Source organism: Streptomyces sp. NPDC006296, assembly GCF_040613235.1.
In the GTDB taxonomy this organism is placed as follows: domain Bacteria; phylum Actinomycetota; class Actinomycetes; order Streptomycetales; family Streptomycetaceae; genus Streptomyces.
Genome location: NZ_JBEXRT010000001.1, coordinates 224836 through 282043, shown reverse-complemented (window position 1 = coordinate 282043; position 57208 = coordinate 224836). Strand labels below are relative to the sequence as shown.

The window sequence follows — 57208 nt, the reverse complement described above, 5'->3', positions numbered from 1 at the left end:
AGGCGGGCGTCTGGTACCTCTGCGCGCGGGCCGGGGACGACTTCCGGGTGTACCGGATCGACCGGTTCGCCGGCGTCGCCGTCTCGGAGAGCCGCTTCGCGCGGGACGAGGGCTTCGACCTGCCGGGCTTCTGGGCGGAGCGGGCCGCGCAGTTCGCCCGGTCGATCCTGCGCGCGGAGGTGACCGTACGGCTCTCGGAGCGGGGGGTGCGGCTGCTGCCGCACGTCGTGGACCGGGCCGCCGCCGACGAGGCGCTGGCCGGGACCGCGGAGCCGGACGCCGACGGGCTGCGGACGGTGGTGCTGCCGGTCGAGTCCGAGGAGGTCGCGTACAGCCAGCTGCTGGCCCTCGGGGCCGAAGCGGAGGTCCTGGCCCCCGCCACCCTGCGCGAACGCTTTGCCGACACGGCCGAACGGCTGCGCGAGCTCTACCGCTGAGGGACCCCGTACGTGAGGCCGAAGGCTTCATTTCGGTGTCTGGGCGTGCGTCGCCCGCCGCCGGGGCAGATGCTGGACCCGTGATGGACGAGACGGAGTTCTGGGAGATCGTCGACAGCACCCGCGCGGCCGCCGGAGGCGACCCCGAGGACCACGCCGACCTGCTCGTCGAGCGGCTGGTGCGGCTCGACCCGGACTCCGTGCTGGACTTCGCCCGGCACTTCGAGGCGCGGTACAACCGCGCGTACCGCTGGGACCTGTGGGGCGCGGCGGCCGTGCTGCTCGGCGGGGCGAGCGACGACGCGTTCGACTACTTCCGCTGCTGGCTGATCGCCCAGGGCCGGGAGGTCTTCGAGGGTGCGGTGCACGACCCGGACGCGCTCGCCGAGCTGCTGGAGGACTTCGACGAGGAGGCCGACGGGGACGGCGAGGACCTCGGTTACGCCGCCGACGAGGCCTACGAGCAGCTGACCGGCGTGGTCGCACCCGATCTGGGGCTGCCGCCCCAGGCCGCGGAGCCCGCGGGCACGCCCTTCGGCGTCGACGACGACACGGCGCTGGCGGAGCGCTTCCCGGCGCTCTGGGAACGCTTCGGGCCGGTCTGACTCCCGCGGCCCGGGACCGCCGGGTGCCCTCCGGCGCGCCCGGGGGGTCAGGCGGTCAGCGAACGGCCCATCAGGACGTCGTCGACGTACCGCCCGCCCAGGAAGAACTCGCCCGGCAGCACGCCCTCGACGGCGAAGCCCTCGGCCGCGTAGAGGGCCCGCGCGGCGGTGTTGTGGCCGAGTACGCGCAGGGTGAGCCGCCCGGCGCCCAGACGGCGCGCCTCGGCCACGGAGGCCCGCAGCAGGGTGCGGGCGACGCCCCGGCGCCGTGCCCAGTCCGCGACGGCGAGGCCCTGTATCTGGCGGACGTGGGCGTTGCAGGCGAGCGGGGTGGGGCGGGCGAGCCGCAGGTAGCCGGCCGGGCGCACCTCGCCGGTGCCGGTGACCGCGTCGGCGACCAGGAAGTCGCCGGGCGGGTGCCGGTCGTCGAAGAAGGGCTCGTACGGCGGCTGCGGTCTCGGCTGCACGGAGTGGAGGGTCGACCAGGCGGCCCGGTCGAGTTCCCCGAGCGCGGTCCCGTCGCCGGGAACGGCGTGGCGGACGGGGCGCAGGGAACGGAACCGGGGTGTGGACACCGGTGCCACTGTGCCATGCGTGTTCCGGGCCTCCCCCCCCGGCGCTCCTCTCCCGCGTGAGCGGGCACGCATGGGGCAGGATGGACCGCATGCTGCGTTCCCGAATCGCCGTCACCGGATCGACCGGCCTCATCGGAGCGGCGCTGGTGCGCTCGCTGCGTTCCGACGGGCACGAGGTGGTGCGCCTGGTGCGCCGCCCCGCCGCCGCGGGCGACGAGGTGGAGTGGGACCCGGGGCGCCAGTACGTCGACGTGGCGGGCCTGGTCGGCTGCGACGCGGTCGTCCACCTGGCGGGCGCCGGGGTGGGTGACCACCGGTGGACGGAGGCCTACAAGCGGGAGATCCGCGACAGCCGGGTGCTGGGCACGGCGGCCGTGGCCGAGGCGCTCGCCTCCCTCGACACGCCGCCGAAGGTCCTGCTGTCCGGCTCCGCGATCGGCTTCTACGGCGACACCGGCGACCGCGCGGTCGACGAGAGCGCTCCGCCCGGCGAGGGTTTCCTGCCGTCGGTGTGCGTGGAGTGGGAGGACGCGACGGCGCCCGCCGAGGAGGCGGGCGTGCGGACGGTCCACGTGCGGACCGGTCTGGTCGTGTCCCGGGAGGGCGGGGCCTGGGGGCGTCTGTTCCCGCTGTTCAAGGCGGGGCTCGGCGGACGGATGGGGAACGGCCGGCAGTACTGGAGCTTCATCGCGCTGCACGACCACGTCGCGGCCCTGCGGCACATCCTGGACACCGAGACGCTGTCCGGCCCGGTGAATCTGACGGGCCCCTCCCCCGTGACGAACAGCGAGGTGACGGCCGCCATGGGCCGGGTGCTGCGGCGCCCGACGCTGTTCACCGCCCCGGCGCCCGCGCTCCGGCTGGCGCTGGGCGACTTCGCCGGGGACGTCCTGTCCAGCCAGCGGGTGCTGCCCGGCCAACTTCTGGATTCGGGCTTCGTGTTCGCCTTTCCCGGCGTCGACGACGCCATCCGCGCCGCGCTGCGCTGATCACCTCCCGGCCTGCCCGGAGCCGTCCTCCGGGCCTCCGTGCGACCCCGTGCACCGGTGCCCGGGGTGCGCGCGTCTGCGCCGCTCCCGGCCACCCTCCTAGCCTCTACCCGAATCCGGGCGTTCCCGGGGCCTGTCGGGGGCAGTAGCCACCCAGCAGCCGCACCGACACGGGGAGGGGCACGTGCTGAGGGCACAGACATCGGACCACGCGGATGTGGTCATCATCGGAGCCGGGACGGCCGGCCTGTCCGCGGCCCACCAGCTGGTCCGCGCAGGAGTCCAGGTCACCGTCCTGGAGGCCGCCGACCGGGTGGGCGGCCGGATGGCCACCGACGAACTGGACGGCTTCCGGCTCGACCGGCTGGGACCGCTGCTCGGTTCCGGGTATCCGGGGCTGAGCAGGGCCCCGGGCCTCGACGGGCTGGCCCTGCGGGACTTCGCCCCCGGGGTGCTCGTCCACAGCGGGGGGCGGCGGTACCGCTCCGGAGACATACGGAGCACCCGGGGCGCACTTCGCGCGGCGCGCTCCCGACCGAGCGCCCCTGACGCGCCCCTCGGCGGGGCGATCGAACAGGCCAGGCTCGGGGCCTGGCTGGCGCGCCTGGCCGCCACGCCCGCGTCCCGGATCCTGGCCCGGCCCGACCGGGCCGCGCTGGACGCCCTGTCGACGCGCGGCCTCTCGCCCCGGGTCGTCGGCGGCTTCCTGCAACCCCTGCTGTCGGCGCTGCTCGGGGACCCCGGGCTCACGACGTCGAGCCGGATGGCCGACCTGGCCCTGCGGGACTACGCGCGGGGCCGGCTGTGCGTCCCCTCGGGGGGATCCGCGACGCTGCCCGGGCTGCTGGCCGCCGCCCTGCCGCCCGGGACCGTGCGCACCGGGGTGCACGTGACGGCCGCCGACACCACGTCCGTACGGACCGAGGAGCACGGCGAACTCAGCTGCAGGTCCCTCCTGCTGGCCACCGGGGCGGGAGCGGCGGCGGAGCTGCTGCCGGGGCTGCGGACACCCGCCTTCCACCCGGTGACGGTGCTGCACCACACCGCCGCCCAGGCACCGCCGACGGGAGCCCGGCTGCTGCTGGACGCGGACCGCTCGGGTCCGGTGGCCCACACGGCCGTGATGAGCGAGGTGGACCCCTCGCGCGCACCGCACGGCCGGGCCCTGATCACGTCGACGGTGCTCGGTCCCCCGCCGCCGGACCTCGACAGCACGGTGCGCACGCACCTCGCCGCGCTGTACGGCACCCCGACCGGCGACTGGGAGCTGCTGGCCGCCCACCACACCGCCGAGGCGGTGCCCGCCATGTCACCGCCGCACGATCCCGAGCGGCCGGTCCGGCTGCTCGCCGGGCTGTACGTGTGCGGCGACCACCGCGACACCAGCACCGTCCGGGGCGCGCTGCACTCGGGGAGGCGTGCCGCCTCGGCGATCATGGGCGACCTGGGAGTGCACCGGCCGCAGGAGGACGGTCCGGAGCTGCCCGCGGCCGCGTAGGCCCGCCGGCCCGCCGCCCCGGGACACGCCGGGCCGGCGGGTCCGCCGGGTCCGGGGTCCGGCGGGTCCGGCGTGCCCGGGGCGTACGGCACGCTCCGGCGGGTCCGGACGCTCCGGGCGCGGCCGGTCCCGCTCCCGGCCCCCGGGTCAGCCCAGGGCGGCGACCCGTTCGCGGTATCCGCGCACGGCGGCGGCGTCCCGGTAGGGCTCCAGGCGGCGCTCGAAGTCGCGTACGTACTCCGTCGCGCGCACCGACCGCATCTCGGCCGCCTGCTGGGCCGCCTCGGCGCCCAGCCGGCAGGCCTGGTCCAGCTCGCCGAGCCCGAGCCGGGCGGAGGCGAGCACCACCCGGCAGAACAGCCTGCTCCGGGCGTATGCGGGTGCGCGCAGCTGGAGGGAGCGTTCGGCGTGCTGGGCGGCGACCCGGTACTGCTGCAGATCGCGGTGGCAGTGGCCGAACTCGTCGGCGAGCTGGGCCTCGTCGAAGTAGCCGGCCCAGTGCGGGACGTCGTCCCCGGGCCGGGAGATCCCCAGGGCGCGTTCGGCGCGGACGAGCGCGGCGACGCAGGCCCTGCTCTCGCCGAGGACGCCGTGTCCGCGCGCCTCGGCCGAGTGCAGCAGCGCCAGGACGACGGGCGGTGCGGACGGTCCGATGCCCTGCTGGGCGACGCGCGCGAGCTGGACGGCCTCCCTGCCGTGCCCGAGGTACACCGCCTGCCGGCTCATCGTGACCAGGACGAAGGCGCCGTAGGCCCGGTCCCCCGCGGCCTGGGCGAGCCGCAGCGCCTGGACGAAGTAGCGCTGGGCGAGGCCGTGCGCCGCGATGTCGTACGAGGTCCAGCCCGCCAGCCGGGTCAGATCGGCCGCGGCGGAGAACAGCCTGCGGCCGATGGCCTCGCCGTAGCTGCCGCGGAGCATGGGCTCGGCCTCGTGTTCGAGGTAGCGGACGAGGGCCTGCCGGGCGTGGCCGCCGCCGTAGGCGTTGTCCAGCGTCCGGAAGAGCTCGCCCACCGACCGCAGGGCGGCGACGTCGCCGCTGCCGACCCGCTGGCCCGCGCCCCGCTCGGTCTGCCGCTGGCGCGGGACCGCCGGGGACGGCAGCGCCGGCGGCGCGGGAGCGGGCGGGCGGACGGAGCCGGGGCCGCGCTGCCCCGCGGCCCGCGGGGCATGCGCGGCCGGTCCGGGCGCCTGCAGGGTGCCGGTCCCGTGGGCGGCCGGGTGGGGTCCCTGCGGGGGCCGGGCCCCGTGGGCCTCGGCGGGTGTGCGCGGGGCGGGCAGGCCGACGGCGGCGCCCGCCCGGTCCGGCGGCTCGGCACGGCCGGACCACTCGTCGGCCCGCCCGATCAGCCAGTCCCGGCTGGGAACGACCAGCCCGGCGGGCGTGAAGGCGATCTTGCGCAGCTCCGCGTGGCTGCCCGTGTCCTTGCGCCACAGCCCGCTGACGATGTCGACGGCCTCGGTGGGCGTGGCCGCGAACTCCAGCCCGGCGTAGACGGGCGCGCACGCGTCCAGGCCGAGGTCCTGGGCGGAGAGCCGGCGCCCGAGCCGCCTGGTGAAGACCTCGGCGATCAGCGCGGGGGTGGTGCCCCGGGGCTGCTGGCCGCGCAGCCAGCGGGTGACCGAGGTCTTGTCGTACCGCAGATCCAGCCCGTGTTCGAGGCCGAGCTGGTCCACACGGCGGGCCAGGCCCGCATGCGAGAACCCGGCCTCCGCGATGAGGGCAGCGAGCCGCCGGTTCGGGGTGCGCTGCGGAGGTCGTTCCGACATCAGCTGTAAGGTCTCCTGCCTTCGGCGCCGGGCGGGCGGCCCTCACGGGCTCCCCCACGAGGGAGCGGGCGAGCCCGTTATGGAACGGCGCGAACTTAACGGCCGCGACAGGGGTCCCGAGGGGCTTCGCTCCGCGTTCATCCGATCGTGTGAGGATTGTCGGATCGCTGACGAAATCGGCCCGCGCACCACCTGCCGGACCCCGTACCCCCGAACGGTCGTACAGTGGCCGGGGGCGCACATCAGTGCATGGCGACGTGGCTCCGGGACTCCCCCGGCCTCCGCGGCGCCGCGAACAGGAAGGCACCCGAGTGAGTGAGCTGCGGTTCGTCCGTCTCGGTCTCGGCGAGGAAGCGGTCGACTACCAGGAGGCGTGGCAGAAGCAGCGCGAGGTGCACGCCGCCCGGTTCGAGGACACCGTCCCGGACACCTGCCTGCTGCTGGAGCACCCGCCCGTCTACACGGCGGGCCGGCGGACCACGCAGGCCGAGCGGCCGCTGGACGGCACCCCCGTCGTCGACGTCGACCGCGGCGGGAAGATCACCTGGCACGGCCCGGGACAGCTGGTCGGCTACCCGATCATGAAGCTGCCCCGCCCGGTCGACGTGGTCGCCCACGTCCGCCGTCTGGAGGACGCGCTGATCCGCACGGCCGCCGAGTTCGGCGTGGAGACCACCCGGGTCGAGGGCCGCAGCGGCGTCTGGGTCCTCGGCGACCCGGTCGCGGAGCGTCCCGCCCTCGGAGGGCTCGCGCTGGACTTCGATCCCCGGCTGCACGACGAGGAGTTCGACCCGCGGCTGAACGGCCCCGAGTACGCGCCGTCCAACGCGGGCCAGCGCCGCGAGGACCGCAAGCTGGCGGCGATCGGCATCCGGGTGGCCAAGGGCGTGACGATGCACGGCTTCGCCCTCAACGTGAATCCTGACAACACCTGGTTCGACAGGATCGTGCCGTGCGGCATCCGGGACGCCGGGGTGACCTCGCTGTCGTACGAGCGGGGCCGGGAGATCACGGTCGGGGAGGTCCTCCCGGTCGTCGAGAAGCACCTGCGGGACGTGCTGGAGCACGCCGACCTGGCACCGCGTGCCGTCGGCGCCCCGGAGCCCCCGCGGGCCGCCGCGACGGCCTGAGGCGCCCGCGCGGGCCCCGGAATAGGGCCCGCCTGCCACAGGTTGGGCATAGGTGAGACCGTTCTAACCACGGGCGTACCCTGGTGTTCGCCGAAGAATCCAATGCAGCGAAAGCAAAGGGGTGCCGGAGTGTCCGGTGTCGCACCCGACGGGCGCAAGATGCTGCGCCTGGAGGTCCGAAACAGCCAGACCCCCATCGAGCGCAAGCCCGAGTGGATCAAAACCCGGGCGAAGATGGGCCCCGAGTACACGAAGATGCAGGCGCTCGTGAAGAGCGAGGGGCTGCACACCGTGTGCCAGGAGGCCGGCTGCCCGAACATCTACGAGTGCTGGGAGGACCGCGAGGCGACGTTCCTCATCGGCGGCGACCAGTGCACCCGGCGCTGCGACTTCTGCCAGATCGACACGGGCAAGCCGCAGGCGCTGGACCGCGACGAGCCCCGCCGCGTCGGCGAGTCCGTCGTCACGATGGACCTGAACTACGCCACGATCACCGGCGTCGCGCGCGACGACCTGGACGACGGCGGCGCATGGCTGTACGCGGAGACCGTGCGGCAGATCCACGCCCAGACCGCGGAGCGGGAGAGCGGCGCCACGAAGGTGGAGCTGCTCATCCCCGACTTCAACGCGGAGCCCGCGCAGCTCGCCGAGGTGTTCTCCTCCCGCCCCCAGGTGCTCGCGCACAACGTCGAGACGGTCCCCAGGATCTTCAAGCGGATCCGGCCCGGCTTCCGTTACGAGCGCTCCCTGGAGGTCATCACCCGGGCCCGTGAGGCCGGTCTGGTGACGAAGTCCAACCTGATCCTCGGCATGGGCGAGACCCGCGAGGAGGTCAGCGAGGCGCTCCAGGACCTGTACGACGCGGGGTGCGAGCTCATCACGATCACGCAGTACCTCCGGCCCTCGCCGCGGCACCACCCGGTCGAGCGCTGGGTGAAGCCGCACGAGTTCGTGGAGCTGAAGGACGAGGCCGACGCGATCGGTTACTCCGGTGTCATGTCGGGGCCGCTGGTGCGTTCCTCGTACCGCGCCGGCCGCCTGTTCCAGCAGGCGATGGAGCGGCGCGGCGCGACCGCCGCGAGCGCGTCCGCCGTGTGAATCGGCACACAAGAGGTTACTGAACAGTAATAGCCGCAGCGACGCGGTCCGTACGCCCCTTCGCAGGTAGGGGGCCCGTATGGGCCGCGTCGGCGTGCGCGGCGCCGAAATCAGGGTTTCATTGGTGTTTGACCGACCGGTCATGCACTGGTAACACCGAGCAGTGACCCTAGGTACACACGCGGTGGCTCCCACGGCCACCGCCGTCACTGCTTCCCGCTACTCAGTGCGCGCCGGACGCGCGCATCCGCTCCGAGGGGGAACATCCACGATGCACGCCGCACCGGTACGAGCCACCACCATGCCCACCGTCACCACGGCACTCCGTGCCGTCGAGTCGCTGCTGATGGGCAGCGGCCAGCGCACCGCCCGCCGCAACGCCTGGACGGCGGTCCTGGAGGACCGCCGCAGGGCCCAGGACCGCGTCGAGGCGGAGCACGTACTGAGGGCCGTGGCCGACCACCGTTCCTAGGTCGCTCCCGCGCCACGTAAACTTCGCTCCATGGCGAGGAAGGCAAACACGGAAGGCGCGGACAGCGCCGAGAACGCGGGGCGGCTCAAGCAGATCGCCCTGACCTACAAGATGACCAGGCGGACGGACCCCAAGGTGGGTCTGGTCGTCGCGGGTGTGGGAATCATCACCTTCGGTGTCCTCCTCGCCATCGGTTTCCTGATCGGTCACCCTGTCTACGCGGGAATCCTGGGCTTCGTCCTGGCCTTCCTCGCGATGGCGATCATCTTCGGACGGCGTGCCGAGCGCGCGGCCTTCGGTCAGATGGAGGGGCAGCCCGGCGCGGCCGCGGCGGTGCTGGACCGGGTGGGCCGCGGGTGGACCACCACCCCGGCCGTCGCGATGAACCGCAGCCAGGACGTCGTCCACCGGGCGGTCGGCAAGGCGGGCATCGTGCTGGTGGCCGAGGGCAACCCGAACCGGGTGAAGGGCCTGCTGGCCGCCGAGAAGAGGCGGATGGCCCGCATCGTGGTGGACGTGCCGGTGCACGACATCATCGTCGGTGACGGCGAGGGCCAGGTGCCGCTGAAGAAGGTGCGCACCACCATGCTGAAGCTCCCGCGCGTCCTGACCGGCCCGCAGGTGACCGCGGCCAACGACCGGCTGCGCGCGATGGGCGACCTGATGAGCAACATGCCGCTGCCGAAGGGCCCCATGCCGAAGGGCATGCGGATGCCGCGCGGCGGAAAGATGCGCTGACCGAGCACCCGTGCGAGGAGCGGCCCCGGACGATCACGTCGTCCGGGGCCGCTCTCCTGTTCCGGGGCGCTGTCCAGGGGCCGTCGGGCCGTCCGTCAGGTGCGGACCTGGACGGCGCGGGCGAGCCGGTCGTGCAGGCCGCGGCTGTCCCGGTCCCAGACGACGGCTGGGATCACCAGGAGGAGGAGCACGGTCCGCAGGACGACCCGGACGACACCGAGGCGTCCGCCGTCCTCGGCGATGACCCGCAGCCCGAGGATCCGCTTGCCCGGGGTGGAACCCAGAGTTCCGACCGTCAGCAGGCTCATGACGAGGAAGACGCCGAGCGCCCAGTTCCCCGCGGCCTGCTGGTCACCGCGCGCGAGGAGCCCGTATGCGATCAGCATGCTCACGGCCCAGTCGATGAAGAGCGCCCCGAAACGCCGGCCGAGCGGGGCCACGGATCCCGGGCCCTCCGGGGGCAGACCGAGGCGCTCGCCCCGGTGGCCGAAGTCGGCGCCCATCTCCTCGGCCGCCGCGCGCGGCCCCGAGAGCCACGATCCGATTGCTTGCCTGTTGTCCACCCGTCCACGGTACTGCGCCCACGTTTGCACCCGGCCGGGCGGGGCACGGAACACGTCGCCGAGATGCCGCCCGGAACCGGGCTGGTTAACTTGTGCGAAACAAATGGGTCATGCTGGAGAAATCCCGTCTGCCTATGGTCGGGCCCAGCGTGTGCCACCGCACTGGCCGCACGGACGAGCTGCAACCCCGCCCTTTCCCGGGTCGGGAGTAGGAGGAGTTGGATGTTCCAGAACGCCGACGAAGTCCAGAAGTACATCGCCGACAACGACGTCAAGTTCGTCGACGTCCGGTTCTGCGACCTGCCGGGTGTGATGCAGCACTTCACGATCCCGGCGGCGTCCTTCGACCCGGCCGAGGAACTGGCATTCGACGGCTCGTCGATCCGCGGCTTCCAGGCGATCCACGAGTCGGACATGGCGCTGCGCGCCGACCTGTCGACGGCCCGTGTCGACCCGTTCCGCCGCGACAAGACCGTGAACATCAACTTCTTCATCCACGACCCGATCACCGGCGAGCAGTACAGCCGCGACCCGCGGAACGTGGCCAAGAAGGCCGAGGCCTACCTCGCCTCGACGGGCATCGCCGACACGGCGTTCTTCGGCCCCGAGGCGGAGTTCTACGTCTTCGACAACGTCCGCTTCCAGACGTCGGCGAACGAGAGCTTCTACCACATCGACTCCGAGGCCGGCGCCTGGAACACCGGTGCGGTCGAGAACAACCGCGGTTACAAGGTCCGCTACAAGGGCGGCTACTTCCCGACCCCGCCGGTCGACCACTTCGCCGACCTGCGGGCCGAGATCTCCATGGAGCTGGACAAGAACGGCCTCCAGGTCGAGCGCCAGCACCACGAGGTCGGCACCGCCGGCCAGGCCGAGATCAACTACAAGTTCAACACGCTGCTCGCCGCGGCCGACGACCTGATGCTCTTCAAGTACATCGTGAAGAACGTCGCCTGGCGCAACGGCAAGACCGCGACCTTCATGCCGAAGCCGATCTTCGGTGACAACGGCTCGGGCATGCACGTCCACCAGTCCCTGTGGTCCGGCGGCTCCCCGCTGTTCTACGACGAGCAGGGCTACGCGGGCCTCTCGGACGTGGCGCGCTACTACATCGGCGGCATCCTGAAGCACGCCCCGTCGCTGCTGGCGTTCACCAACCCGACGGTGAACTCCTACCACCGCCTGGTCCCGGGCTTCGAGGCGCCGGTCAACATGGTGTACTCGCAGCGCAACCGGTCCGCCGCGATGCGCATCCCGATCACGGGCTCCAACCCGAAGGCCAAGCGCGTCGAGTTCCGCGCCCCGGACCCGTCGTCCAACCCGTACCTCGCCTTCTCGGCGCTGCTGATGGCCGGCCTGGACGGCGTCAAGAACAAGATCGAGCCGCCGGAGCCGATCGACAAGGACCTCTACGAGCTGGCCCCCGAGGAGCACGCGGGCGTCCAGCAGGTCCCGACCTCCCTCCCGGCGGTCCTCGACGCGCTGGAGGCCGACCACGAGTACCTCCAGGCCGGCGGCGTCTTCACGCCCGACCTGATCGAGACGTGGATCGACTACAAGCGCACCAACGAGATCGCCCCGATCCAGCTGCGCCCGCACCCGCACGAGTTCGAGCTGTATTTCGACATCTAGGCCGCGGGCCCCGCACGAAGGCCGCCACCCCGTACCGTCCGGGGGTGGCGGCCTTCGCCGTGGGTGCCGGGTCAGTCGGTCAGCAGGGCACGCAGCTCGGCGACCGCCTCGCGCAGGTGCTGGGCGAAGGCGTGCATCGGGCCGGCCACCGCCCGCGGGGTGCTCAGGTAGAGGTTGAAGCGGTCGGGGAGCAGTACGTAGGCGATGCCGATGCAGGTGCTGCTCGTGGAGCCGAAGCCGAAGTACTGGATGTTCTCGGACGGCGCCGAGCTGGTGCTCAGGTAGTCGTCCCGCATGACGAGCCAGCCCGGGGAGCGGTAGAGGGCGGGCTGTTCGGTGACGCCGAGCTCCTCGCCGCGGCGGCGCTGGATGAGCTCCAGCTCCCAGAGGTGCTGCTCGGGGGCCTCGCCGGCCTGGCACTCCCTGGCCCGCGCCACGTGGGCCGCGGCGGCGGCCCGGAAGGCGGCGCGCCGGGTGTCGCGGTCGGCGCCCGGGTCCTCCATGGCGGCGACGAACGCGGGGGTCTCGGGGGTGACCACGCGCATGGCCTCGGTGCGGCCGTGGCGGTACTGGCGGGTCGCGATCGACTCGTAGGTGGCGCCCAGCCGGCCCTTGGCCCGCTGGTGGGCCAGCTGGTAGGCGGCCTGGACGAAGGCGTCCGGGGAGACGCCGAGCGCCTTGGCGGCCGTGCTGCCGAAGTCCTCGAACGACACGGTGCGGGTCGCGGTGTCGTCGCCGTACGCGGCGAACGCCCCGGCCGCCGCACGCACCTGCGCGCGCAGCGCGTCGTCCAGTGCGAAGGTCAGCGGGTGCGGCACCGGTTCGCCCTGGGGGCGTGCCCCGGATCCGCGGGAGTGCTCGTCCGGCGGGGTGCCGAGCAGCGCGTCGGTGAAGCTGAGGACGGTCGTCCCGTCCAGCTCGCAGTGCTCGACGTTGATGCCGGCCCGGCCGTCCGCGAAGACGACGAAGGAGACGGCCTTGTCGAACCAGCGGTTGCCGCGGTCGCCGTACAGCAGTTCGTCGCAGGCGGCCTGGGTGTCCTCGGGTGCGAGGTCCTCCAGGCAGACGCAGAAGAGGGCCGTCTCGATGTCGTCCAGGGTCCGGGCGTTGCCGGGGTGCCCCTCGGCGAGGGAGGCGCGGGTGGCCGCCCACTCGGCGCGCGCCAGGGTGGTGAGGTGGCCGGCCCGGTCCTCCTCGGGCGTGCGGACGTCCGCCTTGGTGACGGCGCGCAGCCCGGCCTCGATCTCGTCGAGGCTGTGCGGCACCCCGTCCGGTCCGATCACGTCCAGCCGGAACGCGGTGCCCCGGAAGAGGACGACGATGTGCCGCGCCGTGGAGGGGCCGGGGTCCTGTTCGCCGTAGGGGGCGCGCACGGTGTCCAGCGGCACCCCGGGGATGCGGGTCGTGGAGAAGAGGTACCGGTTCTGCACCATCGACTGGGGCACGCCGCGCTGTTCGACCGGGGCGATCAGCCCTTCGTCGAGCTGCCGCTTGTAGTGGAGCGCGCCCGCGACGAGCCCGGCGGCGCGGTCGAGCTGCTCCTCGCCGGTGTCCCGGAAGAGGAAGAAGAAGTTGGCGTTGAGGGCGATCCGGTCGCGGCGGCCGAGGTAGCGGTACGGCCAGAAGGTGTCGAGCCAGCTGTGCACGCCCGGGGTCGCGTCGTACTCCTCCAGTGCCGCGTGCAGGGTCCGGCCGGGGCCGCCGGGCCGCAGGAAGGCGGTGACCTCGGCCTCCGTCGCCGCCCTCTCCTCCTCGGTCAGCAACGGGGCGGACCAGGCGAGGAACCGCTCGCAGCTGGCCTCCAGCGTGGGCAGGGGCACGCGCGGGAGGCTTTCCTCCCGGGCGGAGGCCGCGCCTGCTGCTGCTTCCTGACGGTCGTTCAATGCGGCTCTCTTCTCGGTGAGTGCGGATGGGGATCCATGCGTGCCGGGGGCGGGACCCGCGCGGCACGCCTAGCCGTGCTGCGGCCTGGAGAGGTAGAGCTGAGCGTAGAGCCAGCCGGTCTCCTCCAGCCCGCGCGCGTCGATGCCGGCGGCGGCCATGCCGTCCAGGACGCCGCGCCGCTCCTGCGGGCTCGCGAACCGCCGCTGCCGGAACACCCCGTCGGCCCGGACCGTCCGGTAGCCCAGCTCCGCGAGTGCCTCCTCCACGGGGTCGAACGGGAACATCCGCAGGACGAAGTGCGCCATCCAGGGCAGGCGGCCGTCCTGGGCGCGGACGACTCGGGTGAGGGTGCGTCCGGTGATGTAGCCGATGCACCCGGTCGAGATCACCAGGTCGGTCCCGGCGAGCAGTTCCCGCTGGGCGGGGGTGGGGTCGTCCGCCTCCAGGTCGGCGTGCACGGCGGCGTCGAGGAATCCCGCCTCGCGGGCGTAGGCGAGGGCGGCGGTGGAGGCGTCGAGCCCGGTGAAGTGCAGCGGGTGCGCGGGAGGGCGGGAGCGTGCGAGGTCCCGGTCGCGCTCCAGCAGTGCGGCGCGGGTCGCCGGGCCGCCGCCGTCATAGCGCGCGTACAGCTCGTCCATGGTGGTGTCGTGCTTGAGCAGGGCGGCGTTGATCCCGTACGAGCAGCCGATGTCCAGCACATGGGGGACGGCCACCCGCTCCGTCTCGCGGTACTCCTCGATCAGCTCGGCGAAGCGGGGCTTGGCGAGCTGGGGGACGCGGTAGCCGAGCGGCCGGAGCACCTGGAAGTAGGTGCGGGGGTCGGGCGCGGTGTAGATGTGGTCCAGGGTGACTTTTCCGGACGCGTCGAGACGCAAGGGGCTTCTCCTCGGTGGGGCGCTTGGCGGTCCTGGAGCCGTGCCGGAGGAGTCCTAGTCCAGCAGCTCGTCACCCCGGACGGCCCGGCCCTCGGCGGCCAGGTGTGCGGGCAGGGCGCGGCCGAAGAGCTGGCGGGTGCGTGCCACGCTCCCGATGACGCCGGGGCGCTCGCTGTAGGCGAAGATCGCGCTGTGCCGCGCGAGGCCGCCCCGGACCGGGCTGACCCGGTGCAGCGAGTAGCGGCCCTTGAACAGCTGCAGGTCGCCCGGCCGCAGGGGCAGGCGCTCCGGCCGGGGTGTGCCGCGGCCGTCCAGGACGTTCCGGACGTCGTCGAAACGCTCGTCGTCGGCGGACCGGATGTTCGGGCAGTACTCGAAGGAGCCGCCGTCCTGCGCCTCCTGGGTCAGCATGCTGACCGTGTACTCGTTGGTGTCGAAGTGCCAGGGGTGTTCCATGCCCGGCCGGACGACGTTGAGCACGAGGCCGGAGAGCGGGTCGGCGAGCTCGTGCAGTGCGGGCAGTCCGAAGCAGTCCGCGACGAAGCGCCGGAACGGCGCGTGGGCGTAGAGCCTGCTGATGAGGGCGGTGTCCGGGACGCGGTCACGGGCGACGAACGCGTTGCCGCGCTCGAAGGTGCGCCGGCCGGGGTGGTCCTCGGGCAGCTCCCTGTCGACGTCGATGTTGTAGACGTTCACCGTCTCGACGTCGAAGTACGCGTGCGGGGCGAGGGCGGCGCACTCCTGACGCAGCACCTCGTGCAGTGCCGGGCGGACGAAGTCGGGCAGGACGGTGCAGCCGGCACCGGCCAGTTCACGGCGGGCCCGCGCCACCACGGCGCGGGATGCGGTGCTTCCGGGGTCCGACAGGGGGTAGCGGTCCGTGTCGACCACCTGGTCGAGCGTGATGGCTTGCAGAGTGCTCATTCGACCCTCTCCACGCGCACGTCGGTGACGCAGCCGATAACTCAACTGGTGAGTAACAGAGTTGAAGTTCCCACAGCACCGACGTGTTGTCTGTGACACGTCACACTTCTGGCCGGTTCGGGTCATGGCCGGAGGCCGCCCGTGCCCCCGGTGTCCCGTGGGCACGGGACACCGGGGGCACGGGGGCCGGGGTCAGCGGTCGAGACGGATCAGGGTACGGACCATGCGGCAGGTGGTGTCGGACGGCCGGTGGAGGGCGAGACGGTCTGCGGTCGCGCGTATCCGGGCGTTGTCGGCGGTGGACGGCTGGTACACGCCGGTGTCGAGCAGGGCGATGGCCAGGCGCATGGCCTTGAGGCGGCGGTTGTGGGAGACGTACCAGGCGCGGGGCCTGCCCGCGGGGAGCCGCTTCTTGCGCGGCGGCTCGGAGGACGGACGCCCGGGGTCCGGACGGTGGAGCGGACTGCTCGGCGAATGACGGAGCGACTCGGTCGTGACTGCGGCAACGGCCATCGGCAACCTCCCGGCACGGTGGTGGAACCCTCACGAACTCCCCCTATTCTACGTCCCCCCACTGACAATCGCCCCTGGCCAGAGGCCATTTCGAGGATCGTTCCCGTACTCTTGGCCGCATGGAGATCTGGATCAATCCCGCCTGTTCCAAGTGCCGCGCCGCGGTGAGTCTGCTGGACGCCGAGGGCGCCGACTACACCGTCCGCCGGTACCTGGAGGACGTGCCCTCGGCCGACGAGATCCGGACGGTGCTCGGGCGTCTCGGCCTGGAGCCGTGGGACATCACCCGGACCGGGGAGGCGGACGCGAAGGAGCTCGGGATCGAGGAGTGGCCGAAGGACGACGGCGCGCGTGAGCGGTGGATCGCGGCGCTGGCGGAGCACCCGAAGCTGATCCAGCGGCCGATCATCACCGCGCAGGACGGCACGGCGGTGGTGGCGCGGACGGACGAGGCGGTACGGGACGCACTCGGGCGCTGAGCGGGAACGCCCGCGCGGCAGCTGATCGGGGCAGGCCGGCTGGTGCGGGTGGGCCGGCTGGTGCAGGTGGGCCGGGGGCCGTCCACGGCACCATGCCGGTGACCGGTCGGACGGCCCGGTCGGACGGCCCGCGCGGGCTGCCCGGCCGGGCCGTGCCCAGGTCGTCCGGGGGCCTCTCCCGCCCGGCCCCGGCCGCTCCCCCGGGGCCGCCGTCAGCCGCGCTCCAGTCCCGCCTCGGCCTGGGCCAGGATCTCGGTGAGGCGCAGCCCGAACCGTACGTCGCAGGGGTGCGGCACCCCCGTGCGCACCGCCTCGGACAGTGCGTCCACGGCCGCCCGGAAGGCTCCGGGGCCGTCGCCGCCGCCGTCCGGCAGGGACGACACCCCGGCCTCGCCCCGGAACTCGACCTCGGTGCCGGTCGCGCCGGACGGCGCGTCCAGGGCCAGCGTCACCGTGCTGGACGCCCCGGAGGTGTGCCGGAGCAGCAGATGCACGGCGTCGGCGGGGCCGCGCGCGGCGACCGCCTCCGTCACGTCGCCCAGCACCGGGATGAGGACCGAGAGCGCGTGCGGGCCCACGTCCCACAGGCCGCCCTTCTCACGGCGCCAGGGCGAGGCACCGAACTCGCTGGGCGCGTCCGGGGCGAACAGGGCGCCGATCCAGGACGCGCGGGCCGTGAACCAGCCGCCCGCCGCCGCCTGTTCGGCGATCCAGCCCGCCGTGCCCGCGGCGAACCGGAGGGTGCAGAAGACCACCGAGGCGACCCCGGTGCGCCCGGCCGCCTCGGCGACCTCGCGCGCCCCGGCGACCGTGGTGGAGACCGGCTTGTCCAGCAGCAGGTGGCGTCCCGCGGCGGCGGCCCGGGCCGCCAGGGGCGCCTGGACGTCCGGCGGCACGGCGAAGGCCACCGCGTCGTTCGCGGCCAGGAGCGCGTCGAAGCCCGCGTCGCCGGTGTGCGCCTCGGTGCCGTGGGCGGCGGCCAGCTCCCGGGCCGCCTCGGGGCGGCGGGCCCACACGCCGCCGAGCACGGCTCCGGGGTGCGCGGCGAGGGCGGGGGCGTGGGTCATACGGGCCCAGGGGCCCGCCCCGACGAGGCCGATCCGCAGCGGCGGTGCGGAGGAAGCGTGTGTGGTCATGCCGCCAGTCTGCCGGGCTCCGGGGACGGCCCGGCCGCGGGGTGCGCACCCGTGCGGGCGGGGCCGGGCGCCCGGAACGTATCCAGTGCACCGCGGGGCGGGACGGCCCGGTGCGGGGCGCACCAGGCGTCCGACACCCCGGGGAAACCTCGGTAACGCGGGGTTCACACTCGGGCAACGGCCGGGAAATCGCGTATTGCGAAGCTGCGCAGCATCGACCGCAGCACCCGCAAAGGATGGCGTCCGTGACGTTCAAGGCTGAGTACATCTGGATCGACGGCACCGAGCCGACCGCGAAGCTTCGCTCCAAGACGAAGATCATGGCCGGCGGTCCCACGCAGGGTGTGGCGGATCTGCCCGTATGGGGCTTCGACGGGTCGAGCACCAACCAGGCCGAGGGGCACGCCTCCGACCGGGTGCTGAAGCCGGTGTTCTCGTGTCCGGACCCGATCCGCGGCGGCGACGACATCCTGGTCCTGTGCGAGGTCTTCCACATCGACATGACGCCGCACGAGTCCAACACCCGGGCCTCGCTGCGTCCGGTCGCCGAGCAGTTCGCGGGCCAGGAGCCGGTCTTCGGCATCGAGCAGGAGTACACCTTCTTCGACGGGCACCGTCCGCTCGGCTTCCCCGAGGGCGGTTTCCCCGCCGCGCAGGGCGGCTACTACTGCGGCGTGGGCTCCGACGAGATCTTCGGCCGCGACATCGTCGAGAAGCACCTGGAGAACTGCCTGAAGGCGGGCCTCGGCATCTCCGGCATCAACGCCGAGGTCATGCCCGGCCAGTGGGAGTTCCAGGTCGGTCCGCTGTCCCCGCTGGAGGTCTCCGACCAGCTGTGGGTCGCCCGCTGGCTGCTCTACCGCACCGCCGAGGACTTCGGCGTCTCCGCGACGCTGGACCCGAAGCCGGTCAAGGGCGACTGGAACGGCGCGGGCGCGCACACCAACTTCTCCACCCGGGCGATGCGCGAGGGCTACGACGCGATCATCACCGCGTGCGAGTCGCTGGGTGAGGGGTCCAAGCCGATGGACCACGTCAAGCACTACGGCGCGGGCATCGACGACCGGCTGACCGGTCTGCACGAGACCGCCCCGTGGAACGAGTACAGCTACGGCGTCTCCGACCGCGGCGCCTCGGTCCGGATCCCGTGGCAGGTCGAGCAGGACCGGAAGGGCTACATCGAGGACCGCCGGCCGAACGCCAACGTCGACCCGTACGTGGTCACCCGGCTGATCGTCGACACCTGCTGCACCGCGCTGGAGAAGGCCGACCAGGTCTGATCCGCGGCCGGTCCGCACCGGCCCGCACGGAGGGGCGTCCGCTCGCGGGCGCCCCTCCGGCGTGCCCGGCCGGCGCCGCGCCGGAGGGCAGCGGGCCGGAGCCGTCGGGTCCCCGCCCGGGGACGGCGGGAGCCGGCTGGACGCACCCGGAACGGAGGCCACGGGAGAGGGACGTGAGGAACCTGACACAGGGGTCCGTTCCGACGGGTGAGAGGACCCTGCTGCGCGGCGCCGATCTCTGCTTCAATGGGGACATGGCCAGCCTCCAGTGCACCGCGTCGGGTCGCAGCGACCTCGAACCGTTCTGGCCTTCCCGTCAGCACCACGACTTCGACCGGGTGTGTTGCCGCGCGTGGAGCGCGCAGGCCCTCTAAAGCCGCCTCACCCCGGCCTTCGGCCCGCGCGCACGACGTACGTCCTCGACGACTCCTCGCGCGAAAGAGCTGACCCCTCATGGCGAACACCCGTACCTTCTCCACCGCGTCCGCCGCCACCGCGGCGACCGCGGTGTCCGCTGCGGCCACCACCACCGCCCGCACCGCCCTCTCCCCCAACCGCCACCGGCTGCGTGCCGTCGACCGCGACGAGGTCGTCGAGGTCCCGGACGTGGCCGGCTTCCTCCCGCCGGGAGCCACCTGGCTGCCCGCACCGCAGCACACGCTGCCCGCCCTGCCCGGCCGGCCGCCGATGGTCGGCTACCTGGTGCTGGTGCCCGCCGACCAGCAGCCGGCCCTGGCCGGTGCGGTGGCGTCCGCCCAGCAGCACGCGTCCGTGCCGGAGCCCGCGGCCGGTCCCGCGCCGGGCGGTCCGGTGCGGATCGACTCCACCCGGCGCACCGCCGCCGTGGACGGCGTCCCCCTGGACCTGACCTACCTGGAGTTCGAGCTGCTCGCCCACCTGGTGGCGCACCCGCACCGGGTGCACACCCGCGACCAGCTGGTGACGACGGTCTGGGGGTACGGGCACGTGGGCGACGGGCGCACCGTCGACGTCCATGTGGCCCGGCTCCGCCGCAAGCTGGGCGCCGAGCACCGCCGGTCGATCCAGACCGTGCGGCGGGTGGGGTACAAGTACGCGCCCTGAGCGCCCGCCGATGCGCGGTGCGGGCCCCGGGTCACGGCCCGGGGCCCGCACCGCGCCGGGAGCGGCCGCGCCGGGGTGACCATCGCACCATTCGCTCGTTCAGCTGAACATGCCCCCTCTGCGCGCAGTCCCGCCGTCCACCGGCCGCCCGTACGCGGAGCGGAGCGGCGGGGAACGGGCCGGGGCCGGGCCCGCCGAGCACTACGCCCGGCTGGTGCGGATCGCCTATCTCGTGCTGGCGCCCTCGCTCGGCCGCAACCGCCGGGTGCTGTCGGCGCACCGGCTGGCCCAGCGTGCCCTGGCCGCGGGGCGGGGCACGGATCCGGGGCGGGCCTACGCGCACGTGCGGCTCCGGGTGCTGCGGCTCTCGCTGGAGGCGGGGCAGCCGTTGCTCCGCCTCGCCCGGCCGCGCCGGGCGCAGTTCCCTCCGCTGGTGCCGCAGGTGTGGGGGCTGCGGCTCCTCACGCAGTCCTGCGGGGCGGACGAACTGGCCCTGGAACAGGCCCTCGCCGGGGTGTCGGCCCCGTGCAGGGCGGCGCACGTGCTGCGGGGGCTCGAAGGGCTGGACGACGCCGAGGTGTGCCGGGTGCTCGACGCGGCGGGCGTCGGGGACCCCCGGGCGTCGCTGCTGGAGGCCGACGGGCTGACGGCACCTCACGCACTGCTGATGTCACCGGAGTTCGACGCGTGCTCGCTCCAGGTCAGACCGGCCGATCCGGCCCGCCGCCGACGGCGCGGGCGCACGGTCCTGGCCGGGGCCGGCGCGCTGCTGGTCTGCGGGACGCTGCTGCTGACGCCGGGGGACGGCCTGGGCGGTCCGAGCGCCGCCTCGGCGCCGCTCTACGCGCGCCATCCCACCGCCGAGCAGGCGCTGGACCCGGCCGCGCTGCGCCGGGTGCCCGACGGTCTCTGGCGGGAGTCCGCACGGCGGGACTTCGGCGTCTGGCCCACCCGGGGCGACCGGACCGGGGACACCCGTCTGCTGCGCCGCGCCCTGGCCGTGTGGGCCAGGCCCGGGTCCGGGGTGGTCACGTCGGCGACGCCCGGGACCCCCGACGGCCCGCCGATGGGGCCGCCGCAGCTGCTCTACGCGGGCGAGGTCGGCCGGGCGGCCGTGGTGCTCTTCCACGACGGCCTGCGGGTGGTGCGCTACGCCGAGCCGCGCAACGCCGATCCGTCGAAGGGCGCCGTGCTGGACTTCGCCCGGGTGGACGGTGCGGACGCGGTGGCGGCGGGCGCCCTGGTGGCGCAGCGGCGTGCCGACGGGATCCGCTATCTGACCGCGCCGTGGGTGCGGGAGGCGGGTGTGCGCGACCTGCTCGAACCCCTCGGGCGGGCCCGGCCGCTGCCCCGCGACCGGTACGGGGTGACGGACCCGCTGCCGGGGCCGGACACGGGTGCCCGGGGGGACTGCCGCACCCGGCGGGTCCTGGAGCTGCGGGACGGCGCGGCGGCGCGGCTGATGGCGGATCTGGGTGAACTCACCCCCGTCCGCCTGACCTCGGGTGCTCCGGCCGCCCCGCACGACGTGTCGGGCCGGGCCGAGCGGGAGGGCTGGGCGCGCACGGCGTGCCTGCTGCCCGCGCTGCGGTCCGGCGGTGTGCGCTCGGTGAACTCCTGGGCGTACGCGGAGCAGCGGCTGCCGGAGGGCGCGGGGGACGCGCGGTGGTACTGCACCCGGGCGGAGACCTGGCGGGGCACGGGCAGCAGGGTCCTGGCGCAGTTCCAGGCGCCGCCCGAGCTGTCGGGCGGTGCGGGGGCCCCGGGGGCGGTGGCGGCGCGTGCGGAGGACTCGCCGGACTGCGGGGTCCGCAGACCGCGGGTGCTGGCGGGTGTGCTGTGGAGGTCGGACGGCGGCCGGTGGTACGTACTGGCGGCGGGTTCGGGGCAGTTCGCGTCCCTGGCCGCGTCCGGGGGTGTGGAGGGCCGGGCGGAGGGGCGGTTGCTGACGCTGCCGGCCGCCGAGGGGGCCCGGCCGCGGCTCGCCGGGGTGCTGGCGGACGGGACCCGGGTGGGTGCGCTGCGTTAGCCGCGGGGCGGTGCGGGCGGCCGGGCCGCGGGGTGGGACGCCCGGGGAAAAGGGCCGGTGGGAGTGCGGATGAGGGTCGTCCGACCGGCCCCGTTAGGCTGTTCGGCATGACGACCCGGGTACGGCGCAGGATGGGTGTCGAGGAGCGCAGGGCCCAGTTGATCGGCGTCGCCCTGGAGTTGTTCAGCCGCCGCTCGCCCGACGACGTGTCGATCGACGAGATCGCGGCGGCGGCGGGCATCTCGCGTCCGCTCGTCTACCACTACTTCCCGGGGAAGCGCAGCCTCTACGAGGCGGCGCTGAAGCGGGCGGCCGACGAGTTGTCAGGCCGCTTCCTGGAGGCCCGTGAAGGGCCCCTGAGTGCCCGGCTGATCCGGGTGATGGGCCGGTTCTTCGATTTCGTCGAGGAGCACGGCCCGGGCTTCGCCGCGCTGATGCGGGGCGGTCCGGCCGGTGGTTCGTCGACGGCGGACGCCCTGGTCGACGGGGTGCGGCAGGCCGCGTACGAGCAGATCCTCGCGCATCTCGGCGTGTCGTCCCCGCCGGCCCGGCTGGAGCTCGTCGTGCGGTCCTGGGTGTCGCTGGCGGAGTCGACGGCGCTGCTCTGGCTCGACGGGAAGCGCGTGCCGCGTGCCGAGCTGGAGGTGCAGCTGGTGCACGACTTCGCGGCGCTGGGGGCGGTGAGCGCGGCGTACGACCAGGAGATGGCCGGCATCATGCTGCGGGTCTTCTCGCAGGAGCCGGCGGACGGCCCGTTCGGTGAACTCCTCGCCAGGCTCTCGGTCCTGGCGCCCGCCGCCCCAGCCGTCCCCGCGCAGCGGCTGCCTCAGTCCTTGCGGTAGGACGCGTCGAGGTCCCGGACCTCGGCCGAGGCGTGCACGGTGAGCCCGTCGACGGGTCCGAGGTGCCGCGCCAGCAGTTCCAGGACGGCTTCGGTCAGCTGCGCCTTGGTCTCGGGGGCGCGGCCGGGCAGCATCGCGATCGCGACGTTGACGACGGCGTCGCCGGTGGCCGCGTCACCGGCGACGAAGTCCTCGGTCCGGCGGAAGCGGGTCTTGCAGGCGGGGATCCCGGTGGACACGGTCTCGGCGACGAGCGGGTGCAGGGCCAGCGCGAAGCCGCGGCGGTCGAAACCGTCGTCGAGCCCGGCGGAGTAGTCGACGGTGATCTGCGGCATCACGTGCTCCTGGGTGCGGTGCGGGTGCGTGTACGCGTACGTCGTGCGGGCACGGGTACGCGCCCCAGCTTCGCGTGATCACGCCGCCCGCACAAGCCGCTCCCCCGGGACACGCACCGGCCGGCCCCCGGCTCCGGGCCGCGGGGCCGGGAGCCGGGGACCGGCCGGCGGGAGGGGTGCGCCTCAGCGCTGTGCGAAGACGGCGACGGTGCGGCCCGGCACGGTGAAGCGGCCGGTGCCCGCCGCGTAGGAGGACTTCTTGACCACGGGGTCCGCGCCCGCCGCCTGGACGGGGTGCAGCGCGTACGCCGTCCCTGCCGGGTCGGTGAGGGTCTGGACCTGGGTGTCCGGGGTGGCGTTCATGACGACGACCAGCCCGCCGAGCCGCATCGTGATCACCCCCGGGGTCTCCTCGGTGCCGGAGAGCGGGAAGGACAGGGTGTCCTGGACCTGTCCGGCGGTGGCGAGACCGAAGTCCTTCTCGGTGGTGCGGATCGTGAGCAGGTCCCGGTAGGCGGCGGAGGCGCCGGTGATCTGCGCGCATCCGGGGCGGAGCGCGGCGGAGGCGAGCAGCGGCCTGGCGTAGGACCACTTGTCCTGGTTGTCGGCGGCCGGCGGCAGTCCCCGGCCGAAGCCGTTGCCCTTGCGGCAGTCCCAGTGCAGGGCGTTGAACCAGTCCCCGCTGTCGTAGGAGTTGCGGTCCAGCGACTTGGACCGCAGCAGGTCGGTACCGGCCTGGGAGAGCGCCGGGCCCTGGGAGAGCACGGCGGTCGCCATCGCCACGACCTGCATGCGGGCCCGTTCGGCCGCCGTGGTGTCCGCCGGGAGCTTGAAGGCGAGGGCGTCGTAGAGGGTCTCGTTGTCGTGGGCGTCGGCGTAGGCCAGCGCGTCGCCGGGGGCCGCCGCGTATCCGGCGGGGGCTCCGTTGTAGTCGACGGCCGAGCCCGTGACCGTGCGGCCCCGGGTGTCGGTGAAGGTGTAGTCGGCGAGGTTGCCGGAGAGGCCGACCTTGATCAGGTCCTGGTAGTGCAGCAGCCGGGCCCGCTGTTCGGCCGGGGTGCCGTTGGCGGCCGAGGTGTTGGGGTCGGTGTAGAGGCCGGAGGCGAAGCCCTGGACGCCGGGGTCCTCGTCGAAGGGGCCGCCGCCGCGCACGGCGTCGCGGGCCCGGTCGGAGAAGGTGGCGATGCCGGTGCCGGCCATGTTCTTCTGGGTGGCCTGGACGAAGCGGGCGTCGTCGGCGATCTCACCGAAGTTCCAGCCCTCGCCGTACAGGATGATCTTCTTGCCGTCGACGCCGTCCTTCGCGACGGTCAGCCCGTCGAGGGCCTTGCGGACCGCGAGGATGTTGGCCTTGGGGTGGTGGCCCATGAGGTCGAAGCGGAAGCCGTCGACCTTGTACTCCCGGGCCCAGGTGACGACGGAGTCCACGACGAGCTTGCCCATCATGGTGTTCTCGGTCGCGGTGCCGGCGCAGCAGGTCGAGGTGGCGACGCTGCCGTCCTCCAGGAGCCGCTGGTAGTAGCCGGGGACGATCCGGTCGAGGACGGACTTGTCGTCCTGGCCGGAGGCGACGGTGTGGTTGTAGACGACGTCCATGACGGTCCGCAGCCCGGCGCCGTTGAGTCCCTGGACCATCTGCCGGAACTCGGTGGTGCGCTTGGTGCCGTCGGGGTCGGAGGCGTAGGAGCCTTCGGGGACGGTGTAGTGCAGGGGGTCGTAGCCCCAGTTGAAGCCGTCCTTCGCGGCGGCCTTCGTGACGCAGGCCTGCTGCTCCTCGGAGTCGGGGGCGTAGACGGACAGGTCGCAGGCGGGCTGCTGCCGGTCGGACTTCTTCTCGGGGACGGTCCCGATGTCGAAGACGGGCAGCAGGTGCACGTAGCCGGTGCCGGAGTCCGCGAGTTCCGCGAGGTGCTTCATGCCGTCGGAGCGGGTGTCGGTGAAGGCGAGGTACTCGCCGGGGTGCTTCGACGTGGGGTCCGTGATCGAGAAGTCGCGGACGTGCAGCTCCTGGATCTGGGCGTCGCGGAGGGGGACGGCGGCGGGCTTCTTCAGCGCGGACCAGCCGCGCGGCGCGAGGCGCGGGTCGGCGAGGTCGACGACGAGGCTGCGGGCGGAGTCGGCGGTCAGGGCGGTGGAGTAGGGGTCGGTGACCTGGTTGGTGACCATCTTCCGGACGGTGGGGGCCCAGACCCGGACGGTGTAGCGGTAGGGCTTGCCCGTCCAGGACTTGTTGCCGGTGACCGACCAGACGCCGGTGCGGTCGTCGCGCCGCATCGGGACGGTGCGCCCGTCGAGTTCGAGCGAGACGGTGCGGGCCGTGGGGGCCCAGACGGAGAGGGTCGGGCTGTCCTTGCGGAAGACCGGTCCGAGCGCGGCACCGCTCGCCGCCTTGCCGTACAGGTCGTCCAGGACGCCCGCGGTCTGTACGCCGGTGGCGGCGAGCAGGGCCCCGTTGGCGGCGCGCTGGGTGGCGATCAGCTGGCCGCGCAGGGACTCGCGGACGCGGTCCCGGTCGCGGGGGTCGACGGTGAACGCCGGGTAGTCCTCCAGGTGCGGGTACCTGGCCTTCTGTGCGGTGGTGAGTGCGGTGGCGCCGAGCCGCAGCCACTGCCCCTCGTCGGACAGGGCACCGTCGACGACGGAGATGCCGCCGTTCTTCGCGTACACGAGCTGCTGGCTGGTGGCAGCGGTGGCCTTCACCTTCCAGACGACGGTGTCCGCGTCGATCCACTGGGCCTCGGCCTTGCCGAGGTCGGGGGTGGGCACCGCGCCGGTCTGCGGGAGGACGTGGCCGGGCTTGCCGCCGAGCATCCAGACCTCGTGCCCGTACGTGGCGAGGTCGAGGGACTGGTCGCCCGGGAGGTCCTTCTCGTCGCCCTTGTGGAGGATGTAGCTCAGCGCGGTGGCGCCGTCGGTGAGCGGGACCTCGAAGGTGACTCCGTAGGCGTCGCTGCTCACGGGCTTCAGCGGCTCGGCCCAGTCCGTGGGGGCGGCGGCGCCGGTCCAGGTGTGCAGGCCCCAGCCGTCGTAGTCGCCGTCGGCCCGGTGGTAGTGCAGGACGGCCTTGGAGGTGTCCTGCGGCGGGGCCTCGGGTGCCTCGGTGGTCTGGCCGTCCTCGCCCTGCCGGATCCAGACCTGGCCGGTCCTCGCGAGGTCGACGGTCCGCTCGGGTCCGTCGGCGGTGCCGTCCTTCTCGACGGTGTAGGAGACCGAGGAGGCGCCCTCGTCGAGGTCGATCCAGGCGAAGGCGCCGTAGGCGTCCCGGCCGATGAAGTCGGCGGTCCTGTCGCCGGACTTCAGCTGCCAGCCCTGGTAGTCGCCGTCCGCGCGCCGGTAGTGGACGACGGCCCGGTCGCGGTCGACGGCGACGGGCTTCGGGGCGGGCGGCGTCCGGCCGGCGGTCGTGGCGGCGAGGGCGCTCGCGGTGCGTCCGGCCCGGTCGACGGCGACGGCCTTGTAGCGCAGCGCGGTCCCGGCCTTCACCGAGGCGTCGAGGTGCTGGGTGACCGTGTACGGGGCGTGGTCGGCGGAGCCGAGCGTGGTCCACTTCCCGTCACCGGTCTGCGCGGCGAACACGACGCGGTTCAGGCCTCCGCCGTCGACGTCGGCGGTGAGCTCGACGGTGCCGGTGGCTCCGGCGGCCGGGGCCTTCAGGGTGACCGAGGGCTCGGTGGCCGGGGTGCCGAGCTGCTTGTCGGCGCGGAGCACGAGGCTGGACAGCGCGGGCACCGTGACCGTGACGGTCTTGTCGGAGGCGCTGCGCACCGTGCCGGAACCGCCGTACAGGGTACGGAAGTTCATGCCGGCGGACTCGGTGGGGAGCTTCACGGTCCGCGCCTCGGCGCCGTTGTTGGAGGCGACGAGGTATTCGTAGGGGCGCTCGCTGTCCGTCCGCGAGAAGGCGTGGACGGGGCCCTCGGCGTAGCGCTCGGTCTGGCTGCCGTCGCGCAGGGCCGGGTGCTCCCGGGTGAGCTTCGACAGGGCCGCTACGGAGCGGTAGAGCGGGTGCTCCGTGTCGTACGCGTCGGAGGCGTGCGTGCGGTCGGTGCCCAGCTGGTCGTCGTCGAGGTAGTCGGCGGTCTTCGAGGCGAACATGGTCTGGCGGGCGTCCTTGTCGCCGCCCGCACCGGTGTAGCCCTGCTCGTCGCCGTAGTAGACCACCGGGTTGCCGCGGCCGAGGAACATCAGCTCGTGGGCGAGGCGGGCGCGCTTCAGCAGCTCGGCGTCGCCGGCCTCCGGGTTGTCCTGCTTCAGGAAGGTCCCGATGCGGCCCATGTCGTGGTTGCCGAGGAAGGTGACCTGCTCGTAGGCGTTGGCCCGGTCGCTGGTGTAGCGGTAGTCGTCGGCGTAGACGGCGGCGAGCTTCGCGGCGGGGGCGCCCTGGGAGGCGTACTGCCGGGCGGCCTCCTGGAAGGGGAAGTCGAGGGTCGCGTCGAGCCGGCCCCGGGTCACGTACGGCGAGGTGACCGCGGCGTCGGAGGAGTAGACCTCGCCGAACATGAAGAAGTCGTCGCGGCCGCGCTTCGCCGCGTAGGCGTCGAGGGCGGTGGCCCACTGGGTCCAGAAGTCCATGTCGACGTGCTTGACGGTGTCGATGCGGAAGCCGTCGATGTCGAAGTCGCGGACCCACTTCTCGTAGATCTTCTCCATGCCGGAGACGACCTCGGGGCGCTCGGTCCAGAGGTCGTCGAGGCCGGAGAAGTCGCCGTACCCGGTGGACTCGCCCACATAGGTCGAGTCGCCCCTGTTGTGGTACATCGTGGGGTCGTTGAGCCAGGACGGGACCTTCCTGCCGGTGTTCACCGGGGTGTACGGGAAGGAGTCGGCGTCCACGTCCGCCATGCCCTCGGCGTCGTCGAAGGGCCGGCCGTCCTCGTCGAGGTACGGGAAGGCGCCCTTGGGCTTGTAGCCGTAGGTCTTCTCGGCGTAGTCGACGGTGTCGGCGGTGTGGTTGGTGATGACGTCGAAGAAGACCTTCATGCCCTTGCCGTGGGCCTTGTCGATCAGCTTCGTGAGGTCGGCGTTGGTCCCGAAGTGCGGGTCGACCCGGGTGAAGTCGGTGATCCAGTAGCCGTGGTAGCCGGCCGAGGCGTTGTCGCCCGTGCCCTGCACGGGCCGGTTCTCGAAGATCGGCGCGAGCCAGATCGCGGTGGTGCCGAGCCCCTTGATGTAGTCGAGCCGCCGGGTGAGGCCCTTGAGGTCGCCGCCCTGGTAGAAGCCCTTGTCCGTGGGGTCGTACCCGGTCTCCAGGCGCGAGCCGGTGAGCCCGCCGCGGTTGTTGGAGGGATCCCCGTCGGCGAACCGGTCGGGCAGCACGAAGTAGAACTGCTCGCGGGTCAGGTCGTGCCGGGCCGGCTCCTTCGCGAGGCGCGCGTCCGAGGGCGGCGCGGGGGGCCTGGGCGCGGCGGACGCGGTGGCCGCCGGGACGACGGGCAGCAGCGCCGCGCACAGTGCGGCGACGGCTCCCCGCCGGAGGGTGGTTCGGGACACGGGCGGGTACTCCTCGGCGTTCGGGGATCGTGCGGCAGGGGCGGCCGGGCAGCTGTCAGGGCCGGGCGGCACGCGGGCGGGAAGGGGCGGTGCGGGCCGCCGGGGAGCGGTGCGGGCCGGGCGGAGAGGGGGCCGGGGACGCCTGACGCGCGCGTCCCCGGCCCGCCGGGGCGGGGTCAGCCGCGCCAGACGTCGGCGGTCAGCGCGACCTTCCCGGAGGCCGGCACGGTGGCGGTGCGGTCGGCGCCGCTCTCCCAGGTGACGTTGCCGCTCGCGTCCTTGCGGAGGTACTTGTACGCGAAGGTGGTCCCGGCGGGCAGCGCCACGTCGAGCTTCCACACGGGGTAGGCGGCCGGGTCGAGCTTCAGCGCGGCGGCGGGCGCCCAGTTGCCGAGGGCGGCCTGGTTCCCGGTGACGTAGATGTTCTGCCCGGTCTGGGTGGTGGCGTTGACGCCGAAGGAGGCCCCGGACTGGCCGGTGCCGGGCGTGCTGCCGCCACCGGTGCAGGTGCGGGCGTTGACGTGCAGGGCCACGGCGGTGTTGGCGCCGAGGGTGGCGGTGAACTGTCCGGAGCCGTTGACGGTGACGCCCTTGCCGGACTGGACGTCGCAGTAGTCACCGGCGGGCAGCGAGGTCTGGAACGTGCGGCTCAGCGAGGTGCCCTCGTGGTTGATGGCGACGTACGCCTTGGAGCCCCGGCCGAACGCGATCTGGTCGCCGCCGTTGTCCCACCAGTTCGAGACGGCCTGGCCGCGGGCGGCGTTGCGGAACGCGACCATGGACGAGATCTCGCGCCAGGCGTGCTGGCACTTCCAGCCGTCGCTGTAGCAGGCGTTCACCTGGCCGCCGTTGGGCGGGCCCGCGTCCTTGTCGGTCCACTCGTATCCGGAGTGGACGTCCGGGGAGCCGTAGGGGTAGGCCAGCATGAAGACGTTCGCCAGCGTGTAGTTGGCGCCGTCCTTGTAGTTCAGGGTGTCGCCGCCGCGCTCGGTGTCGTGGTTGTCGACGAAGACGGCGGACCTGCCCGACTCCATGAAGCCCCAGCCCTCGCCGAAGTTCTTCAGGTAGGCGAGGTTCTCGTTGTTGAAGACCTGCTTGAGGCTGCGGCCGTAGCGGAACTCCTGGACGTCGCCGGTGCCGAGGTACTCGGAGGGCGAGACGGCCTCGCCCGCCCCGTAGATCGCCTCCTGCTTCCAGTACGCCCCGGGGTTGCTCAGCCGGGACTTGATGTTCGCGAGGTCGGCGGCCGGCATGTGCTTGGCCGCGTCGATGCGGAAGCCGTCGACGCCGAGGGACAGCAGGTCGTTGAGGTAGCCGGCGATCCGTCCGCGGACGTACTCCTCGCCGGTGTCCAGGTCGGCGAGGCCGACGAGTTCGCAGTTCTGGACGTTGGCACGGTCGCCGTAGTTGCTGATCTGCGCCTGGCAGTCGTTCATGTCGTTGACCGAGTAGGTGCCCGGGTAGTCGTACTTTGTGTACGAGGAGCCGCCCGTGCCGGTGCCGGACCCGGCCGACATGTGGTTGATGACCGTGTCGGCCACGACCTTGACGCCGGCGGCGTGACACCTGCTGACCATGTTCGCGAAGGCCGTACGGTCACCGAGGCGGCCTGCGATCTTGTAGCTGACCGGCTGGTACGAGGTCCACCACTGGGCGCCCTGGATGTGCTCCTGGGGCGGCGAGACCTGGACGTATCCGTATCCGGCGGGGCCGAGGCTGTCCGTGCACGCCTGGGCCACGGAGCTGAACTTCCACTCGAACATCACCGCGGTGACGTCCTTCTCGCCGGGCGGCGCGGCCTGCGCCGTGCCGGCGGCGCCGAGGCCGGTGGGGATGGCGAGCACGGCGGCGCCCAGGGTGAGGGCGAGCGCGCCGGACAAGGGCCTGCGTGCCATGACGTTCCTCCTGCGGTGGGGGAAGTGCGGGGATGGCGGAGCAGCCTCACATGGCAACGCGCCGTGCCCTCAAGGCTCATGAAGGTTCTTGCAGCAAGGATGCAAAACCCTGTGTGCCGCAGACCGTACGAGTCTGACCTGCCCTGGTCAACCCCCTGGACATGACCTGATCACATGCCGCTCACATCCAGGAAATCCCGGAGATTTCTTTCTGCAAGCCCTTACGCAAAATATTGCGTGGCTGTTAAGTTCATCCCGACTCCGGCCCGGTCGGCCGGGGGTCCGGTCCGCCGGGTCCCACGCGCCCGGCCGACCGGACCGGTCACGCTCCGGAGAGGCCCGGACGCCCTTCCCCGCAGGCCCAATCCCGGGCCGGCGCCCGGCCCTCTCCTGTGCGTGGCGAGAGATCGGCCCGCCTGCAGGGGCACGGCCCCGGCGCGTCCGCCCCCGCCCTCTTCGCGCAGGCAGTCGCCCACCCGCTCCTCGTCAACCGCGGGGCGAGGGGCTCGTGATGCTGATCCCGGGCTGCGGAAACAGCATCACCCCGGCCCGACCCGGACGCGTGCGTCCGCCGAGACCGCTGCGGTGCTCCCGGCGGACGGCCGAGAGTCAGCGGCCCGGACGTTCCTCCGTGCCGAAGATCTCTTCGGCGGTGGTCGCGGTGACGGCGCGGACCAGCCACCGGCGGGACCGTTCCGAGTCGGTGCAGGCGATGACCTGCTCGCGGATGCGGTCGGTGACGCCGATGCCACGCGCGCCGAGGACGAGCAGGATGTTCTCGGCGCGGGCCTCGGCGCGGCCTTGGGCGCGGCCTTGGGCGCGGCCCTGGGCGCGGCCCTGGGCGCGGCCCTGGTCGCGGATCTCCTCGGAGAGGGGAGAGATGTAGAAGGACAGATCGGCCACCAGATTCCTCCCTTGCCGTACGGGCGGACCGATGCCGGTACACCCCACGCAGGGCAACCGGCATCGGAGCGACGTCAGCGGTCGGCGGAGCTCGCCTCGTCGAAGATCTCGTCAGAGGCAGCGACGATCGCAGCGCGCAGCAGCCACCGACGGAGGAGCTCAGGGTCGCCGCAGCCGGTGACCTTGTCGCGGGTGGCCTCGGTGATATCGATGCCACGCGCACCGAGGATGAGCAGGACGTCCTCGGCGCGGCTTTCGACGCGGCCCTCGACACGGCCTTCGACGCGGCCCTCGACGCGGCCTTCGTCCCTGATTTCTTCGGAGAGCGGCGAGGTGTAGAAGGAGAGATCCACAGCCACCAGGTTCCTCCACTGTTGTGCGGCGGGGCGGGTGCCCAGGCCTTGTGCGATGAGTTCGACGAACGGTTCGGCGATCGATTCCGGTGTGTCGCGCAGGGCGACCGACATCGTCTTCAGTATGGCATCGACGTCCGGATTGTCTGCGTGTGTGATCGCGGAGAGTGTGGCGAGCGCGAGGTCTTTCCGGGCTTCGGCCACGTTCGTGATGACGGGCATGTTGTGGGGGCCCGCCACCAGGGGAAGGGTGGTGACGGTCGGCCACTGGGGCAGGCCGATCCGGAGCGGCCTGGCCGCCCATGCGGCGGTCGCGTGGTCCTGGCAGATCACGAGGAGCAGCACGGGCAGCCGGTACTTGTTGTTGAGGTACGTGACGTAGTAGGGCCAGCTGGCCGTTTTACCGGGGTCTTTCTTTCCCTGGGCTTCGACGATGAGAAGGAACGGCCCGTCGTTCTGCGTCTCGATCCGCAGGAGGGTGTCGACGCGTCGTTCGAGCGGTTCGTTCTCGGTGAGGTCGACCGTCAGAGGCTTTGCCGACGTGAGGCGCGGAAGTTCGAGCCCGAGGACTTCGGGAAGCCGGGAAAACAGACCCGGCTCTTTCTGAAAGATGCGGTGCATCGCTTCGTGCGGTGCGCTGACCATGGAGTTCCGTTCGGGATCAGGCGGTGTGGACAGGTCGGTCTGCCGGGTACCCATCGGGAAGCCTCTGCTTCCTCGTCGGTCCAGGCCCTCGATCGGGGCGAGCATATGCCCGGTAATACGTAATAAATCCATCTCAGTTGCGTCATGTCACCCACGTGAGTGACAGGCGGGTCGAGCCGGGCACCTCGTGGCTCCGCGCCCCGGAGGCGGTGATCACCGGACCAGGTCGAGTTCGGCCCAGACCGTCTTGCGCAGGGCAGGTTCGGCGTCGATGCCCCAGCGGTCCGCGAGCGCCTCGACGATCAGCAGACCGCGCCCCGACTCTGCCTCCCGGTCGGCCTCCACAGCAGCTCCGGGCGCGGGGGGCAGCCGTTCACCCCGGGCGTCGGTCACCTCGATGCGGAGGACCGCGTCGCGGTGAACCGTGAGGCGCAGCCGGAAGTCCCGGCCCTCTACGCGGCCGTGCAGGACTGCGTTCGCGGCCAGCTCGGCCACGATGTGCGCGGCCGGATCCATGGGGAGCCCCCAGTGGCTCAGATGCGCCGTGGTGAGCAGTCGGGCGAGTCTGGCGCCCCGGCGGGTGGGAGAGAGCAGCACGGTGAACTGCCGGGTCGGAGCGGAATGTTCGGTTCGGGTGATTTCTTGAGTCACGTCACTCAGCGTGGCCGCCCCCGCCTACCGTGAGAACCGGAAAGACGGTTACGTACGGTGATTGTCCCGTCGCTGTCCAGTCTTGTCCCGGCTGTCCGGGGTGACTCGCGGGGGACGACCGAGGTTGGCGCAGGAACGGCAGGCGCATCGGAAGTGGGGTACGGATGAGCGTGGATGAGACCGTCACGGAGCGCGGCGACGACGGGGTGGACGAGCCCGACTGGGACGTGGATCCCGATGACGAGTCGGGAGCCGCCATGGCGGCGACGGTGGGTCGCCAGATCAAGGCCTGGCGGGAATCGGTAGGCATGCGGGCCGGTGAGTTCGGAGCCGCGATCGGATACGGGGAGGACCTGGTCTACAAGGTCGAGGGCGGCCGGCGCATTCCCCGACCGGAGTTTCTGGACAAGGCGGACGAGGTACTGGGCGCGGGCGGGAAGCTGGCCCTGATGAAGCGTGAGTTGGCGGAGGTCCGGTACCCGAAGAAGGTGAGGGATCTTGCGAGACTGGAAGCACGGGCTGTCGAGCTGATGGCGTACGGAGACCACAACCTTCACGGGCTGCTTCAGACCGCTGAGTACGCACGGGCGCTTTTCGAAATGCGACTTCCCGCCTATAAGCCGGATGCGATCGAGCAGGCTGTCGCCGCACGAGCAGCCAGACAGACGATCTTTGAGCGAGCCCCTGCTCCCGCCCTCAGTTTCGTGCAGGAGGAAGCAACCCTCAGGCGCCCGCTCGGGGGCACAATGGTCCTACGCCGCCAACTCGAACATCTCTTGCACCTCGGCCAGTTGCGGCAGGTTTCCATTCAGGTCATGCCGATCGCACGCGAAGAACACGCAGGAATGCAGGGAGAGACACAGGTGCTGAAGTTCAAGGACGGGACAGCCTGGGGGCGCTCCGAGGGGGCGTTCAACGGCCGGGTGGTCTCCGATCCGAAGCAGCTTCGGATCCTTGAGCTGCGGTATGGAATGATCCGGGCGCAAGCGCTCCCCCCTGGGGAGTCCTTGGCTTTCATCGAGCAACTTCTGGGAGAAACATGATCAGCGAGCTGCCCGCCGAGGGCGTTCACGAACTGAAGTGGTCCAAGAGCAGCTACAGCAGCAACAGCAGTGAGGCCGACTGCGTCGAGGTCGCAACCGCGCCCGGCACGGTGCACGTGCGCGACTCGAAGAACACCCAGGGACCCCTGCTCGGCTTCTCCCCCACCACCTGGACGGCCTTCCTGGCCCACGCCTCCGAGCAGTGACGCACGGGCGGCCGTCCGCGGGTGCCGAACCGGGGCTCGGCCGCGGCCGGCACCCGCGGACCGGGCCGTGCGGGCGGCACGCGCGTCGCAGGTGACGTGCGGCCGGTCAGCCGCGGTCGTGGAGGGTGACGTGGTAGCCGTCGGGGTCGGCGAAGGTGAAGGTCCGGCCGAAGGGGCCGTCCACCGGGGCGGAGACGATGGCGTGGCCGTCGGCGACGAGGGCGTCGTGGATGGCCTGGACCCCGGTGGCGTGGAGCCAGATCGCGGCACCGATCCCGGGCTGGGCGACGGATGCGAGGTCGGTGCCGGGAACGATGTCACGGAGGGCGAACGCGATCGGCTTCGTCTCGAAGACCACGGCGTGCGGAGGACCGGCCTGGGAGCGTACGAGGCCGAGGTACTGCTCGTAGAACGCCTGCGAGGCGTCGAGGTCGCGCACCTGGAGCGAGATGAAGTCGGGGCCGGTGACGGGCATGGTGGTGCTCCTTCTCTTCGTGTCAGCTTCCTGACACGAACCACGGTATGTCAGAATGCTGACATGAGTCAAAACGGTGCCGTCGTCGACCTGGACACATCACTGGGCTACCTGCTGAAAGAGGCGTCGAGCGCTCTGCGCACAGCCATGGAGGAGGTGCTGCGCCCCCTCGGGATGAACGTGACGCACTACTCCTGCCTGGAGCTGCTGGCCCAGCGGCCGGGCCTGTCCAACTCCGAGCTCGCACGCGGCGCGTTCGTGACGCGGCAGTCGATGAACGTGCTGCTCCAGAACCTGGAACGCGAGGGCTACGTCAGCAGGCCCGCGGCGGCGCCCGTCGGGAAGGCCCTTCCCGCGCGGCTCACACCTCGCGGCCGGCGGAGCCTGGAGAAGGCGACCGTGGCGGTCCGGTCCGTCGAGGTCAGGATGCTGGCCGGCATGACCGAGACCGAGCAGGCGGGCGCGTTCCGGATCATGCGGAGCATGATCCACTCCCTGCGCGAGGGCCAGGACGGCGCCTAGCCCCGCTGCCGGCTCCGGAGAAGCGGGCACCGGGATGACAGGCCCGGTGGTGCCGGAGGCCGGCGGACGGTGGGCCGCCCGGTGCCGTCCCCGCAGGACGGCACCGGCGTCCGGAGGAAGGGACGGGACCGATGAGACACCTGGGAGTGGCCGGAAGCGCCCTGCTGCTCATGGCCCTCCGGCTCACCTTGATGTACCCCTGGCAGGCGGGCTGGAGCGCCGCGCACGCACGGTTCTGGATGCTCGGTGTCGCCGTGGTCGTGGTCACCTCGACCACGCTCGGCCGGATCAGGAAGCGGCGGTCCGCACGCCGCTCGGCGCCTCAGGACCGACCGGCGGGGGGACGCGCCGGCGGGCCCGTCCCACGGCGTGCCCCGAACCACTGCTCGGCGCCGTACTCCTCGAACCGCTCGACCTCGGTGAAGCCGAGCCTGGCCGCGAGGCGCATCGAGCGGACGTTGGCTGTCCGGGTGCAGAGGACCACCGGCTCGCCGGGGAGCGCGTCGGCGCACCAGGCGAGTGCCGCCGCGCAGGCCTCGGCGGCGTAACCGTGCCCCCAGGCCTCCGGCAGGAAGGTGTACCCCAGCTCGGCCTCCCCTCCGCCCGGGCGGACGCGTCCCGGGCGTTCCGCGTCGCGCCGGTCGAGGGAGACCATGCCGATCATCGCTCCGGCGAGATCGGCCACGAACAGGCCGGGGCGTCGTCCGGGCACCTCGGGGACCGCGCGTTCGAGTTCCTCGCGCGGTCGCGGACCACCGAGGTGGGCACGGACCTCCGGCGAGGCGAACAACTCGATGAACGCGGGCCGGTCCCGGGCCTCGGACGCGCGGAGCAGGAGGCGTTCGGTGCGCAGGGGGGGCCGGCGGCCAGGTGACGGGTCCGAGTCCGGTCATGCGGGCACCGTAGCGCGGTTCCGGTCCCGTGCGGGCCGGTTGCCGCGACCCGGTGGCGGCCCGGGCGCAGCGCCGCGCGGGGCCGGGTCCCCCCTCCGGACCCGGCCCCGCACATCCCCCTCCGTTCCCGCGCCCGTTCAGGCGCCCCGTACCGCCGCGGTGGATCCCCGTACCACCAGCTCGGGCTGGAACACGTACTCGGTGCGCTGGACGGGGCTGCCGGCGATCTCCTCCAGCAGCGCCCCCACGGCCGCCGCCGCCATCGCCTGGACCGGCTGGCGCACGGTGGTCAGGGGCGGGTCGGTGAAGGCGATGAGCTGGGAGTCGTCGAAGCCGACGACGGAGACGTCCCGGGGGACGCCGAGGCCCCTGTCCCGGGCGGCCCTGACCACGCCGAGCGCCATCATGTCGCTGCCGCAGACGATGCCCGTGCAGCCCCGGTCGAGCAGTGCGCCTGCCGCGACCTGGCCGCCCTCCACGCTGAACAGGGTGGAGCAGACGAGGAGTCCGGCCTCGTCCCGGTCCATGCCGAGCACGGACACGGCCGCGTCGACGAAGCCGTCGCGCTTGCGCCGGGACGGCACGTAGCGCTGCGGGCCGATCGCCAGGCCGATCCGCCGGTGTCCGAGCTCGGCGAGGTGGCCGACGGCCATCCGGACGGCGGCCTGGTCGTCCGGCGAGACGGACGGGGCGCTGATGCGCTCGTTGTAGCCGTTGATCAGGACGAACGGCACACCCCGGTCGGTGAGCGCGGCGTAGCGCGCCGGGTCGGCCGAGGTGTCGGCGTGCAGCCCGGACAGGAAGACGATGCCGCCCACCCCGCGCTCGACGAGCTGCTCGACGAGCTCGTCCTCGGTGGCGCCGCCGGGCAGCTGGGTGCAGAGCACGGGGGTGTAGCCGTGCCCCGCGAGGACCTGTTCCACGGACTGCGCGAACGCCGGGAAGATCGGGTTGACGAGCTCGGGGGTCACCAGCCCGATGAGGCCCGCGCTGCGCTGCCGCAGCCGTACGGGGCGTTCGTAGCCGAGGATGTCGAGCGCCGCGAGCACCCGCTGGCGCGTGGTGTCCGCGACGCCCGGCTTCCCGTTCAGGACGCGGCTGACGGTGGCCTCGCTGACCGCGGCCTGACCGGCGATGTCGGAGAGCCGCAGCGCCGGTCCGGTCCTGGGTGCGGGGACGGTCACACCGTCCACCACACCGTGGTGTCGGCGGGCAGCTCGACGGTGGTGCCGTCGACGGCGACCGGGCCGCTGGCGAGCAGCAGCGCACCGGGGGCGGCGATCCGTACGGGGGCACCGGTGGTGTTGACGGTGCAGACGAAGCCGGGGCGGGCGAGGGCGAGCACCCCGTCGGGGGCGTCCAGCCACTCCACGTCCGTGCCGGCGCCGAGGCCCGGGTGTGCGCGCCGCGCGGCGATCGCGGCCCGGTACAGCTCCAGTGTGGAGCCCTCCGCGCCGGTCTGCGCCTCGACGGAGAGCGCGCCCCAGCCGTCGGGCTGCGGCAGCCAGCTGCCGCCGGTTCCGAAGCCGTACGAGCTGCCGTCGCGGGTCCACGGGATCGGCACCCGGCAGCCGTCGCGGAAGCCGTCCTGGCCCTCGGCGCGGAAGAACGACGGGTCCTGGCGGACCTCGTCGGACAGGTCGGTGACGTCCGGCAGGCCCAGCTCCTCGCCCTGGTAGACGTAGGCGGAGCCGGGCAGGGCCAGCATCAGCAGGGTGGCCGCGCGGGCCCGGCGCAGGCCGAGTCCGCGGTCGCCGGGGGTGCGGATCTGGGTGCCGAGGCCCGGCGCGTTGGCGAAGCGCGTGGTGTGCCGGGTGACGTCGTGGTTGGAGAGCACCCAGGTGGTGGGGGCGCCCACCGGACGCATCGCGTCGAGCGAGGAGTCGATGACCGTGCGCAGCGCGGCGGCGTCCCAGTCGGTCGACAGGTACTGGAAGTTGAAGGCCTGGTGCATCTCGTCGGGGCGCACGTAGTGGGCGGTGCGCTCGACGGTGGGGGTCCACGCCTCGGCGACGAGAATGCGGTCGCCGGGGTACTCGTCGAGGATGGTGCGCCAGCTGCGGTAGATCGCGTGCACGCCGTCCTGGTCGAAGAACGGCATCACGTCGTTGCCCAGCAGCTTGAGCTGGTCGTGCGATCCGAGGTCGGGCAGCCCCTCGGCCTTGACGAGGCCGTGGGCGACGTCGACGCGGAAGCCGTCGACGCCCATGTCCAGCCAGAAGCGCAGGATGGAGCGGAACTCGTCGGCGACGGCCGGGTGCTCCCAGTTGAAGTCGGGCTGCTCGGGCGCGAAGAGGTGCAGGTACCAGGCGCCGGGCGTGCCGTCCGGGTCGGTGGTGCGCGTCCAGGCCGGGCCGCCGAAGATGGACTCCCAGTCGTTGGGCGGGAGTTCGCCGTCGGCGCCCTTGCCGGGGCGGAAGTGGTAGCGCTCGCGGAGGGCGGATCCGGGGCCCTCGGCGAGGGCGCGCTTGAACCACTCGTGCTGGTCGGAGGAGTGGTTGGGCACCAGGTCGACGATGATGCGCAGGCCCAGCCCGTGGGCCTCGCGGATCAGGGCGTCGGCGTCCAGCAGGGTGCCGAACATCGGGTCGATGGCCCGGTAGTCGGCGACGTCGTAGCCGGCGTCGGCCTGCGGGGAGGCGTAGAAGGGGCTGAGCCAGACGGCGTCGACACCGAGGTCCCGGAGGTACGGGAGCCGTGCGGTGACCCCCGCGAGGTCGCCCATGCCGTCGCCGTTCGCGTCGGCGAAGCTGCGTGGGTACACCTGGTAGATCACCGCGTCCTGCCACCAGCCGGTGCGGTGGTCCGGGGCGTCGCCGGACGTGCCGGTGGAGGGGGCTGCGAGGTGCTGGGTCATGTCGTCCCTGGGGTGTCTGGGTGGGGAGCGGCGCCGGTGCCCGGTCGAGGAGCCGGCGCCGCCGTGACGTGGCGTGCGGTCGTGCGGGGACTGGGTGCGTCAGCCCTTGACGGCTCCGGCGGACATGCCGGTGACCAGGTGCTTCTGCGCGAACAGGAAGACCAGCGCGGCCGGGATGGCGATGAGCACGGACGCCGCGGTCATCGGGCCCCACTGGGCTCCGTACTGGTTGACGAACTTCTGGAGTCCGCCGGCGAGCGTGAGGTTCTCGTCCCCGACCATGAAGGCGGAGGCGTAGGCCACTTCGCCCCAGGCGGTGATGAAGGAGTAGAAGGCGGTGACGGCGAGGCCCGGCTTGGCGAGCGGCAGGATCAGCCGCCAGAACGTGCCGAACGGGGTGAGTCCGTCGACCTGCCCCGACTCGTCGATCTCGCGCGGGATCGTGTCGAAGAAGCCCTTCATCATCCAGGCGCAGAAGGGCACCGAGATGGTGAGGTAGGTGATGACGAGCCCGGCCGGCTGGTTGAGCAGGCCCATCGTCGACATGATGTTGTAGATCGGCACGATGAGGACGGCCACCGGGAACATCTGGGTGACGAGCAGCGTCCACATCAGCCCGCGCTTGCCGGGGAACCGGAAGCGGCTGACGGCGTAGCCGGTGGTGGCGGAGACGAAGACGCCGATGACGGTGGAGAGTCCCGCGACGACGACGGAGTTGCCGAACCAAGCCAGGAACTCGGTGTCCCGGAGCAGGCCGGTGTAGTTCGCGAACGTCGTCTCCTTGAAGAAGTCCGTGGTCGACGCGTACTTCGCGGGCTTCAGGGACGTCAGCAGGACCCACAGCACCGGGAAGACGGCGATCACCGAGGTGGTGACCAGGGTGAGGTGCAGGGCCACGGACGCGGCGGGCGAACGTTCGCCGCGCCGGCGGACCCTGCGGGTCCCGGACCGGGCGGGGGCGGCGGCGGAGGGGGTGGCGGTCGCGGTGGTCACCAGGTGTCTCCCTGGGTGCGGAGCACTCGCCGGTACACCATGGCGAAGAGCATCAGGAGGACGAGGATCAGCACGCCCCAGGTGGAGGACTGCGCGAAGTCGCGCGGGCTGATCTCGAAGGAGAATTTGTACGCCTGGGTGACCAGGATCTGGGTGGCCTCACCGGGTCCGCCGCGGGTCAGCAGGAAGATCACCGGGAACATGTTGAAGGTCCAGATGGTGGAGAGCAGGACCACCGTGGTGGAAACCGGGCGCAGTCCGGGGAGCGTGACGTGGCGGAAGCGCTGCCAGGCGGTGGCGCCGTCCATCTCCGCGGCCTCGTACTGCTCCGCGGGGATCGACTGGAGGCCGCCGAGCAGGGCGACCATCATGAACGGCACGCCGAGCCAGACGTTGACGGCGATGACGGAGAACTTCGCCCAGGTCGGGTCGTTCAGCCACGGTACGCCGTCGATGCCGGCGCCGCCGAGGATCTTGTTGAGCAGCCCGTTGTTCTCGTTGTAGAGGAAGCGCCAGGCGAAGACCGACACGAAGCCGGGGATGGCCCAGGGCAGGATCAGGGCCATGCGGTAGGCGGAGCGGCCGACGATCCTGCGGTTGAGGATGTTGGCGAGGGCCATGCCCAGGCAGAAGGTGACGGCCACGCAGGAGACCGTCCACACCAGCGTCCAGCCGAGCGTCCCGAGGAACTGGTTGCCGGTCAGGGCGTCGGCGTAGTTGTCCAGCCCCACGAACTCGTAGGTGGCGGGCAGCTCGTTGACGCCGATGGACCGGGCGACGTTGCGCTCGTTGGCGTCGGTCAGCGACAGCCAGATGCCGCGGACCAGCGGGTAGCCGATGATCACGCCGATCACCAGCACGACCGGGGCGACCATGGTCCAGGCGTACCAGTGGACCGACAGGGCGCGCCGGAGCCGGCCCGGCGGCGGGGTGGTGCCAGTACCGCGGCTCCGGCCGCGGGCGACGTTGTCGCCCGCGGCCTTCGCCACCGACTGGCCGGTGTGGACAGCCATCAGCCGGCCTGCCTTCCTGGTTACTTCCAGCCCTTGAGGAGCTTGCGGTAGGAGTCGCCCGTCGACTTCGCGGCCTTCTCCGGCGTGCTCTGCCCGGTGAGGACCTTGGTGTACTCGACGTTCAGCGGGGCGAAGAGGCTGCCGGTCTCCGGGATCCAGGGGCGCTCGACGGCGGTCTCGACGACGGGCTTGAAGAACTGGACGATCTCGCTGTCCACGGCCTGCTTCTTGGCGTAGGCGGAGGTGCGGGTCGGCAGCAGGTTGAGCTCGCCGGCGGTCTGGGCCTGGGTCTGGACCGAGGTCATGTAGTCGACGAAGGCGTAGGAGGCGTCGAGGTTCGCGGAGCCCGCGTAGACGCCGAGGTTGTGGCCGCCCTGCGGGGCGCCCTGACCGGCGGAGCCGGCCGGCACCGTGGAGATGCCCAGGTTCGCCTTGTCGGTGAACTCCTTGCCGGTCAGCGTGTCGGCCACGGCCCAGGGGCCGTTGATCATCATCGCGACGTCGCCGTTCTTGAACGACTGCATCATGTTCTCCCAGCCGTCCGTGGCGTCGGTCTTGGCCGCCCCGGAGTCGACGAGGTCCTTCACGACACCGAACGCCTTGACGCCCGCGGCGTTGTCCACGGTGACGGTCTTCGCGTCGGCGTCGACCAGGTCGCCGCCCTCGCCGTAGAGGAAGGAGAGGAAGTAGTAGGAGTCGTCGCCGCGCAGGTAGAGACCGGTCTTGCCGGTCTTCTTCTTGATCTTCTCGGCGACGGTCTTGAGATCGGCGACGGACGCCGGCGGCTCGACGCCCGCGTCGGCGAACATCTTCTTGTTGTAGAAGATGCCCATGGAGTCGATCACCTGCGGCACCGCGTACGTCTTGCCCTTGTACTTCGTCGACGCGGCGGCCTGCTCGAGGAAGTCGCCCTGGTCCTTCAGCGCCGCGGTGCCGTCCAGCGGGGCGAGGTAGCCGAGGTCGGCGAACTCGGGGGTCCAGGCGACCTCGGAGCGGATGACGTCGGGGGCGCCGGAGCCGGCCTGCGCGGCGTTCTTGAACTTGTTCTGCGCCTCGCCGAACGGGACGTTGACGTACTTGACGTCGACCTTCGGGTGCTCCTTCTCGAAGCCCTCGGCGATCTTCTTGAAGACCTTGTCCTCACTGCCGACGTTCGAGGTGTCCCACCAGGTCACCGTGCCGGAGAGCTCGCCCGAGCCCTTGCTGCCGCCGGACTCGTCGTCGCCTCCGCAGGCGGTCGCCGCGAGCGCCAGGGTCGCGACCAGGGCGGTGGCCGTTATGCCACGTCGCATCTGAACTCCTTCAACTGCCGTACCGCTCCGTCGCGGCGCCGGGTCGACGTGAACGTAACAAGGATGAAAGACGTCCGAAAGACCTTGCGGAAGATTTCTGCAAGCACCGCCGATCGTTACATTGGCGTGTCCTCAAGGTTGCCGTCAACCCTCTTGACGGAAGCCCCGGCACCCTGCCCGTGCCTGGCCAGACCGGGCGTGACAGGGATACGGCGATGTGTGCACACGGGTCTGACCGGTCCCGCAAGTCCTTGCAAGATTTTGCCGTGCAACGATCGCCGATCGGTCCGGGCCGGGGCACTCCGGCCGGATCCCACGCTCGGTGGGCAATCGGACACGCGCCCGGTACAGTCCTTGCATGACCGCACGGCTTGCCGACATCGCACATCAGGCGGGGGTCAGCGAAGCGACGGTCAGCCGCGTGCTGAACGGCAAGCCCGGGGTCGCCGCGGCCACCCGTGAATCCGTCCTCGCGGCGCTCGACGTCCTCGGCTACGAACGCCCCGTCCGGCTGCGCCGGCGCAGCGCCGGGCTCGTCGGCCTGATCACGCCCGAGCTGGAGAACCCGATCTTCCCCGCGCTGGCCCAGGTCATCGGCCAGGCGCTCACCCGGCAGGGCTACACGCCGGTGCTGGCGACGCAGACGCCGGGCGGCTCCACCGAGGACGAGCTCACCGAGATGCTCGTGGACCGCGGGGTCTCCGGCATCATCTTCGTCTCCGGGCTGCACGCCGACACCTCGGCCGACATGCAGCGCTACGCCCAACTGCGCGCCCAGGGTGTGCCCTTCGTCCTGGTCAACGGCTTCTCCCCGGAGGTGCAGGCCCCGTTCATCTCGCCGGACGACCGGGCGGCGATGCGGCTCGCGGTGACGCATCTGGTGGCGCTGGGGCATCAGCGCATCGGGCTGGCGGTCGGACCGAAGCGCTTCGTCCCGGTGCTCCGCAAGATCGAGGGCTTCCACGCCACGATGCGGGAGCAGCTGGGTCTCACCGCCGCCGCGGTGGAGGAGCTGGTCCAGCACTCGCTGTACACCCTGGAGGGCGGCCAGGCGGCCGCCTCGGCCCTGGTGGAGCGGGGCTGCACCGCGGTGGTGTGCGCGAGCGACATGATGGCGCTCGGCGCGGTCCGGGCGGCCCGGAGGCTGTCGCTGGAGGTCCCGCGCGACCTCTCGGTGGTCGGGTACGACGACTCGCCGCTCATAGCCTTCACCGATCCGCCGCTCACCACGATCCGGCAGCCGGTGACGGCGATGGGCCAGGCCGCGGTGCGCACCCTGCTGGAGGAGATCGGGGGCACCCCCGCTCCGCACAGCGAGTTCGTCTTCATGCCCGAACTGGTCGTACGCGGTTCAACCGCATCGGGTCCGGGCCCGTCCTCCCCGGGCCGGACCCGCCCGTGACGGACTGGATGTGCGACCGGAACCCGACCGGAGGATCATCGGGCAGAGGGGGACGTATCTGGCAGACTCTGCGCCTATGGGTGAATCGCACGTGACCACACAGGAAGACCGCACGGCGGCCACCCCGTCACCCGTCGCGGACGGGTCGGCGGTGTCCGGTTCGACGAGAGCGATCGCCCTGTCCCGCATGAGCACCCGCCTCACCCTCGGCGCACTGCGCGCCCCGCGCCGCCCGCGGCTCTGGTTCGAGATCCTGCTGATCGCGGTCAGTTACTGGCTCTACTCGCTGGTGCGCAACGCCGTCCCCGAGCAGAAGGCCGCCGCCCTGCGGAACGCCGACTGGATCTGGTCCCTGGAACACACCGTGGGCCTCGCCTTCGAGCAGACGGTCAACCACGCGGTCAATTCGGTGACATGGCTGATCGTGTCGATGAACTACTACTACGCGACCCTGCACTTCGTCGTGACCATCGGGGTGCTGATCTGGCTGTTCCGCCGGCATCCCGGCCGGTACGCGGCGGCGCGCCTGGGCCTCTTCGCCACCACGGCGGTGGCCCTGCTCGGCTACTACGTCTTCCCGCTGGCACCGCCCCGGCTGATGCACGGCGGCGGGTTCATCGACACGGTGATGCTGCACCAGACCTGGGGTTCGATGGCCTCGGGCAACTTCAAGCACATGTCGAACCAGTACGCGGCGATGCCGTCCATGCACATCGGCTGGTCCCTGTGGTGCGGTCTGACCGTGTGCGCCCTGGCCTCCGCGCCGTGGGCGCGGATCCTGGGCGCGCTGTACCCGGTGGCCACGCTCGTGGTGATCGTCGCGACGGCGAACCACTTCTGGCTGGACGCGGTGGGCGGGATGGCCTGTCTGACCTTCGGGTTCGCGGTCTCCTACGCCTGGTACGGGGCGCTGCCGCACCGCCTGCCGAAGCGGGTCCAGCGTCCCGGCGGGGGCCGGCTGCGCGCCCTGCGACGACCGCACCGGCCCGCCCCGGGACCGGCCCTCCGGGCGGCGGAGCCCGCATCGGCCTTCGGGACGCCGGGGGCGCCGTCGGCGTCCGAAGCGGTCGCGGGGACGTCAGCGGCGCCCGGGGCGGTCTCCGGGCCGTCAGCGGCTACAGCGGCCGAGGCGAACGGGGTCGGCGGGCACGCCGGGCCGGGACCGGGTGGACCGGGTCCGTCCAGCGGCTGAGCACGACGGGGCGCGACCGGGCACGACGCGGTGCGCCACAGCGGGCGGCACGGAGGGGCACGCGCGACAGCGGTCGGCCGGGAGCGGCACCGGGGCGACGCCGGCGTCCGGCCGGCGGAGGTGCGCCGGGCCGGCCCTGGCCTCGCCCAGGGTGCTCACCCCGAGGCGCCGTAGAACCGCTCCTCGACCACCGCGCGGGCCCTGCGGGTGATCCGCCGGTAGTCGTCCAGCATGTCCCCCACGTGGCCGGGCTCGTACCCGAGGTAGCGGCCCACCGCCGTCAGCTCGCGGGGGTTGGAGGGGAAGGTGTCGGCCGGCCGGCCGCGCACGAGCATCACCGCGTTGCGCACCCGGGACGCCAGGACCCACGCCTCGTCCAGCGTCCGGGCCTCCTCCGCGGGGATCAGGTCCGCCGCGCAGGCCGCGGCCAGTGCCTCCCGCGTCCGCGTGGTCCGCAGGCCGGGTTCCGCCCAGCCGTGCTGCATCTGCATGAGCTGCACCGTCCACTCGACGTCGCTCAGCCCGCCGCGCCCGAGCTTGGTGTGGAGCGTCGGGTCGGCGCCGCGCGGCATCCGCTCGGACTCCATCCGGGCCTTGAGCCGGCGGATCTCCCGGACCGCCTCGTCGCCCAGCCCCTCGACCGGGTAGCGCAGCGGATCGACCAGTTCGAGGAAGGCGCGCCCCAGGTCCGCGTCGCCCGCCACGGGCTCCGCGCGCAGCAGCGCCTGGCTCTCCCAGACGAGCGACCAGCGCCGGTAGTAGGCGCCGTACGACTTCAGGGTGCGGGCCAGGGGGCCGGTCTTGCCCTCCGGCCTCAGGTCGGCGTCGATGAGCAGCGGCGGGTCGGCGGTGGGCAGCTCCAGCAGTCGGCGCATCTCCGTGACCACGGCGTTCGCGGCCCGGGCGGCCTCCTCGTCGCCGACCCCGTCCCGGGGCTGGTGCACGAACAGGACGTCCGCGTCCGAGCCGTAGCTGAGCTCGTGCCCGCCGAAGCGGCCCATGCCGATGACGGCGAACCGGGTCGGCAGGGTGGAGCCCCAGCGCTCGCGGACGGCGGCGCGCAGCGCACCGGAGAGCGTGGCGGCGTTCAGGTCGGTGACCGCGGAACCGACCCGGTCGACGAGGGCGCCGGGGTCGGTCTCGGCGGGACTGTCCTCGGTGCCGTACGAGCCGATGATGTCGGCCGCCGTGGTGCGGAACAGCTCGCGCCGGCGGACCCCGCGGGCCACCGCCACGGCCGACTCGGCGCCGGGGGCACGGCCGACCGCGGCCAGCACCTCCTGCTCCAGGTGCTCCCGGGTGCGCGGCTTCAGCCCCCCGGGGTCACCGAGGATGGCGACGGCCTCCGGGGCGCGCATCAGCAGGTCGGGGGCGAGCCGGCCGGCCGACAGGACCCGGGCGAGGTTCTCGGCTGCGGCGCCCTCGTCGCGCAGGAGCCGCAGGTACCAGGGGGTCTTGCCGAGTGCGTCGGACACCTGCCGGAAGCCCAGGAGCCCGGCGTCCGGATCGGCGGAGTCCGCGAACCAGCCGAGCAGCACGGGCAGCAGCGTCCGCTGGATCGCCGCCTTGCGGGAGACCCCGGACGACAGGGCCTCCAGGTGCCGCAGCGCGGCGGCCGGATCGGCGTAGCCGAGCGCTTCCAGCCGGACACCGGCGGCCTTGGCGCTGAGCCGGATCTCGCCGGGCGCGAGCTGGGCCACGGCGTCCAGGAGCGGCCGGTAGAAGAGCTTCTCGTGCAGTCGCCGTACGACGGAGGCGTGCCGCCGCCACGCCCGGTTGAGCTCGGCGACCGGCTCGGTACGCAGCCCGAGGGACCGCCCGAGCCTGCGCAGGTCGGCCTCGTCCTCGGGGACCAGGTGGGTGCGGCGCAGCCGGTGGAGCTGGATGCGGTGTTCCATCGCCCGCAGGAAGCGGTAGGCCTCGTCGAGCTGCGCGGCGTCGGCCCGCCCGACGTAGCCGCCGTCGGCGAGCGCCCGCAGGGCCTCCAGGGTGGAGCCGGCGTGCAGGGTGCTGTCGCTGCGCCCGTGGACGAGCTGGAGGAGCTGGACGGCGAACTCGACGTCCCGGAGTCCGCCGGGGCCGAGCTTGAGCTCACGGTCCACCCGGTCGACGGGAATGTTGTCGATGACGCGGCGGCGCATCTTCTGCACGTCGCCGACGAAGTTCTCCCGGTCGGCGGCCTGCCACACCAGCGGCGACACCGCGGCGAGGTACTGCGCCCCCAGCTCGGGGTCGCCGGCCACCGGCCGGGCCTTGAGCAGCGCCTGGAACTCCCAGGTCTTGGCCCAGCGCTGGTAGTAGGCGAGGTGGGAGGACAGGGTCCGCACCAGGGGCCCGTTGCGGCCCTCCGGGCGGAGGTTGGCGTCGACGGGCCAGATGGTGCCCTCGACTGTGGTGTCGGAGCAGATCCGCATCATGTGGGCGACGAGCCGGGTGGCGGCCTGGAGGGCGCCGCTCTCCTCCGCGCCCTCGATCGGCTCGCCGACGAAGATCACGTCGACGTCGGACACGTAGTTCAGCTCGTGTCCGCCGCACTTGCCCATCGCGATGACGGCGATCCGGCACTGGGCGGCGTCGGAGGGCGCGTCCGCGCGTGCGATGGCGAGTGCGGCCCGCAGGGTGGCCGTCGCGAGGTCGGCGAGCTCGGCGGCGACCTCGGCGACGTCCGTGGTGCCGCAGACGTCACGGGCCGCTATCGACAGCAGGGACCTGCGGTAGGCGATCCTCAGCGAGTCCGGATCGGTGGCGTCGCGGAGCATGTCCTCGAACTCGGGGATCCCGGGGTGCAGATCGGTGGCCTCGTAGGTCACCAGCACCTGCCAGTCGCGCGGGTGCCGTGCCAGGTGGTCCCCGAGTGCCTCGGAGGCGCCGAGGGCCCCGAGGAGCCGGTCCCGCAGCGGCTTGGCCGTGACGAGGGTGTCCAGCAGGATCTGCCGCTCGCCGGGCTCCTCGGCCTCGACGAGCCGTACGAGGCCGTTCAGGGCCAGATCGGGGTCGGCCGTCGCGCCGAGCGCGTCGAAGAGGACCGGATCGGCCCGCACGGAGGAGAGCTCGGGCAGGTCCAGCAGCCGTTCGGCGGCCGACGGATCGGTGAAACCGTGCCGCAGCAGGCGCGTGAACGTACTGCTTCTGCGTCCCGGCACCGTCGTCATCCCGTGTCTCCTGCCCGCCGCTCACCCATGTCCGCCCTACGAGCCTAAGGGCTGTCCGTCGTCCCCGAGCGATCAGCGCGCGGCGCCGGACGCGGTGCCCGCGGCGTGGCGGGAGGTCCGCGACCGGACGGGTCCGGGCGCTCCGGCAACGCGTCGGGCCGCCGCGACCGCCGTCGCACGCCGACCGGGGACGACGGGACCGACCTTAGTCCCGCACCGGTGGTTCCGGCGCCCCCGGTGCGGCCCCGCCGCACGCCCGTGACCGGCGCAAAGGCCACGCGGAGCGCCATACCGCACCATCACCGGACCGCCGGACCGCCCGCGCCGCCGGACCGCGGGACCGTCCGGGCGGGCGGGGGTGGGATCCGCCGCTCGGGGCGGGCGGGGCGGGACCCGCCCCCGGGGCCGGGCGGGGGCCGCCCTGCCGGTCGATCCTGCCGGTCGATCGGGGTCCGATCCTCGGACCGGGCGGGGTCCTCCTCCCGGCCGGGCGGGGTCCGCCCCTCAGGCCGGGCGGGGTCCGCCCCTCAGGCCGGGCGGGGTCCGCCCCTCAGGCCGGGCCGGGTCCGCCCCTCAGGCCGGGCCGGGTCTTTCCTTCAGGCCGGGCCGGGGGTCCGTCTCTCAGGCCGGGCGGGGTCCGGTGCCGATGACGACGGTCGCGTACAGCTCGTCGGAGACGACGACGCGCGCGGCCAGGCCACCGCTCCGTACGGTCTCCTCGGCCTCCGGCGCCTGCCGCTCGCTCGTCTCGACCAGCAGGCTCCCGCCGGGGGCCAGCCAGTCGGCCGCCTCGCCGACGACGCGCCGCAGCACGTCGAGTCCGTCGCCCCCTCCGTCGAGCGCGACGCGCGGTTCGTGGACGCGGGCCTCGGCGGGCAGCAGCCCGACGTCCTCGGTCGGGACGTACGGCACGTTGGCGAGCAGCACGTCGACCCGGCCGCGCAGCGAACGGGGCAGGGGGGCGAAGAGGTCCCCCTCGTACACCGTCCCGAGCCCGGCCACATTGCGCCGGGCGCAGCGCACGGCGGCGGGTTCCACGTCGGCGGCGTGCAGTTCCACGTGCGGCAGCGTCGACGCGAGCACCCGGCCGAGCGCTCCGGTGCCGCAGCAGAGGTCGACCACGACGGCCGGGTCCGGGGCGAGCGCGGCGGCCTGCCGGACGAGGAACTCCGTACGCCGCCGGGGCACGAAGACCCCGGGGTCCACGGCGATCCGCATCCCGCAGAACTCGGCCCAGCCGAGGACGTGTTCGAGGGGGTGTCCGGCGACCCGGCGTTCCAGCATGGCGGCCAGCCCGGCGGGATCGGCGGCCGTCCCCAGGAGGAGTTCCGCCTCGTCCTCGGCGAAGACGCAGCCGGCGGCGCGGAGGGCGGTGACGAGAGTGGCGAAGGTGAGCGGTGGGGCGAATTCCTGCACGGTGCGGAGCCTTTCGGAAGTACCGATGGGCGCTCCGCGATCGCTCAGGCCCGGTCGGCCCTGCGACGGCGAGGGATGAGCACCCGGCCTGCTGAAGCGGTAATGGGTCTCACCTCCTGGGTCGGTCCCGGTCACGGGACGCCTCACCTTACCGGAGTTCCTCCGGAGCGGTCCGGGTCCGCGGGTCAGGTCCGCGGGTCGAGCGGGGCGGGTCCGCGGGTCGAGCGGGGCGGGTGCGCGGGTCGAGCGCGGCGGGTGCGCAGTCGGGCGGGGCGAGTCCGGAGCGCGCCCCGGACCGGGGGAACGCGGGCGCGCGGCCGTCGGGGTACGGACGCGCGGCCCTCCGAGCACGGATGGTCGGCCTCGGGGTACGGACGCGCGGCTCCGGGAACGCGGCCCTGCGAGCGCGGACGTCCGGGCCGGGAGCGCGGACGTCCGGGCCGGGAGCGCCCGTTGACGGCAGGCGCGGTCCCGTCGGCCCGCCGGTGCGCGCGGTCCTCGTCCCCGCCCGCGGCTCGCCGGCCCGCGCGCGCCCACGGCTTCCAGGTGGCCGACGGGCGCCCTTCCTCTCACCCCCCGTGGAGTGTACGTTCGTACATGCTGAGCACGGGGTGACGTCCGCCCCGTCGCATTCTCGTGAAAGACGTGCCTGATGGACCTGTCCACCCGTCGCCGCCGGACGGCGTTGTTCCTCTTCTTCCTCGTCCCCGGACTGTCGATCTCCTCGTGGGTGACGCGCACCCCCGACATCCGCGACCAACTGGGCGCCTCCACCGCACAGATGGGGCTCGTCCTGTTCGGCCTGTCGGTCGGCTCGATGCTCGGCATCCTGACCTCCGGGGCGCTGGTGGCGCGGTTCGGCACCCGACCGGTCATGGGCGTGGGGGTGGCGCTGGTCATCGTCAGCATGGTGGTCATCGGCTTCGGGGCGCTGCTGGAGTCGGCGCCCGTCGTCACCGCGGGGCTGTTCCTCTTCGGCGCCGGGATGGGCGGCGGGGAGGTCGCGGTCAACATCGACGGCGCCGAGGTCGAACAGCTCATCGGCCGGACTGTACTGCCCACCCTGCACGGCTTCTTCAGCCTCGGCACGGTGGTGGGAGCCGCCGCCGGCATCCTGTTCACCGCGATCGAGTTCCCGGTGCAGTGGCACCTGACCGCGACGGCCGTGATCACCGCCGGGATGTTCCTGTACGCCTTCCGCGCCGTCCCTTCCGGGGTCGGCAGGACCAGGGGTGTCCGGTCGGCGGACGGTGGCGGTACGGGCCCCGCCCGGAGCGCGGTGTGGAAGGACCGGCGACTGCTGCTGATCGGCGGCATCATCCTCGCCATGGCCCTGGCGGAGGGCGCCGCGAACGACTGGCTGCCGCTGCTCATGGTCGACGGCCACGGTGTGGATCCGGCCCTCGGCTCGGCCGTCTACGCGGGATTCGCCGCCGCCATGACGATCGGCCGGTTCTGCGGGGCCTTCTTCATCGACCGCTTCGGGCGCGCGCCCGTCGTCCGGGCCAGCGCCCTGTCAGCCGCACTCGGGCTGACGCTCGTCATCTTCGCCGACTCCCCCGTGTTCGCGGGTGCCGCGGTGCTGTTCTGGGGCCTGGGGGCGTCGCTCGGCTTCCCGGTGGCCCTGTCGGCGGCCGGCGACTCGGGGCCCGACCCGGCGGCGCGCGTCAGCCTGGTGGCGATGATCGGCTACATCGCGTTCCTCGTCGGGCCGCCCGGACTCGGCTTCCTGGGCGACCACTACGGGCTGCGCTCGGCCATGATCGTCGTCCTGGTGTTCGTCTCCGCGGCGGTCTTCCTCGCCCCGGCCATCGGCGCCCGCCGCACGACCCGGCCGGAGGCGCACCCCGCGCAGGAGACCGTGCGGCAGACCGCGCCCGACGCGGCCCCGGACGTCACCCGGACCGCCCGGGGCGACTGACGGGCCGGGGCCGCGGCGCTCCTCCCACTCATGCTTCGTGTTGCGGAGGAAGCAATGCGAGGCGTTCTCGACCTGCGCTCACGCATGGATCAGCCCTGCGAGCCAGCGCGAAGGTTACCCCGTCAACCGCATCGACCCCACCGGGCTCATCAGCCTCGGTGGTATCGCGGATGCTCTCGGCCCTATTGGCGACGTTGCCACCGGAACCGTCTACTTGGGTCAGGGAGATACTCAAGCGCTGTGGGGTGTGGTCGCGGGTGGCGCCGCAGGAGCCCTGTGCGGAACGGCGGTAGCCGCAAGCGCTGGTCCCACTGTAGAAGGATCTCTGGGTGCCACGGCGGGCTGCTACGCAATCTCCTGGAGCCCAGGACAAATGATCTAATACTGTCAGCGGATAGATAAAATTTCGGGTGAGAGGGGGCCTCCTCCCACCCGGCAGCACGTCTGATCCGCATGCCGGATGAACAATGGAGCAGCGGGCCGCCGTTAAGCGGTATCTTCAGATCGCGGCCGTTCTTGCCTTTCTGGGCGCAGCCTTTGCGATCTTCCTGATTGCCTTGGGCAATAGCGGGGGATGGGGAATTTTGGGAACCATGGCGCGCATCTCGATGGTGGGGCATTTTTTCATCCAGAGAGGAAAGAACGGGCGGACCTGATAACAGTAGGCGCGGGTGGCGTTGCCCATCCGTGAAGTCCGGGAGACGCCACCCCGTCATTCCGAAAGAGTTTTAAGGGCGTTTTATGCCACCCGGGGTGATTCATGGCGTTTCCAGGTGACGGACCGACGCTACGCCGCCCCCCTGCGGCGTAGCGGTGCCCCCTGAACAGGCAGGGGGCACCGCTACGCAGGATGCCGCCCGCTGGCCGGCCTCCCCCCGGGACACGATCGAGAGCCGGATCGTCTGCGCGCCGCTGCGGGTGGAAGGCTGTCCGGATCGGTACAGGCCAGTCGCTGTCTGTTGCCCGGTACGAGCGTCAGTCGTCAGCGTGGGGGAGGCCGTCGTCCAGGACAATGCGGATGGTCTGGCCTTCTCCGTCAACACTGGTGAGGTCGGCCGCGATCCGGCTGTAGGCGGTCGCGGCCAGCGCCCAGTCGGCTTCGAGTGGGGTGGCGGACGAGCGGGTGTCCCACAGCTTGATGAGCAGGCCGATGAGGGAGCGGCCGGACAGGACGGTCTGAACACGTCCTTGCTTGACGTCCTCGACCGAGGGCGGAGTGCGGAAGTGGTCGTGGTCGACGGCCAGGGCGGTGAGCCACTCCCAGGTGTCGCGGTGCGCGACCAGGTCCACGGAGGCCACCCCGGCGGCCTTCAGCAGCAGGACACCGTGGGCGACCCGCGGGTCCTGCCCTTCGTCGGTGGCCGGCGGTGCAGGGGCAGAGGGCTGCGCGGTGGGGGTGCTGTTGCCCTGGTAGGCGGCCTCAATCTTCTGCTTGAGCATGTCGTCCTGACCCCGGCGCTCGGGCTCGGGCTGCGCCTGGCGCTCGCTGTACTCCATGGTTCCCCCCTGGGAGCCGATATCGGGTGAGGTGAGCCGCTGCGCCACCCTGGGCGCAATCGGGCCGGTGGTCGGATCCGGGTCGGGCACCGGCCCGGTGGGCGGGTAGGGGCCGGTGCAGTCGCCGGGGGTTTCCGCAGACCTCTGGAGCTCTGCGACAGGGCGAAGAGTGTCGGCGAGTTCGAGCAACTGCCTGAGCTCACCGCGGGTCTCGTTGAGATCGCTGATCATCCGGTCCTGGCGACGGCGTAGCTCCCGGTTCTCCTCCCGCAGACCGGTGACGCCTCCCTGGACGGTTTCCAGGATCTTGAGGCGGGTCTGGGTGAGCTCGCCGCGCAGGGCGGTCAGCCCGACCGTCGGGTCATCGAGACGGCCGACCGGCGCCAGCAGGCCCCGTATCGCCTTCAGTTCCTCCATCGCACTGCCGAACGCGTCTTTCCACTTCACGTAACCCCCTGCTTGCTCAGAGCTGCAACCGGCCCTATCTCCCCATAAGCACTCCATGTGACGCGCTCGTTTCCAGCCCTTCCCCTGGCCGGGACCGCACCCTGCCCCACGAACGGGGGAGACGCTGCGGCGCATCAGCCCCTGTGTCAACCTGCCGCCTGCGTGACCACCCTTTCCGGTGACCTCCGTGCCGGATTCCGTTCCGGGCGGTGAGTTCGCGCCCACACTCGCGGGCATGACCGACCCCGACCCTCCCGGCCTCGCGGGCCTCATCGGCCGGAAGCGGTGGCCGAACTCCGGGTCGTCGCGGTGAGCATCGAACAGAGCGTTCGCCCGGTATGCCTCGGCGAGTTCGCTGTCGGTGACCGGTGTGGCCAGCCACCGGTAGTGGGCCTGGCGGGCCGGCTTGAGCACCCGGCACATCAGCGCCACCGGCACCCCGTGCGGGGCAGCGGCGGCGGCCGGCTCGCGGACGAGCGGGTACATCATTTTGACGGCAGGTTCGCCTGCGACCGATGCGCCGCAGCCCTCCGCTGCACCTCGTTCTCCTGCTCCAGCAGCCCGGATGCGCTTGCAGGCCTCGCGCAGCTCGACCGACTCACCCGACACCGGCACGGGCCTGGCGCCGCCCTCGTCGGTTCAGCGCGGCGCAGCCACTTCGACAAGGTGATCGGGTGGACGCCGAAATCGGCGGCGATCCGTTCAAGCGTGACGCCGGTCTCAACGATTACGCGCGCCCCGCACGACGTCCTCGCGGAACTCCTTCGGATGCGGCTTGGACACCGCAAGATCCTTCCAGCCACCTCTCAGCGAGCCAGGTCAGGTGTCACCTATGCGTGCAGCAGTCCCCAGCGCGGGCGGAGCGGGCCGGAGGCAGGAGCGGCCAGAGCCGGGAAGCGCGCCCGGCGGAGCGGAGCCCAGCCGGAACTTGATGAGGTAGAGAAACCTGTGGCAGCGCTCGGCGGGGGCCAGGCAGAATGCGCCTCGTTCGGCAGGAGGCGGCTGGTGAAACCGGCTTGGCGGAGTCGCTGATACGCCTCGGCCGCGTCGGCAGGTACGGGCTGGCGGATCATGAATCCCTGATCCGGATCGATCATCAGTCGCTGCAGCGCGCCCGTAAGCATGTCGATCCCCAAGCGTGCGTCACCGATGGAGTCCACGTACTCAGGGCGGGCCCGCATCTCCATGGACAAGGTGTACTTGGGCCGCCCGTCCGGGGCTCACGGCCCATCGGCCCAGAGCTGATCGTGACTGAGGACGGGTCGCTGGGATTGAACCGGGCGACCCGCCCTCTCTGCCTTCTCTGAGCATCCGACCTCGGTTACAGCACCGGCAGCAGGTTCTTCAGCTCGAAGGCGCTGACCTCGCTGCGGTACTCCTCCCACTCCTGCTTCTTGTTGCGGAGGAAGAAGTCGAAGACGTGCTCGCCCAGCGTCTCGGCGACGAGCTCGCTCTTCTCCATCAGCGAGATGGCCTCGCCGAGGTTCTGCGGGAGCGGCTCGATGCCCATCGCTCGGCGCTCCGAGTCGGAGAGAGCCCAGACGTCGTCGTCGGCGCCGGCCGGGAGTTCGTAGCCCTCCTCGATGCCCTTGAGGCCCGCGGCCAGCAGGACCGCGTACGTCAGGTAGGGGTTCGCGCCGGAGTCGATGGAGCGGACCTCGACGCGGGCCGAACCGGTCTTGCCGGGCTTGTACATGGGGACGCGGATCAGCGCGGAGCGGTTGTTGTGGCCCCAGCAGATGTACGAGGGGGCCTCGCCGCCGGCACCGGCGGAGCGGCTGGAGCCGCCCCAGATGCGCTTGTAGGAGTTGACCCACTGGTTGGTCACGGCCGAGATCTCCGCGGCGTGCTTGAGGAGACCCGCGATGAAGGACCGGCCGACCTTGGAGAGCTGGTACTCGGCGCCCGACTCGTAGAAGGCGTTGCGGTCGCCCTCGAAGAGGGAGAGGTGGGTGTGCATGCCCGAACCCGGGTACTCCGAGAACGGCTTCGGCATGAAGGTGGCCTGCACGCCCTGCTCCAGCGCGACCTGCTTCATGACGAGCCGGAAGGTCATGATGTTGTCGGCGGTGGAGAGCGCGTCCGCGTACCGCAGGTCGATCTCCTGCTGGCCGGGGGCGCCCTCGTGGTGGCTGAACTCGACCGAGATGCCCATCGATTCGAGCATGGTGATCGCCTGGCGGCGGAAGTCCATGCCGACGTTCTGCGGGGTGTGGTCGAAGTAGCCGGAGCTGTCGGCCGGGGTGGGGCGGCTGCCGTCGACCGGCTTGTTCTTCAGCAGGAAGAACTCGATCTCCGGGTGGGTGTAGAAGGTGAAGCCCAGGTCGGAGGTCTTGGCGAGGATGCGCTTGAGGACGAACCGCGGGTCCGCGAAGGAGGGCGATCCGTCGGGCATCAGGATGTCGCAGAACATCCGCGCCGTCCCGGGAGCCTCCGCACGCCACGGAAGGATCTGGAACGTGCCCGGGTCCGGCTTCGCGATCATGTCCGATTCGTATACACGGGCGAAGCCCTCGATCGCGGAGCCGTCGAACCCGATGCCCTCGTCAAAGGCCTGTTCGAGCTCGGCAGGGGCCACGGCGACGGACTTGAGGTAACCGAGCACGTCGGTGAACCACAGCCGTACGAAGCGGATATCGCGCTCCTCAAGGGTCCTGAGGACGAATTCCTGCTGCTTGTCCATAGCCACATCCTTGCAGTTCAGACGGTCCGTGCACCACCGCCCGGGGTAGGGGGGACACCTCAGTATCACGACCCGGGATTTCACCCAGATTACGCACACGGTGTGAGAGGGAGCACCCGGCCACCCACTACGATCGGCGCCCATGGTGTACGGGGGCCGCAGCCGCCCGGCGACGGCCCCGCGCGACCAGGTTCTCCACACTCCGCTCCCGTCCCTCCCGACCCCTTGGCAGAAGGACCCGACGTCATGAGCTTCGACCGCAGGCCCCGCACAGAGCAGACGCACGGCGCCGACCGTGCGCGCGACCGCCGCAACACGGCCCTCGCCATAGGTCTGGGCGCCGTCGTGGTCGCCGGCCTGCTCGGTTTCGGCTCCTACACGCTCCTGGAGAAGTCCGAGGCGAAGGAGCGGACCGGGGAGAGCCGGGCGCAGGACGGCAAGCAGACCGAGCAGGACGGGCAGCGGCTCGCCGCCGAGCCGATCGCCGGCGAGAAGTCCTGGGACGCGCAGAAGCTGACCCGCGAGCACGTCACCACGGAGGTGACGTACCCCATGGAGCCTCCGGTCGGCGGGGACCACCGTCCGGCCTGGCTGAACTGCGACGGCGTCGTATACGAGAAGGCCGTCCCGAACGGCAACGCCGTGCACGCCCTGGAGCACGGTGCGGTCTGGGTGACGCACGACGGGAAGGTGTCCGCCGAGGACCTCGGCACGCTCGGATCACGCGTCCGGAGCACCCCCTACTCCCTGATGTCCCCGTACGAGGGACAGGCCGGGTCGATCATGCTCAGCGCCTGGGGCAAGCAGCTCACGGTGGACAGCGCCGACGACCCCCGGGTGGCGCAGTTCTTCGCGAAGTACGTACAGGGCGCGCAGACGCCCGAACCGGGTGCCCCCTGCACCGGCGGGGTCGACGGGTGAGCCCCGCGCTCACCCGTCGCGCGCGGTGGGCCGCGGGGTCCGCGGTCGCCCTCGCCCTGCTGTTCGCCGGGGCGGCGACGGTGGCCTCCGCACGGGTGGACGGGCCCGCGCCCGCACCCGTCGCACCGGCCGCCGACTCGGCCGACGCGGGATTCGCACGGGACATGGCCGTCCACCATCAGCAGGCGGTGGAGATGTCCTTCATCGTGCGGGACGCGACCCGTGACGAGGACGTGCGGCGCCTCGCGTACGACATCGCCCAGACGCAGGCCAACCAGCGGGGCATGCTGCTCGGCTGGCTCGACCTGTGGGAGCTGCCCAAGACGGCACCCGACGGGCAGGGCCCGATGGCCTGGATGGCGGACGGCCGTGCCGGCCACGACGGCCACGCCGGCATGGACGGCCACAGCGGCCACGACATGGCGGACATGCAGGGGGACGCCGGGGCCGCGAAGGGCACGG

Annotated in this window: 47 protein-coding genes and 2 pseudogenes (2 of these 49 running past the window's edge); 23 read left to right on the top strand and 26 right to left on the bottom strand. The window is 72.4% G+C overall.

What is annotated here, in order from left to right; genetic code table 11:
* On the top strand, positions 1 to 437 hold the final stretch of the coding sequence (locus ABZ172_RS01335; RefSeq protein ID WP_356878866.1) for a YafY family protein. The gene continues 532 nt to the left of window position 1, outside the view; only the last 437 of its 969 coding nucleotides appear in the window; the start codon falls outside the window, past its left edge; the stop codon is at positions 435 to 437.
* Positions 438 to 520: 83 nt separating this feature from the next.
* Complete coding sequence (locus ABZ172_RS01330; protein ID WP_356878906.1) at positions 521 to 1042, top strand: DUF4240 domain-containing protein; 522 nt, start codon at positions 521 to 523, stop codon at positions 1040 to 1042.
* A 47-nt stretch (positions 1043 to 1089) separates the two neighbouring features.
* Here the strand turns inward: ABZ172_RS01330 and ABZ172_RS01325 are convergent, their stop codons facing one another.
* Positions 1090 to 1617 carry a GNAT family N-acetyltransferase gene (locus ABZ172_RS01325; protein WP_356878864.1) on the bottom strand — a complete coding sequence of 176 codons (528 nt, stop codon included), beginning with the start codon at positions 1615 to 1617 and terminating at the stop codon, positions 1090 to 1092.
* A gap of 89 nt (positions 1618 to 1706) precedes the next feature.
* On the opposite strand from ABZ172_RS01325, the gene ABZ172_RS01320 reads away from it, so the two are divergent.
* Positions 1707 to 2606, top strand: a complete 900-nt coding sequence (locus ABZ172_RS01320) for a TIGR01777 family oxidoreductase (protein WP_356878862.1) — start codon at positions 1707 to 1709, stop codon at positions 2604 to 2606.
* A 184-nt stretch (positions 2607 to 2790) separates the two neighbouring features.
* Positions 2791 to 4104, top strand: a complete 1314-nt coding sequence (locus ABZ172_RS01315; RefSeq protein WP_356878860.1) for an NAD(P)/FAD-dependent oxidoreductase — start codon at positions 2791 to 2793, stop codon at positions 4102 to 4104.
* Between the two features lie 147 nt (positions 4105 to 4251).
* Here ABZ172_RS01315 and ABZ172_RS01310 read toward each other — a convergent pair whose 3' ends face one another.
* Positions 4252 to 5871 (bottom strand): regulator, encoded by a 1620-nt coding sequence (locus ABZ172_RS01310; protein ID WP_356878858.1) that lies wholly within the window; start codon positions 5869 to 5871, stop codon positions 4252 to 4254.
* 311 nt (positions 5872 to 6182) lie between these two features.
* Here ABZ172_RS01310 and lipB point away from each other — a divergent pair, with 311 nt between their 5' ends.
* The 4 genes from lipB to ABZ172_RS01290 all read left to right on the top strand — a co-directional run bounded on the left by lipB (position 6183) and on the right by ABZ172_RS01290 (position 9309).
* Positions 6183 to 7001: a lipoyl(octanoyl) transferase LipB gene (gene lipB / locus ABZ172_RS01305; protein WP_356878856.1), complete on the top strand. Its 819-nt coding sequence runs from the start codon at positions 6183 to 6185 to the stop codon at positions 6999 to 7001.
* Positions 7002 to 7130: 129 nt separating this feature from the next.
* Entirely contained in the window at positions 7131 to 8099 is a 969-nt protein-coding gene (lipA, locus tag ABZ172_RS01300; protein ID WP_356878854.1) for a lipoyl synthase, read from the top strand.
* 271 nt (positions 8100 to 8370) lie between these two features.
* Positions 8371 to 8571 carry a hypothetical protein gene (locus ABZ172_RS01295; RefSeq protein ID WP_356878852.1) on the top strand — a complete coding sequence of 67 codons (201 nt, stop codon included), beginning with the start codon at positions 8371 to 8373 and terminating at the stop codon, positions 8569 to 8571.
* A gap of 30 nt (positions 8572 to 8601) precedes the next feature.
* On the top strand, positions 8602 to 9309 hold the full coding sequence (locus ABZ172_RS01290) for a DUF4191 domain-containing protein (RefSeq protein ID WP_356878850.1): 708 nt from the start codon (positions 8602 to 8604) through the stop codon (positions 9307 to 9309).
* A gap of 95 nt (positions 9310 to 9404) precedes the next feature.
* Here ABZ172_RS01290 and ABZ172_RS01285 read toward each other — a convergent pair whose 3' ends face one another.
* The gene (locus ABZ172_RS01285; RefSeq protein ID WP_356878848.1) at positions 9405 to 9872 is read right to left on the bottom strand and encodes an RDD family protein; all 468 of its coding nucleotides are present in this window, start codon (positions 9870 to 9872) and stop codon (positions 9405 to 9407) included.
* 222 nt (positions 9873 to 10094) lie between these two features.
* Here ABZ172_RS01285 and glnA (ABZ172_RS01280) point away from each other — a divergent pair, with 222 nt between their 5' ends.
* Positions 10095 to 11504: a type I glutamate--ammonia ligase gene (gene glnA, locus ABZ172_RS01280; RefSeq protein WP_356878846.1), complete on the top strand. Its 1410-nt coding sequence runs from the start codon at positions 10095 to 10097 to the stop codon at positions 11502 to 11504.
* A 71-nt stretch (positions 11505 to 11575) separates the two neighbouring features.
* On the opposite strand, the gene ABZ172_RS01275 is transcribed toward glnA (ABZ172_RS01280), so the two are convergent.
* The 4 genes from ABZ172_RS01275 to ABZ172_RS01260 form a co-directional block, all read right to left on the bottom strand.
* Positions 11576 to 13324: a choline/carnitine O-acyltransferase gene (locus ABZ172_RS01275; RefSeq protein ID WP_356878844.1), complete on the bottom strand. Its 1749-nt coding sequence runs from the start codon at positions 13322 to 13324 to the stop codon at positions 11576 to 11578.
* Between the two features lie 132 nt (positions 13325 to 13456).
* A complete protein-coding gene (locus tag ABZ172_RS01270) occupies positions 13457 to 14263 on the bottom strand; it encodes a class I SAM-dependent methyltransferase (protein WP_356878842.1) in 807 nt (268 codons plus the stop codon).
* 54 nt (positions 14264 to 14317) lie between these two features.
* Positions 14318 to 15187: an arpA protein gene (locus ABZ172_RS01265; protein WP_356878840.1), complete on the bottom strand. Its 870-nt coding sequence runs from the start codon at positions 15185 to 15187 to the stop codon at positions 14318 to 14320.
* Between the two features lie 192 nt (positions 15188 to 15379).
* Positions 15380 to 15700, bottom strand: coding sequence for a hypothetical protein (locus ABZ172_RS01260; protein WP_356878838.1), 321 nt, complete (start codon positions 15698 to 15700; stop codon positions 15380 to 15382).
* A 119-nt stretch (positions 15701 to 15819) separates the two neighbouring features.
* On the opposite strand from ABZ172_RS01260, the gene ABZ172_RS01255 reads away from it, so the two are divergent.
* Positions 15820 to 16179 (top strand): arsenate reductase family protein, encoded by a 360-nt coding sequence (locus tag ABZ172_RS01255; RefSeq protein WP_356878836.1) that lies wholly within the window; start codon positions 15820 to 15822, stop codon positions 16177 to 16179.
* A gap of 212 nt (positions 16180 to 16391) precedes the next feature.
* Here the strand turns inward: ABZ172_RS01255 and ABZ172_RS01250 are convergent, their stop codons facing one another.
* Positions 16392 to 17315: a Gfo/Idh/MocA family oxidoreductase gene (locus ABZ172_RS01250; protein ID WP_356878834.1), complete on the bottom strand. Its 924-nt coding sequence runs from the start codon at positions 17313 to 17315 to the stop codon at positions 16392 to 16394.
* A gap of 245 nt (positions 17316 to 17560) precedes the next feature.
* Here ABZ172_RS01250 and glnII point away from each other — a divergent pair, with 245 nt between their 5' ends.
* The 4 genes from glnII to ABZ172_RS01230 all read left to right on the top strand — a co-directional run bounded on the left by glnII (position 17561) and on the right by ABZ172_RS01230 (position 22549).
* Complete coding sequence (gene glnII / locus ABZ172_RS01245; RefSeq protein WP_356878832.1) at positions 17561 to 18595, top strand: glutamine synthetase; 1035 nt, start codon at positions 17561 to 17563, stop codon at positions 18593 to 18595.
* 453 nt (positions 18596 to 19048) lie between these two features.
* A complete protein-coding gene (locus ABZ172_RS01240; RefSeq protein ID WP_356878830.1) occupies positions 19049 to 19678 on the top strand; it encodes a winged helix-turn-helix domain-containing protein in 630 nt (209 codons plus the stop codon).
* A gap of 109 nt (positions 19679 to 19787) precedes the next feature.
* Positions 19788 to 21707 carry a hypothetical protein gene (locus ABZ172_RS01235; RefSeq protein WP_356878828.1) on the top strand — a complete coding sequence of 640 codons (1920 nt, stop codon included), beginning with the start codon at positions 19788 to 19790 and terminating at the stop codon, positions 21705 to 21707.
* A 107-nt stretch (positions 21708 to 21814) separates the two neighbouring features.
* A complete protein-coding gene (locus ABZ172_RS01230) occupies positions 21815 to 22549 on the top strand; it encodes a TetR/AcrR family transcriptional regulator (RefSeq protein ID WP_356878826.1) in 735 nt (244 codons plus the stop codon).
* Here ABZ172_RS01230 and ABZ172_RS01225 read toward each other — a convergent pair.
* The 6 genes from ABZ172_RS01225 to ABZ172_RS01200 all read right to left on the bottom strand — a co-directional run bounded on the left by ABZ172_RS01225 (position 22534) and on the right by ABZ172_RS01200 (position 32821).
* On the bottom strand, positions 22534 to 22884 hold the full coding sequence (locus ABZ172_RS01225; protein WP_356878824.1) for an isomerase: 351 nt from the start codon (positions 22882 to 22884) through the stop codon (positions 22534 to 22536). The two genes, ABZ172_RS01230 and ABZ172_RS01225, sit on opposite strands and share 16 nt — an antisense overlap.
* Before the next feature lie 183 nt (positions 22885 to 23067).
* Positions 23068 to 28374, bottom strand: a complete 5307-nt coding sequence (gene pulA / locus ABZ172_RS01220; protein ID WP_356878822.1) for a pullulanase-type alpha-1,6-glucosidase — start codon at positions 28372 to 28374, stop codon at positions 23068 to 23070.
* Positions 28375 to 28550: 176 nt separating this feature from the next.
* Positions 28551 to 30269 (bottom strand): carbohydrate-binding module family 20 domain-containing protein, encoded by a 1719-nt coding sequence (locus tag ABZ172_RS01215; protein ID WP_356878820.1) that lies wholly within the window; start codon positions 30267 to 30269, stop codon positions 28551 to 28553.
* Between the two features lie 609 nt (positions 30270 to 30878).
* Positions 30879 to 31172, bottom strand: coding sequence for a hypothetical protein (locus tag ABZ172_RS01210; protein ID WP_356878818.1), 294 nt, complete (start codon positions 31170 to 31172; stop codon positions 30879 to 30881).
* Between the two features lie 74 nt (positions 31173 to 31246).
* A complete protein-coding gene (locus ABZ172_RS01205) occupies positions 31247 to 32170 on the bottom strand; it encodes a hypothetical protein (protein ID WP_356878904.1) in 924 nt (307 codons plus the stop codon).
* A gap of 213 nt (positions 32171 to 32383) precedes the next feature.
* Positions 32384 to 32821, bottom strand: a complete 438-nt coding sequence (locus ABZ172_RS01200) for an ATP-binding protein (protein ID WP_356878816.1) — start codon at positions 32819 to 32821, stop codon at positions 32384 to 32386.
* A 164-nt stretch (positions 32822 to 32985) separates the two neighbouring features.
* Here ABZ172_RS01200 and ABZ172_RS01195 point away from each other — a divergent pair, with 164 nt between their 5' ends.
* Both ABZ172_RS01195 and ABZ172_RS01190 read left to right on the top strand, forming a co-directional pair.
* Entirely contained in the window at positions 32986 to 33864 is an 879-nt protein-coding gene (locus ABZ172_RS01195) for a helix-turn-helix transcriptional regulator (protein ID WP_356878814.1), read from the top strand.
* The gene (locus tag ABZ172_RS01190; RefSeq protein WP_356878812.1) at positions 33861 to 34070 is read left to right on the top strand and encodes a DUF397 domain-containing protein; all 210 of its coding nucleotides are present in this window, start codon (positions 33861 to 33863) and stop codon (positions 34068 to 34070) included. The genes ABZ172_RS01195 and ABZ172_RS01190 overlap by 4 nt, the downstream gene beginning before the upstream one ends.
* Before the next feature lie 106 nt (positions 34071 to 34176).
* On the opposite strand, the gene ABZ172_RS01185 is transcribed toward ABZ172_RS01190, so the two are convergent.
* Positions 34177 to 34545 carry a VOC family protein gene (locus ABZ172_RS01185; RefSeq protein ID WP_356878810.1) on the bottom strand — a complete coding sequence of 123 codons (369 nt, stop codon included), beginning with the start codon at positions 34543 to 34545 and terminating at the stop codon, positions 34177 to 34179.
* A 63-nt stretch (positions 34546 to 34608) separates the two neighbouring features.
* Between ABZ172_RS01185 and ABZ172_RS01180 the strand changes: the two genes are divergently transcribed.
* Entirely contained in the window at positions 34609 to 35067 is a 459-nt protein-coding gene (locus tag ABZ172_RS01180; RefSeq protein WP_356878808.1) for a MarR family transcriptional regulator, read from the top strand.
* A gap of 322 nt (positions 35068 to 35389) precedes the next feature.
* On the opposite strand, the pseudogene ABZ172_RS01175 reads toward ABZ172_RS01180, so the two are convergent.
* The 6 genes and pseudogenes from ABZ172_RS01175 to ABZ172_RS01150 form a co-directional block, all read right to left on the bottom strand.
* A pseudogene (locus ABZ172_RS01175) lies at positions 35390 to 35960 on the bottom strand (GNAT family N-acetyltransferase).
* Positions 35961 to 36097: 137 nt separating this feature from the next.
* Positions 36098 to 37156, bottom strand: coding sequence for a LacI family DNA-binding transcriptional regulator (locus ABZ172_RS01170; RefSeq protein WP_356878806.1), 1059 nt, complete (start codon positions 37154 to 37156; stop codon positions 36098 to 36100).
* On the bottom strand, positions 37141 to 38817 hold the full coding sequence (locus ABZ172_RS01165) for a glycoside hydrolase family 13 protein (protein ID WP_356878804.1): 1677 nt from the start codon (positions 38815 to 38817) through the stop codon (positions 37141 to 37143). The genes ABZ172_RS01170 and ABZ172_RS01165 overlap by 16 nt, the downstream gene beginning before the upstream one ends.
* Before the next feature lie 99 nt (positions 38818 to 38916).
* Complete coding sequence (locus tag ABZ172_RS01160; RefSeq protein ID WP_356878802.1) at positions 38917 to 39810, bottom strand: carbohydrate ABC transporter permease; 894 nt, start codon at positions 39808 to 39810, stop codon at positions 38917 to 38919.
* Positions 39807 to 40823, bottom strand: coding sequence for a sugar ABC transporter permease (locus ABZ172_RS01155; protein WP_356878800.1), 1017 nt, complete (start codon positions 40821 to 40823; stop codon positions 39807 to 39809). The genes ABZ172_RS01160 and ABZ172_RS01155 overlap by 4 nt, the downstream gene beginning before the upstream one ends.
* 20 nt (positions 40824 to 40843) lie before the next feature.
* The gene (locus tag ABZ172_RS01150) at positions 40844 to 42115 is read right to left on the bottom strand and encodes an extracellular solute-binding protein (protein WP_356878798.1); all 1272 of its coding nucleotides are present in this window, start codon (positions 42113 to 42115) and stop codon (positions 40844 to 40846) included.
* 358 nt (positions 42116 to 42473) lie between these two features.
* On the opposite strand from ABZ172_RS01150, the gene ABZ172_RS01145 reads away from it, so the two are divergent.
* Both ABZ172_RS01145 and ABZ172_RS01140 read left to right on the top strand, forming a co-directional pair.
* Complete coding sequence (locus ABZ172_RS01145) at positions 42474 to 43517, top strand: LacI family DNA-binding transcriptional regulator (RefSeq protein WP_356878796.1); 1044 nt, start codon at positions 42474 to 42476, stop codon at positions 43515 to 43517.
* 76 nt (positions 43518 to 43593) lie between these two features.
* Positions 43594 to 44709 (top strand): phosphatase PAP2 family protein, encoded by a 1116-nt coding sequence (locus ABZ172_RS01140; RefSeq protein ID WP_356878794.1) that lies wholly within the window; start codon positions 43594 to 43596, stop codon positions 44707 to 44709.
* 155 nt (positions 44710 to 44864) lie between these two features.
* Here the strand turns inward: ABZ172_RS01140 and ABZ172_RS01135 are convergent, their stop codons facing one another.
* Positions 44865 to 47861, bottom strand: a complete 2997-nt coding sequence (locus ABZ172_RS01135) for a bifunctional [glutamine synthetase] adenylyltransferase/[glutamine synthetase]-adenylyl-L-tyrosine phosphorylase (RefSeq protein ID WP_356878792.1) — start codon at positions 47859 to 47861, stop codon at positions 44865 to 44867.
* Positions 47862 to 48482: 621 nt separating this feature from the next.
* Positions 48483 to 49277 carry a putative protein N(5)-glutamine methyltransferase gene (locus tag ABZ172_RS01130; protein ID WP_356878790.1) on the bottom strand — a complete coding sequence of 265 codons (795 nt, stop codon included), beginning with the start codon at positions 49275 to 49277 and terminating at the stop codon, positions 48483 to 48485.
* A gap of 652 nt (positions 49278 to 49929) precedes the next feature.
* On the opposite strand from ABZ172_RS01130, the gene ABZ172_RS01125 reads away from it, so the two are divergent.
* Together ABZ172_RS01125 and ABZ172_RS01120 are read left to right on the top strand one after the other, a co-directional pair.
* Positions 49930 to 51198 (top strand): MFS transporter, encoded by a 1269-nt coding sequence (locus ABZ172_RS01125; RefSeq protein ID WP_356878788.1) that lies wholly within the window; start codon positions 49930 to 49932, stop codon positions 51196 to 51198.
* A gap of 467 nt (positions 51199 to 51665) precedes the next feature.
* A complete protein-coding gene (locus ABZ172_RS01120; protein ID WP_356878786.1) occupies positions 51666 to 51854 on the top strand; it encodes a hypothetical protein in 189 nt (62 codons plus the stop codon).
* A 319-nt stretch (positions 51855 to 52173) separates the two neighbouring features.
* Here ABZ172_RS01120 and ABZ172_RS01115 read toward each other — a convergent pair whose 3' ends face one another.
* From ABZ172_RS01115 to glnA (ABZ172_RS01105), 3 genes and pseudogenes are all read right to left on the bottom strand, one after another.
* The gene (locus ABZ172_RS01115) at positions 52174 to 53142 is read right to left on the bottom strand and encodes a hypothetical protein (RefSeq protein ID WP_356878784.1); all 969 of its coding nucleotides are present in this window, start codon (positions 53140 to 53142) and stop codon (positions 52174 to 52176) included.
* 986 nt (positions 53143 to 54128) lie between these two features.
* Positions 54129 to 54308 (bottom strand): annotated as a pseudogene (locus ABZ172_RS01110) (YdcF family protein); the annotation flags it as partial.
* 155 nt (positions 54309 to 54463) lie between these two features.
* Entirely contained in the window at positions 54464 to 55825 is a 1362-nt protein-coding gene (glnA, locus tag ABZ172_RS01105) for a type I glutamate--ammonia ligase (RefSeq protein WP_147963126.1), read from the bottom strand.
* A gap of 246 nt (positions 55826 to 56071) precedes the next feature.
* Between glnA (ABZ172_RS01105) and ABZ172_RS01100 the strand changes: the two genes are divergently transcribed.
* Together ABZ172_RS01100 and ABZ172_RS01095 are read left to right on the top strand one after the other, a co-directional pair.
* A complete protein-coding gene (locus ABZ172_RS01100; protein WP_356878782.1) occupies positions 56072 to 56746 on the top strand; it encodes a DUF3105 domain-containing protein in 675 nt (224 codons plus the stop codon).
* Positions 56743 to 57208 carry the 5' portion of a DUF305 domain-containing protein gene (locus tag ABZ172_RS01095; RefSeq protein WP_356878780.1) on the top strand. It continues 296 nt past the right edge of the window, so only the first 466 of its 762 coding nucleotides appear in the window; it begins with the start codon at positions 56743 to 56745; its stop codon lies off the right edge, out of view. The genes ABZ172_RS01100 and ABZ172_RS01095 overlap by 4 nt, the downstream gene beginning before the upstream one ends.

Coding starts and splice junctions, on each gene's coding strand:
- ABZ172_RS01135 (WP_356878792.1), bottom strand. CDS start 47,861: ATGACGACGGTGCCGGGACGCAGAAGCAGTACGTTCACGCGCCTGCTG.
- ABZ172_RS01260 (WP_356878838.1), bottom strand. CDS start 15,700: ATGGCCGTTGCCGCAGTCACGACCGAGTCGCTCCGTCATTCGCCGAGC.
- ABZ172_RS01320 (WP_356878862.1), top strand. CDS start 1,707: ATGCTGCGTTCCCGAATCGCCGTCACCGGATCGACCGGCCTCATCGGA.
- ABZ172_RS01310 (WP_356878858.1), bottom strand. CDS start 5,871: ATGTCGGAACGACCTCCGCAGCGCACCCCGAACCGGCGGCTCGCTGCC.
- ABZ172_RS01205 (WP_356878904.1), bottom strand. CDS start 32,170: ATGGTCAGCGCACCGCACGAAGCGATGCACCGCATCTTTCAGAAAGAG.
- ABZ172_RS01190 (WP_356878812.1), top strand. CDS start 33,861: ATGATCAGCGAGCTGCCCGCCGAGGGCGTTCACGAACTGAAGTGGTCC.
- ABZ172_RS01195 (WP_356878814.1), top strand. CDS start 32,986: ATGAGCGTGGATGAGACCGTCACGGAGCGCGGCGACGACGGGGTGGAC.
- ABZ172_RS01330 (WP_356878906.1), top strand. CDS start 521: ATGGACGAGACGGAGTTCTGGGAGATCGTCGACAGCACCCGCGCGGCC.
- ABZ172_RS01265 (WP_356878840.1), bottom strand. CDS start 15,187: ATGAGCACTCTGCAAGCCATCACGCTCGACCAGGTGGTCGACACGGAC.
- ABZ172_RS01240 (WP_356878830.1), top strand. CDS start 19,049: ATGGCGAACACCCGTACCTTCTCCACCGCGTCCGCCGCCACCGCGGCG.
- ABZ172_RS01290 (WP_356878850.1), top strand. CDS start 8,602: ATGGCGAGGAAGGCAAACACGGAAGGCGCGGACAGCGCCGAGAACGCG.
- ABZ172_RS01165 (WP_356878804.1), bottom strand. CDS start 38,817: ATGACCCAGCACCTCGCAGCCCCCTCCACCGGCACGTCCGGCGACGCC.
- ABZ172_RS01185 (WP_356878810.1), bottom strand. CDS start 34,545: ATGCCCGTCACCGGCCCCGACTTCATCTCGCTCCAGGTGCGCGACCTC.
- ABZ172_RS01250 (WP_356878834.1), bottom strand. CDS start 17,315: ATGACCACACACGCTTCCTCCGCACCGCCGCTGCGGATCGGCCTCGTC.
- ABZ172_RS01120 (WP_356878786.1), top strand. CDS start 51,666: ATGGAGCAGCGGGCCGCCGTTAAGCGGTATCTTCAGATCGCGGCCGTT.
- ABZ172_RS01180 (WP_356878808.1), top strand. CDS start 34,609: ATGAGTCAAAACGGTGCCGTCGTCGACCTGGACACATCACTGGGCTAC.
- ABZ172_RS01155 (WP_356878800.1), bottom strand. CDS start 40,823: ATGGCTGTCCACACCGGCCAGTCGGTGGCGAAGGCCGCGGGCGACAAC.
- ABZ172_RS01150 (WP_356878798.1), bottom strand. CDS start 42,115: ATGCGACGTGGCATAACGGCCACCGCCCTGGTCGCGACCCTGGCGCTC.
- ABZ172_RS01225 (WP_356878824.1), bottom strand. CDS start 22,884: ATGCCGCAGATCACCGTCGACTACTCCGCCGGGCTCGACGACGGTTTC.
- ABZ172_RS01125 (WP_356878788.1), top strand. CDS start 49,930: ATGGACCTGTCCACCCGTCGCCGCCGGACGGCGTTGTTCCTCTTCTTC.
- glnA (WP_356878846.1), top strand. CDS start 10,095: ATGTTCCAGAACGCCGACGAAGTCCAGAAGTACATCGCCGACAACGAC.
- ABZ172_RS01100 (WP_356878782.1), top strand. CDS start 56,072: ATGAGCTTCGACCGCAGGCCCCGCACAGAGCAGACGCACGGCGCCGAC.
- ABZ172_RS01230 (WP_356878826.1), top strand. CDS start 21,815: ATGACGACCCGGGTACGGCGCAGGATGGGTGTCGAGGAGCGCAGGGCC.
- ABZ172_RS01255 (WP_356878836.1), top strand. CDS start 15,820: ATGGAGATCTGGATCAATCCCGCCTGTTCCAAGTGCCGCGCCGCGGTG.
- ABZ172_RS01295 (WP_356878852.1), top strand. CDS start 8,371: ATGCACGCCGCACCGGTACGAGCCACCACCATGCCCACCGTCACCACG.
- ABZ172_RS01235 (WP_356878828.1), top strand. CDS start 19,788: ATGCCCCCTCTGCGCGCAGTCCCGCCGTCCACCGGCCGCCCGTACGCG.
- ABZ172_RS01215 (WP_356878820.1), bottom strand. CDS start 30,269: ATGGCACGCAGGCCCTTGTCCGGCGCGCTCGCCCTCACCCTGGGCGCC.
- ABZ172_RS01145 (WP_356878796.1), top strand. CDS start 42,474: ATGACCGCACGGCTTGCCGACATCGCACATCAGGCGGGGGTCAGCGAA.
- glnA (WP_147963126.1), bottom strand. CDS start 55,825: ATGGACAAGCAGCAGGAATTCGTCCTCAGGACCCTTGAGGAGCGCGAT.
- ABZ172_RS01140 (WP_356878794.1), top strand. CDS start 43,594: ATGGGTGAATCGCACGTGACCACACAGGAAGACCGCACGGCGGCCACC.